This is a genomic window from Bacillus halotolerans (genome assembly GCF_001517105.1).
Classification (GTDB): domain Bacteria; phylum Bacillota; class Bacilli; order Bacillales; family Bacillaceae; genus Bacillus; species Bacillus halotolerans.
The window spans coordinates 287,599-344,393 of sequence record NZ_LPVF01000013.1 but is presented as its reverse complement, the minus strand read 5'-3'; the positions used below and the strand labels follow the sequence as shown (position 1 = coordinate 344,393).

66 protein-coding genes, 4 pseudogenes and 1 riboswitch (2 of these 71 only partly in view) are annotated in these 56,795 nt (G+C 44.5%); of the genes and pseudogenes, 54 read left to right on the top strand and 16 right to left on the bottom strand.

Annotated features, from left to right (window positions below; all coding sequences use genetic code 11):
- A protein-coding gene (locus AU387_RS19855; protein WP_059336675.1) for a membrane protein insertase YidC crosses the window boundary here: on the bottom strand, positions 1-336 show its beginning. 492 nt of this gene lie to the left of the window's left edge; only the first 336 of its 828 coding nucleotides appear in the window; the start codon lies at positions 334-336; its stop codon lies off the left edge, out of view.
- A gap of 29 nt (positions 337-365) precedes the next feature.
- Entirely contained in the window at positions 366-653 is a 288-nt protein-coding gene (gene mifM / locus AU387_RS19850) for a membrane protein insertion/folding monitor MifM (RefSeq protein WP_082687973.1), read from the bottom strand.
- Positions 654-725: 72 nt separating this feature from the next.
- On the opposite strand from mifM, the gene AU387_RS19845 reads away from it, so the two are divergent.
- The 3 genes from AU387_RS19845 (at position 726) to AU387_RS19835 (ending at position 4,222) form a co-directional block, all read left to right on the top strand.
- On the top strand, positions 726-1,970 hold the full coding sequence (locus AU387_RS19845) for a DNA polymerase IV (RefSeq protein WP_059336673.1): 1,245 nt from the start codon (positions 726-728) through the stop codon (positions 1,968-1,970).
- A gap of 109 nt (positions 1,971-2,079) precedes the next feature.
- A complete protein-coding gene (gene gndA / locus AU387_RS19840; protein WP_059336671.1) occupies positions 2,080-3,489 on the top strand; it encodes an NADP-dependent phosphogluconate dehydrogenase in 1,410 nt (469 codons plus the stop codon).
- Between the two features lie 73 nt (positions 3,490-3,562).
- Positions 3,563-4,222, top strand: coding sequence for a DUF3885 domain-containing protein (locus tag AU387_RS19835; RefSeq protein ID WP_059336669.1), 660 nt, complete (start codon positions 3,563-3,565; stop codon positions 4,220-4,222).
- A 42-nt stretch (positions 4,223-4,264) separates the two neighbouring features.
- Here AU387_RS19835 and zwf read toward each other — a convergent pair whose 3' ends face one another.
- Positions 4,265-5,734: a glucose-6-phosphate dehydrogenase gene (gene zwf, locus AU387_RS19830; protein WP_059293648.1), complete on the bottom strand. Its 1,470-nt coding sequence runs from the start codon at positions 5,732-5,734 to the stop codon at positions 4,265-4,267.
- A 223-nt stretch (positions 5,735-5,957) separates the two neighbouring features.
- Here zwf and rnz point away from each other — a divergent pair, with 223 nt between their 5' ends.
- Both rnz and rpmG read left to right on the top strand, forming a co-directional pair.
- Complete coding sequence (gene rnz, locus AU387_RS19825; RefSeq protein WP_059293649.1) at positions 5,958-6,881, top strand: ribonuclease Z; 924 nt, start codon at positions 5,958-5,960, stop codon at positions 6,879-6,881.
- A 79-nt stretch (positions 6,882-6,960) separates the two neighbouring features.
- Positions 6,961-7,110 (top strand): 50S ribosomal protein L33, encoded by a 150-nt coding sequence (rpmG, locus tag AU387_RS19820; RefSeq protein WP_003226511.1) that lies wholly within the window; start codon positions 6,961-6,963, stop codon positions 7,108-7,110.
- A gap of 31 nt (positions 7,111-7,141) precedes the next feature.
- Here rpmG and AU387_RS19815 read toward each other — a convergent pair whose 3' ends face one another.
- Positions 7,142-7,912 (bottom strand): alpha/beta fold hydrolase, encoded by a 771-nt coding sequence (locus tag AU387_RS19815; protein ID WP_059336667.1) that lies wholly within the window; start codon positions 7,910-7,912, stop codon positions 7,142-7,144.
- 117 nt (positions 7,913-8,029) lie between these two features.
- Positions 8,030-9,046 (bottom strand): NADPH dehydrogenase NamA, encoded by a 1,017-nt coding sequence (gene namA / locus AU387_RS19810; RefSeq protein ID WP_044154738.1) that lies wholly within the window; start codon positions 9,044-9,046, stop codon positions 8,030-8,032.
- A 170-nt stretch (positions 9,047-9,216) separates the two neighbouring features.
- Here namA and AU387_RS19805 point away from each other — a divergent pair, with 170 nt between their 5' ends.
- A complete protein-coding gene (locus AU387_RS19805; RefSeq protein ID WP_059336693.1) occupies positions 9,217-10,848 on the top strand; it encodes a M20/M25/M40 family metallo-hydrolase in 1,632 nt (543 codons plus the stop codon).
- A gap of 47 nt (positions 10,849-10,895) precedes the next feature.
- On the opposite strand, the gene proC is transcribed toward AU387_RS19805, so the two are convergent.
- Positions 10,896-11,732, bottom strand: coding sequence for a pyrroline-5-carboxylate reductase (gene proC, locus AU387_RS19800; protein WP_044154739.1), 837 nt, complete (start codon positions 11,730-11,732; stop codon positions 10,896-10,898).
- A 404-nt stretch (positions 11,733-12,136) separates the two neighbouring features.
- On the opposite strand from proC, the gene AU387_RS19795 reads away from it, so the two are divergent.
- The 5 genes and pseudogenes from AU387_RS19795 (at position 12,137) to AU387_RS19775 (ending at position 16,722) form a co-directional block, all read left to right on the top strand.
- Entirely contained in the window at positions 12,137-13,096 is a 960-nt protein-coding gene (locus tag AU387_RS19795; protein WP_059336665.1) for an MBL fold metallo-hydrolase, read from the top strand.
- A 5-nt stretch (positions 13,097-13,101) separates the two neighbouring features.
- Positions 13,102-13,881: an SDR family NAD(P)-dependent oxidoreductase gene (locus AU387_RS19790; RefSeq protein WP_059336663.1), complete on the top strand. Its 780-nt coding sequence runs from the start codon at positions 13,102-13,104 to the stop codon at positions 13,879-13,881.
- Between the two features lie 92 nt (positions 13,882-13,973).
- Complete coding sequence (gene dsdA, locus AU387_RS19785) at positions 13,974-15,320, top strand: D-serine ammonia-lyase (RefSeq protein ID WP_059336662.1); 1,347 nt, start codon at positions 13,974-13,976, stop codon at positions 15,318-15,320.
- An 88-nt stretch (positions 15,321-15,408) separates the two neighbouring features.
- Positions 15,409-16,368, top strand: coding sequence for a type I pantothenate kinase (coaA, locus tag AU387_RS19780; RefSeq protein WP_059336660.1), 960 nt, complete (start codon positions 15,409-15,411; stop codon positions 16,366-16,368).
- A gap of 5 nt (positions 16,369-16,373) precedes the next feature.
- Positions 16,374-16,722 (top strand): annotated as a pseudogene (locus tag AU387_RS19775) (VOC family protein).
- Here the strand turns inward: AU387_RS19775 and AU387_RS21815 are convergent.
- The 3 genes from AU387_RS21815 to AU387_RS19760 form a co-directional block, all read right to left on the bottom strand.
- Positions 16,719-16,880 (bottom strand): hypothetical protein, encoded by a 162-nt coding sequence (locus AU387_RS21815; protein ID WP_024121954.1) that lies wholly within the window; start codon positions 16,878-16,880, stop codon positions 16,719-16,721. The pseudogene AU387_RS19775 and the gene AU387_RS21815 overlap by 4 nt on opposite strands.
- A 53-nt stretch (positions 16,881-16,933) precedes the next feature.
- The gene (locus AU387_RS19770; RefSeq protein WP_059336659.1) at positions 16,934-18,163 is read right to left on the bottom strand and encodes an MDR family MFS transporter; all 1,230 of its coding nucleotides are present in this window, start codon (positions 18,161-18,163) and stop codon (positions 16,934-16,936) included.
- A gap of 527 nt (positions 18,164-18,690) precedes the next feature.
- A complete protein-coding gene (locus tag AU387_RS19760; protein WP_024121951.1) occupies positions 18,691-18,897 on the bottom strand; it encodes a YqzH family protein in 207 nt (68 codons plus the stop codon).
- Positions 18,898-19,064: 167 nt separating this feature from the next.
- Between AU387_RS19760 and AU387_RS19755 the strand changes: the two genes are divergently transcribed.
- The 7 genes and pseudogenes from AU387_RS19755 (at position 19,065) to AU387_RS19725 (ending at position 23,245) form a co-directional block, all read left to right on the top strand.
- Positions 19,065-20,303, top strand: coding sequence for a DNA polymerase IV (locus AU387_RS19755; RefSeq protein ID WP_082687967.1), 1,239 nt, complete (start codon positions 19,065-19,067; stop codon positions 20,301-20,303).
- Positions 20,300-20,638, top strand: coding sequence for a YolD-like family protein (locus tag AU387_RS19750; RefSeq protein ID WP_059336657.1), 339 nt, complete (start codon positions 20,300-20,302; stop codon positions 20,636-20,638). The genes AU387_RS19755 and AU387_RS19750 overlap by 4 nt, the downstream gene beginning before the upstream one ends.
- Positions 20,639-20,822: 184 nt before the next feature.
- On the top strand, positions 20,823-21,293 hold the full coding sequence (locus AU387_RS19745; RefSeq protein ID WP_044154753.1) for a GNAT family N-acetyltransferase: 471 nt from the start codon (positions 20,823-20,825) through the stop codon (positions 21,291-21,293).
- 12 nt (positions 21,294-21,305) lie between these two features.
- A pseudogene (locus tag AU387_RS19740) lies at positions 21,306-21,663 on the top strand (antibiotic biosynthesis monooxygenase family protein).
- Positions 21,641-22,672 carry a GNAT family N-acetyltransferase gene (locus tag AU387_RS19735; protein WP_044154755.1) on the top strand — a complete coding sequence of 344 codons (1,032 nt, stop codon included), beginning with the start codon at positions 21,641-21,643 and terminating at the stop codon, positions 22,670-22,672. The pseudogene AU387_RS19740 and the gene AU387_RS19735 overlap by 23 nt, the downstream one beginning before the upstream one ends.
- Positions 22,669-22,992, top strand: a complete 324-nt coding sequence (locus tag AU387_RS19730) for an iron-sulfur cluster biosynthesis family protein (RefSeq protein ID WP_024121945.1) — start codon at positions 22,669-22,671, stop codon at positions 22,990-22,992. Before AU387_RS19735 ends, AU387_RS19730 begins: the two co-directional genes overlap by 4 nt.
- 13 nt (positions 22,993-23,005) lie before the next feature.
- Positions 23,006-23,245 carry a DUF2552 family protein gene (locus AU387_RS19725; protein ID WP_044154756.1) on the top strand — a complete coding sequence of 80 codons (240 nt, stop codon included), beginning with the start codon at positions 23,006-23,008 and terminating at the stop codon, positions 23,243-23,245.
- Positions 23,246-23,281: 36 nt separating this feature from the next.
- Here the strand turns inward: AU387_RS19725 and AU387_RS19720 are convergent, their stop codons facing one another.
- Positions 23,282-24,187 (bottom strand): alpha/beta hydrolase, encoded by a 906-nt coding sequence (locus AU387_RS19720; RefSeq protein WP_059336655.1) that lies wholly within the window; start codon positions 24,185-24,187, stop codon positions 23,282-23,284.
- 171 nt (positions 24,188-24,358) lie between these two features.
- On the opposite strand from AU387_RS19720, the gene AU387_RS19715 reads away from it, so the two are divergent.
- Complete coding sequence (locus AU387_RS19715) at positions 24,359-24,583, top strand: YqkE family protein (RefSeq protein ID WP_044154759.1); 225 nt, start codon at positions 24,359-24,361, stop codon at positions 24,581-24,583.
- Positions 24,584-24,611: 28 nt separating this feature from the next.
- Here AU387_RS19715 and AU387_RS19710 read toward each other — a convergent pair whose 3' ends face one another.
- On the bottom strand, positions 24,612-25,532 hold the full coding sequence (locus AU387_RS19710; protein WP_059336654.1) for an aldo/keto reductase: 921 nt from the start codon (positions 25,530-25,532) through the stop codon (positions 24,612-24,614).
- 62 nt (positions 25,533-25,594) lie between these two features.
- Entirely contained in the window at positions 25,595-25,717 is a 123-nt protein-coding gene (gene mciZ, locus AU387_RS19705; RefSeq protein ID WP_024121940.1) for a Z-ring formation inhibitor MciZ, read from the bottom strand.
- 73 nt (positions 25,718-25,790) lie between these two features.
- Between mciZ and nudF the strand changes: the two genes are divergently transcribed.
- Positions 25,791-26,342, top strand: coding sequence for an ADP-ribose pyrophosphatase (gene nudF / locus AU387_RS19700; protein WP_044154761.1), 552 nt, complete (start codon positions 25,791-25,793; stop codon positions 26,340-26,342).
- A gap of 2 nt (positions 26,343-26,344) precedes the next feature.
- Positions 26,345-27,507 (top strand): annotated as a pseudogene (locus AU387_RS19695) (TIGR00375 family protein).
- A gap of 7 nt (positions 27,508-27,514) precedes the next feature.
- Here the strand turns inward: AU387_RS19695 and AU387_RS19690 are convergent.
- On the bottom strand, positions 27,515-27,865 hold the full coding sequence (locus AU387_RS19690; protein ID WP_024121939.1) for a helix-turn-helix domain-containing protein: 351 nt from the start codon (positions 27,863-27,865) through the stop codon (positions 27,515-27,517).
- A gap of 182 nt (positions 27,866-28,047) precedes the next feature.
- Here AU387_RS19690 and ansA point away from each other — a divergent pair.
- The 23 genes and pseudogenes from ansA to lysA all read left to right on the top strand — a co-directional run bounded on the left by ansA (position 28,048) and on the right by lysA (position 47,939).
- A pseudogene (gene ansA, locus AU387_RS19685) lies at positions 28,048-29,036 on the top strand (asparaginase).
- A gap of 45 nt (positions 29,037-29,081) precedes the next feature.
- On the top strand, positions 29,082-30,509 hold the full coding sequence (aspA, locus tag AU387_RS19680) for an aspartate ammonia-lyase (protein WP_059336653.1): 1,428 nt from the start codon (positions 29,082-29,084) through the stop codon (positions 30,507-30,509).
- A 140-nt stretch (positions 30,510-30,649) separates the two neighbouring features.
- Positions 30,650-32,056, top strand: a complete 1,407-nt coding sequence (mleN, locus tag AU387_RS19675) for a malate-H+/Na+-lactate antiporter MleN (protein ID WP_059293660.1) — start codon at positions 30,650-30,652, stop codon at positions 32,054-32,056.
- A 15-nt stretch (positions 32,057-32,071) separates the two neighbouring features.
- Positions 32,072-33,394: an NAD-dependent malic enzyme gene (locus AU387_RS19670; protein WP_059336652.1), complete on the top strand. Its 1,323-nt coding sequence runs from the start codon at positions 32,072-32,074 to the stop codon at positions 33,392-33,394.
- A 114-nt stretch (positions 33,395-33,508) separates the two neighbouring features.
- On the top strand, positions 33,509-33,730 hold the full coding sequence (locus AU387_RS19665; RefSeq protein ID WP_059336651.1) for a hypothetical protein: 222 nt from the start codon (positions 33,509-33,511) through the stop codon (positions 33,728-33,730).
- A gap of 97 nt (positions 33,731-33,827) precedes the next feature.
- Positions 33,828-34,472: a stage II sporulation protein M gene (spoIIM, locus tag AU387_RS19660; RefSeq protein ID WP_059336650.1), complete on the top strand. Its 645-nt coding sequence runs from the start codon at positions 33,828-33,830 to the stop codon at positions 34,470-34,472.
- 112 nt (positions 34,473-34,584) lie between these two features.
- On the top strand, positions 34,585-35,034 hold the full coding sequence (fur, locus tag AU387_RS19655) for a ferric iron uptake transcriptional regulator (RefSeq protein ID WP_024121932.1): 450 nt from the start codon (positions 34,585-34,587) through the stop codon (positions 35,032-35,034).
- 124 nt (positions 35,035-35,158) lie between these two features.
- Entirely contained in the window at positions 35,159-35,386 is a 228-nt protein-coding gene (locus tag AU387_RS19650) for a YqzK family protein (protein WP_010334808.1), read from the top strand.
- A gap of 7 nt (positions 35,387-35,393) precedes the next feature.
- A complete protein-coding gene (xerD, locus tag AU387_RS19645) occupies positions 35,394-36,284 on the top strand; it encodes a site-specific tyrosine recombinase XerD (protein ID WP_059293663.1) in 891 nt (296 codons plus the stop codon).
- 161 nt (positions 36,285-36,445) lie between these two features.
- Complete coding sequence (gene deoB, locus AU387_RS19640) at positions 36,446-37,630, top strand: phosphopentomutase (RefSeq protein WP_024121929.1); 1,185 nt, start codon at positions 36,446-36,448, stop codon at positions 37,628-37,630.
- 12 nt (positions 37,631-37,642) lie between these two features.
- The gene (locus AU387_RS19635; protein WP_059336649.1) at positions 37,643-38,458 is read left to right on the top strand and encodes a purine nucleoside phosphorylase I, inosine and guanosine-specific; all 816 of its coding nucleotides are present in this window, start codon (positions 37,643-37,645) and stop codon (positions 38,456-38,458) included.
- A 156-nt stretch (positions 38,459-38,614) separates the two neighbouring features.
- Positions 38,615-39,784, top strand: coding sequence for a D-alanyl-D-alanine carboxypeptidase family protein (locus tag AU387_RS19630; RefSeq protein ID WP_059336648.1), 1,170 nt, complete (start codon positions 38,615-38,617; stop codon positions 39,782-39,784).
- 95 nt (positions 39,785-39,879) lie between these two features.
- On the top strand, positions 39,880-40,233 hold the full coding sequence (gene spoIIAA, locus AU387_RS19625; RefSeq protein ID WP_010334804.1) for an anti-sigma F factor antagonist: 354 nt from the start codon (positions 39,880-39,882) through the stop codon (positions 40,231-40,233).
- Positions 40,230-40,670: an anti-sigma F factor gene (gene spoIIAB / locus AU387_RS19620; protein WP_010334803.1), complete on the top strand. Its 441-nt coding sequence runs from the start codon at positions 40,230-40,232 to the stop codon at positions 40,668-40,670. The genes spoIIAA and spoIIAB overlap by 4 nt, the downstream gene beginning before the upstream one ends.
- Positions 40,671-40,681: 11 nt before the next feature.
- Positions 40,682-41,449, top strand: coding sequence for an RNA polymerase sporulation sigma factor SigF (sigF, locus tag AU387_RS19615; RefSeq protein ID WP_024121925.1), 768 nt, complete (start codon positions 40,682-40,684; stop codon positions 41,447-41,449).
- A 126-nt stretch (positions 41,450-41,575) separates the two neighbouring features.
- Positions 41,576-42,196, top strand: coding sequence for a stage V sporulation protein AA (locus AU387_RS19610; RefSeq protein ID WP_059336691.1), 621 nt, complete (start codon positions 41,576-41,578; stop codon positions 42,194-42,196).
- On the top strand, positions 42,186-42,611 hold the full coding sequence (gene spoVAB / locus AU387_RS19605) for a stage V sporulation protein SpoVAB (RefSeq protein ID WP_024121923.1): 426 nt from the start codon (positions 42,186-42,188) through the stop codon (positions 42,609-42,611). Before AU387_RS19610 ends, spoVAB begins: the two co-directional genes overlap by 11 nt.
- Positions 42,612-42,623: 12 nt before the next feature.
- Positions 42,624-43,076, top strand: coding sequence for a stage V sporulation protein AC (gene spoVAC, locus AU387_RS19600; RefSeq protein ID WP_024121922.1), 453 nt, complete (start codon positions 42,624-42,626; stop codon positions 43,074-43,076).
- A 12-nt stretch (positions 43,077-43,088) separates the two neighbouring features.
- Complete coding sequence (gene spoVAD / locus AU387_RS19595; RefSeq protein ID WP_024121921.1) at positions 43,089-44,105, top strand: stage V sporulation protein AD; 1,017 nt, start codon at positions 43,089-43,091, stop codon at positions 44,103-44,105.
- Positions 44,106-44,456, top strand: a complete 351-nt coding sequence (gene spoVAE, locus AU387_RS19590) for a stage V sporulation protein AE (RefSeq protein ID WP_003230467.1) — start codon at positions 44,106-44,108, stop codon at positions 44,454-44,456.
- Positions 44,457-44,463: 7 nt separating this feature from the next.
- Positions 44,464-45,081, top strand: a complete 618-nt coding sequence (spoVAEA, locus tag AU387_RS19585; RefSeq protein ID WP_059293665.1) for a stage V sporulation protein SpoVABEA — start codon at positions 44,464-44,466, stop codon at positions 45,079-45,081.
- Positions 45,026-46,513 carry a spore germination protein SpoVAF gene (gene spoVAF / locus AU387_RS19580; RefSeq protein ID WP_059293666.1) on the top strand — a complete coding sequence of 496 codons (1,488 nt, stop codon included), beginning with the start codon at positions 45,026-45,028 and terminating at the stop codon, positions 46,511-46,513. Before spoVAEA ends, spoVAF begins: the two co-directional genes overlap by 56 nt.
- A 106-nt stretch (positions 46,514-46,619) precedes the next feature.
- On the top strand, positions 46,620-47,939 hold the full coding sequence (gene lysA / locus AU387_RS19575) for a diaminopimelate decarboxylase (RefSeq protein ID WP_059336689.1): 1,320 nt from the start codon (positions 46,620-46,622) through the stop codon (positions 47,937-47,939).
- A 28-nt stretch (positions 47,940-47,967) separates the two neighbouring features.
- On the opposite strand, the gene AU387_RS19570 is transcribed toward lysA, so the two are convergent.
- Positions 47,968-48,840 (bottom strand): DUF1002 domain-containing protein, encoded by an 873-nt coding sequence (locus AU387_RS19570; protein ID WP_059336647.1) that lies wholly within the window; start codon positions 48,838-48,840, stop codon positions 47,968-47,970.
- 257 nt (positions 48,841-49,097) lie between these two features.
- On the opposite strand from AU387_RS19570, the gene AU387_RS19565 reads away from it, so the two are divergent.
- The 9 genes from AU387_RS19565 (at position 49,098) to ribT (ending at position 55,728) form a co-directional block, all read left to right on the top strand.
- The gene (locus tag AU387_RS19565) at positions 49,098-49,529 is read left to right on the top strand and encodes a peptidylprolyl isomerase (protein WP_044156728.1); all 432 of its coding nucleotides are present in this window, start codon (positions 49,098-49,100) and stop codon (positions 49,527-49,529) included.
- Between the two features lie 370 nt (positions 49,530-49,899).
- A complete protein-coding gene (locus AU387_RS19560; RefSeq protein WP_010334793.1) occupies positions 49,900-50,106 on the top strand; it encodes a zinc ribbon domain-containing protein in 207 nt (68 codons plus the stop codon).
- 155 nt (positions 50,107-50,261) lie between these two features.
- A complete protein-coding gene (sipS, locus tag AU387_RS19555) occupies positions 50,262-50,816 on the top strand; it encodes a signal peptidase I sipS (RefSeq protein ID WP_059336646.1) in 555 nt (184 codons plus the stop codon).
- 235 nt (positions 50,817-51,051) lie between these two features.
- Entirely contained in the window at positions 51,052-51,396 is a 345-nt protein-coding gene (locus AU387_RS19550; protein WP_059336645.1) for a hypothetical protein, read from the top strand.
- 118 nt (positions 51,397-51,514) lie between these two features.
- Positions 51,515-51,660: riboswitch (FMN riboswitch) on the top strand.
- Positions 51,661-51,791: 131 nt separating this feature from the next.
- Positions 51,792-52,877 carry a bifunctional diaminohydroxyphosphoribosylaminopyrimidine deaminase/5-amino-6-(5-phosphoribosylamino)uracil reductase RibD gene (ribD, locus tag AU387_RS19545; RefSeq protein WP_059336644.1) on the top strand — a complete coding sequence of 362 codons (1,086 nt, stop codon included), beginning with the start codon at positions 51,792-51,794 and terminating at the stop codon, positions 52,875-52,877.
- 10 nt (positions 52,878-52,887) lie between these two features.
- Entirely contained in the window at positions 52,888-53,535 is a 648-nt protein-coding gene (ribE, locus tag AU387_RS19540; protein WP_044154843.1) for a riboflavin synthase subunit alpha, read from the top strand.
- Positions 53,536-53,549: 14 nt separating this feature from the next.
- On the top strand, positions 53,550-54,746 hold the full coding sequence (locus tag AU387_RS19535) for a bifunctional 3,4-dihydroxy-2-butanone-4-phosphate synthase/GTP cyclohydrolase II (protein ID WP_059336643.1): 1,197 nt from the start codon (positions 53,550-53,552) through the stop codon (positions 54,744-54,746).
- 32 nt (positions 54,747-54,778) lie between these two features.
- Positions 54,779-55,243, top strand: coding sequence for a 6,7-dimethyl-8-ribityllumazine synthase (gene ribH, locus AU387_RS19530; RefSeq protein WP_024121911.1), 465 nt, complete (start codon positions 54,779-54,781; stop codon positions 55,241-55,243).
- Positions 55,244-55,353: 110 nt separating this feature from the next.
- Entirely contained in the window at positions 55,354-55,728 is a 375-nt protein-coding gene (gene ribT / locus AU387_RS19525; RefSeq protein ID WP_003223910.1) for a GNAT family N-acetyltransferase RibT, read from the top strand.
- Between the two features lie 13 nt (positions 55,729-55,741).
- Here the strand turns inward: ribT and AU387_RS19520 are convergent, their stop codons facing one another.
- Complete coding sequence (locus AU387_RS19520; protein ID WP_059293672.1) at positions 55,742-56,266, bottom strand: DUF309 domain-containing protein; 525 nt, start codon at positions 56,264-56,266, stop codon at positions 55,742-55,744.
- Positions 56,267-56,353: 87 nt separating this feature from the next.
- Positions 56,354-56,443, bottom strand: a complete 90-nt coding sequence (locus tag AU387_RS19515) for a YjcZ family sporulation protein (protein WP_024121909.1) — start codon at positions 56,441-56,443, stop codon at positions 56,354-56,356.
- A gap of 214 nt (positions 56,444-56,657) precedes the next feature.
- Here AU387_RS19515 and AU387_RS19510 point away from each other — a divergent pair, with 214 nt between their 5' ends.
- A protein-coding gene (locus tag AU387_RS19510; RefSeq protein WP_024121908.1) for a segregation/condensation protein A crosses the window boundary here: on the top strand, positions 56,658-56,795 show its 5' portion. It continues 618 nt past the right edge of the window; 138 of the gene's 756 nt are visible here — the first part of the coding sequence; its start codon is at positions 56,658-56,660; its stop codon lies off the right edge, out of view.

The following is a 56,795-nucleotide window of genomic DNA, read 5'->3' as shown; positions in this document are numbered from 1 at the left end:
CTTTTTCAACTTAGCCTGAATACTGTCAACCTGAGGTTTAATAACGGCCATTTTCTCTTGGAACATGCGCTGTTTTTTGAACTGATTGACAAACAAAGGCAGTACAACCACACGCACAATAATCGTAACGAGAATAATAGAGAGTCCGTATTCTCCATAAAAGAACCCGGCAACACCCTTAAGCAGAGCAGAAAACGGTTCGATTAAATAGTCGTGGAAAAAACCGACGTTGCTGAGGCCTCCCACCTGATTCGTCGCCGCAAACGCAGCATTACCCGAGCATAATACGATGAAAAAGATACCCATAGCCAAAAGTTTTTGATAAGTTTTTAACAATTTGTTCTCCTCCTTTTTATAAATGCGGTTTATAAAAGAAGGGAACTGACGTCTTCATCATCATTTACAGGTGAATTCATGCGGAAGACTTTACGTATCCAAGTTATAATGCGATGATATATAATAATAAGAAAGTCTGTTCGGTTTATTCGAAAGACCGTCTGATGTTCATCTGTTCGTTTTGATTTCCACTGCTCGCCGGCACGGCACTCTCGCAAGAGAAAAGCAATCCCGATGGCGGTCAGAGCCGGAAGAATAATTGTGAAAAAATCGACTAAGAATAAAACGTCATTTATCGATTCCACAAACATTGTAATCACATCCATTCAATACCTTCATTTTACTATATGTACAAGCCGTTGTCTAATGAACGGAAAGGAGATATGTTTATGCCGGGGAAGGGCCGAATTATTTTCCATATTGATATGAACAGTTTCTATGCATCGGTGGAAATGGCATATGACCCGGCTCTCCGAGGAAAGCCGGTTGCAGTTGCCGGAAACGTCAAAGAACGCAAAGGCATCGTCGTCACATGCAGCTACGAAGCAAGGGCGCACGGCGTGAAAACAACCATGCCGGTTTGGGAAGCAAAGCGCAACTGTCCTGAGCTCATCGTCCTTCCGCCGAACTTTGACCGGTACCGAAGCTCTTCAAGAGCGATGTTTAGCATCCTTCGTGAATATACAGATCTGGTGGAGCCTGTATCCATCGACGAAGGCTATATGGATATGACGGATACACCATACAGCCGCAATGCCTATGAGACGGCAAAAGAAATACAAAGCAGACTGCAGAAAGAGCTGCTGCTTCCGTCAAGCATCGGAATCGCCCCGAATAAATTTCTCGCCAAAATGGCATCCGATATGAAAAAGCCGCTTGGGATCACCATCCTGAGAAAAAGAGGAGTGCCTGATATCCTTTGGCCTCTCCCCGTTGGAGAAATGCATGGCGTAGGCAAAAAGACGGCGGAAAAACTGAACGGGCTCAGTATTGATACGATTGGAGATTTAGCGGCCGCTGACGAACACGCGCTGAAACGGCTGCTTGGCATCAACGGGCCCCGTCTAAAAAATAAAGCGAACGGCATTCACCATGCCCCTGTTGATCCGGAGCGCATTTATGAATTTAAAAGCGTAGGCAATTCATCCACACTTTCTCATGATTCTGCCGATGAGGATGAGCTGTTAGCTGTTTTTCGCAAACTGTCCGCATCAGTTAGCGGCCGTTTGCAGCGTAAGGAAGTAATGGCTTCAAAGCTGTTTATTATGATCAGATATGCGGACTGGAAAACGATTACGAGAAGCATCACACTGAAGAATCCGATAGATCAAAAAAACGAGATATATAATGAAGCAGAACATCTCTTCTTTAAGCATTGGAACAAAAACCCCATCAGGCTGCTCGGCATTACCGGAACGGATTTGGTGGAAAAAGAGCAGGCCTATAAGCAGCTCGATTTGTTCAGCTATACAGAGGATGCGAAGGATGAACCGATTCAGCAGATGATGGAAAAACTGAATGAAAAGTACGGTTCCAAGCTGATCAGAAAAGGTGCAAAGGTTAAAAAAGACGAGAGCAAAACAAGCGGAACAAGCTTTAATAAAGATTTTTTTCAAGATGAAAAGAAAAGCTGAATGTCTTGAAATAAGGGGGTGAAGTATGGTAATTTCAATAGTATAAATATCATTTTATTTTAATGTAAATTTTAAAATGGTTAAACGTTTGCAGAAGGGACGTTAGAATATGTCAAAACAACAAATCGGAGTTATCGGACTTGCGGTAATGGGTAAAAATCTGGCTTTAAATATTGAAAGCCGAGGATTTTCTGTTTCTGTTTACAACAGATCAAGCAGCAAAACCGAGGAATTTTTGCAGGAGGCTAAAGGCAAAAACGTTGTTGGCACCTACAGCATTGAAGAATTTGTTCAATCCTTGGAAACACCGCGCAAAATTTTGTTAATGGTTAAAGCGGGAACTGCTACAGATGCGACAATTCAATCTCTTCTTCCTCACTTAGAGAAGGACGATATTTTAATTGACGGCGGAAATACATATTATAAAGATACACAGCGCCGAAACAAAGAGCTTGCTGAAAGCGGCATTCATTTTATCGGCACAGGCGTTTCAGGCGGAGAAGAAGGAGCGCTTAAAGGGCCTTCTATCATGCCTGGCGGACAAAAAGAAGCTCATGAACTTGTGAAGCCAATTCTTGAAGCAATTTCTGCAAAAGTTGACGGTGAAGCGTGTACGACATATATCGGTCCGGACGGTGCCGGCCATTATGTAAAAATGGTGCACAACGGTATTGAATACGGGGATATGCAGCTGATCTCTGAATCTTATTTCATCCTGAAGCAGGTACTCGGCCTTTCAGCTGATGAGCTTCATGAAGTATTTGCTGAATGGAATAAAGGCGAGCTTGACAGCTATCTGATCGAGATTACTGCTGATATCTTCACGAAAAAAGATGATGAAACAGGCAAACCGCTTGTTGATGTGATTCTTGATAAAGCGGGTCAAAAAGGAACAGGAAAATGGACAAGCCAAAGTGCACTTGACTTAGGTGTTCCGCTTCCGATTATCACTGAATCTGTATTCGCACGTTTTATTTCAGCGATGAAGGATGAGCGTGTGAAAGCAAGCGGCCTTCTTTCAGGGCCTGAAGTGAAGCCTGTTACAGAAAATAAAGAAGAGCTGATCGAAGCAGTCAGAAAAGCGCTGTTCATGAGCAAAATCTGTTCTTACGCCCAAGGTTTTGCCCAAATGAAAGCAGCTTCTGAAGAATACAACTGGGATCTCAATTACGGTGAAATCGCTATGATCTTCCGCGGCGGCTGCATCATCCGTGCGGCATTCCTGCAGAAAATCAAAGAAGCTTACGACCGCGATCCTGAGCTTGATAACCTGCTGCTTGACAGCCACTTCAAGAATATTGCAGAAAGCTACCAAGGAGCGCTTCGCCAAGTGATTTCACTTGCAGTTGCCCAAGGCGTGCCGGTACCTTCATTCTCAAGCGCACTAGCTTATTATGACAGCTATCGCACAGCCGTGCTGCCTGCAAACTTAATCCAAGCGCAGCGTGACTACTTCGGCGCCCATACTTATGAGCGCACAGACAAAAACGGTGTCTTCCATACTGAATGGATGAAATAATGATGTGGAAATCCCGCAGCCTGACAGCTGCGGGATTTTTTTGAAATAGAGTGCCGACGAAAGGATGTATGTTTTGCCTGTAAATGAGTATTTACTTGAAAATTTTCCTGGTTTACGACTTACACCTCCTTTGTTTTATAACGGGCCGATCGGAATCCGGTTTGAAATAGGTGTAGGGTATAATGTGAACGATGCCTATCTGCACAGCCCTTATTTAGATAACGCATATAAGAGAGCTGTCACTTTATTTAAATCTCTACATGCCGAAGATGATGATATATTTGTTGTAGCTGATGCTGTTGGTTTTGAAGGGAGAAGGGGATATAAGAGCAAATTGCATATTTTCTCACGGTACATTCGAGAAAAAGCTGTGTTGAAAAAACTGCAGCACATTGCTGTTCCTTATACTTGTTCTGATGATTATGATGATAAAACGCATAGATTTTTTCTTAGATGCAAAGCTGGTGATATAAGATATATCCCAATGCTGAGAGCAATATGTAATCAAGATATGGGGATAAAACCAAGCATTTCTCGAAAAATTTACTTTATCAATATAAAGAAGAGAACCATTTTTTATCTTTATGATGATCGAGGCTGCGATATTTTAGCTGCTGCAGCTGAAACAATACGGGATATGTATGAAACATATAACAGTTGGATATTAGATTACGACAGAGAGAGAATCAATCGACTTTTTGAGCCGCTTAGAGGCAGAAAGCTTGATACATAAATAAAAGGCTGAAAATGCTTTACAAGCACTCAGCCTTTTTCTTTATATATTCCACCAATGCAAGCCGTCTTTCGCCAAAAGATCATCTGATTCTTTTGGACCCATAGAACCTGATTCGTAGTTTGGCGATAGTGTTTTGTTGGCTGCCCATGTTTCAGAAATGGAATCGACAAAGCTCCAAGAAAGGGCAACTTCATCCCAGTGTGCGAAGTTCGTCGCATCGCCGAGAAGACAGTCGTGAATCAATTTTTCATATGCTTCAGGAGTGTTCAGCTCGTCATTGCAATTGCTGCAGTAATCCAGTTTGATTGGCTGCGCGTGTGCTGCTCCTCCGAGTTTTTTAGCGTTTAAGTAAAGTGTAATGCCTTCGTCAGGCTGAATATGAATGACGAGTAAGTTCGGATTCATGTTGTTTTCATTGCCGTAGTAAAGGTTCATCGGAATGTCCTTAAATTGAACGACAATTTTTGTAGACTTTTCTTTCATTCGTTTTCCGGTACGGATGTAGAATGGAACACCAGCCCATCTGAAGTTGTCGATCAGAAGCTTTCCAGAAACAAAGGTTTCTGTATTTGAGTCAGGAGCGACATTATCTTCATCTGTATAAGCAGGAACTGGCAGACCGTCAATTTCACCGGCTTGATATTGTCCGCGCACAAAATACTCATCCACTTCGTCTTTTGCAATAGGACGGAGGGCTCTCAGCACCTTCACTTTTTCGCTGCGGATTTCTTCTGTGTTCAGTTTAATCGGCGGCTCCATTGCGAGAAGCGCAACCATTTGCATAATATGGTTTTGGACCATGTCGCGAAGGGCGCCCGATTTTTCGTAATATCTAGCACGGTCTTCAACACCAAGTGATTCGCTTGATGTGATTTGGATATTTGAGATGTAGCGGTTTGTCCATAGCGGTTCGAAAATCGCATTGGCAAATCGAATGACCTCAATATTCTGTACCATTTGTTTTCCTAAATAGTGATCAATTCTGTAAATTTGATCTTCTGTAAATGCTTCGCGAATTTCTTGATTTAATGCTTGCGCGCTTGGCAAGTCATGGCCGAACGGCTTTTCAATCACAAGGCGGGACCAGCCTGTAGTTGCTGTAACACCTTCTGATTTTAATGTCTTTGCAATTGTCCCAAAGAATTCCGGGGCCATTGCCAAGTAGAACATTCTGTTGTTCGGGATTTGATATGTATCTTCCAGCTGGTTGAGCAGCACGTTAAGCTCTTGATAAGAACCAGGGTTTGTCACGTCAAACGGGTGGTAATAGAAGTGAGACGTGAAATCATCTATATGTTTATCAGCAGCTGAGGAAATAGATGTTTTGACGGTTTGGCGAAGATCCTCATTGGACCAAGGTCTTCTTCCGACTCCTACAACTGCAAACTCTTCGCCGATTTGTCCGTTTTTATATAAACGGTGAATGGACGGATAGAGTTTTCGTTTTGCTAAATCTCCCGTTGCACCGAATATGACAATTACTGCTTTTGGTTGTTGGTTTGTTTTCACTAAAAGTACCTCACTTTATTCGAAGCTTTATTTTAGTACCCCGCATATTTCCTTCATTTTAAATCTAAAATTCAACGAAAGCAAACATTTAAGACCTTTTTTTGCAGAATGGCGCAAAAATATTTCTAGAACGAAAGGATTGCCCGAATCAGAGGCAAGATTCACATTTTACGCATGATCCTGTATTCTTGTAGGTAACTAGTTCTAGTAGGAGGAAGGAAATGTGGAATTACTTTTTTTAGGGACGGGAGCCGGAATTCCCGCTAAGTCGAGAAACGTGACGTCGATCGCATTAAAACTGCTTGAAGAAAGGCGATCTGTATGGCTGTTTGACTGCGGGGAAGCCACACAGCATCAAATTTTACATACATCGATTAAACCTCGAAAAATAGAAAAAATCTTCATTACTCACATGCACGGCGATCATGTATACGGTCTTCCAGGGCTTCTTGGCAGCCGTTCTTTTCAGGGCGGTGAGGACGAGCTGACGGTTTACGGACCGAAAGGCATCAAGGCGTTTATTGAAACAAGTCTTGCCGTCACGAAAACTCACCTAACATATCCGCTTGTGATACAAGAGATTGAAGAGGGAGCCGTATTTGAGGACGATCAGTTTATCGTCACAGCTGTATCCGCGATTCATGGTGTAGAGGCCTTCGGGTACCGCGTACAGGAAAAAGATGTGCCTGGTTCTTTAAAGGCGGCGTTATTAAAGGAAATGAATATTCCGCCGGGACCTGTATATTCGAAAATGAAAAAAGGTGAAACTGTGACACTTGAAGACGGACGCATCATAAACGGGAAGGATTTTCTGGAGCCTCCTAAAAAGGGGAGAGCTGTCGTGTTTTCCGGGGATACGAGAGTGAGCGATAAGATAAAAGAGCTTGCGCGGGACTGTGATGTGCTTGTGCATGAAGCCACCTTTGCTAAGGATGATATGAAGCTTGCTTTTGATTATTTTCACAGCACAACAGAACAAGCAGCTCTAACTGCCAAAGAAGCTGGGGCGAAGCAGCTCATTTTAACTCATATCAGCGCGAGATATCAGGGAGAGGCTTCTTTAGAGCTCCAAAAAGAAGCGGCAGCCGTTTTTCCGAACAGCATCACGGCGTATGATTTCTTAGAGGTGCAAGTTCCGAGAGGCTGAGAAAGAGATGGTGTTTGACAATCTGTTGTTAAGCTGTATAATAAAACGTAATCATTACGCTTTATAAGGAGATGTTAACATGAGAGTAAATGTTACTTTGGCTTGCACTGAAACAGGGGACAGAAACTACATCACAACCAAAAATAAACGCACAAATCCTGATCGTTTAGAGCTGAAAAAATATTCACCGCGTTTAAAGAAATATACCCTTCATCGCGAAACAAAATAGTAAAAACCCCGGCTGCTTCCGGGGTTTTTGTTTAATTGACTGCCTGGTATATCGGGGCGGCCTGCTGGCAGGCCGCACACCAAACATCATAAATCGCCAGATGGACGATATGAGGTTCATCATGATGAATGTTATGTGAGCTGTTTTTAGCTTGTATCCAGCCGCTTTGATCGGATAGAGACAAAATGCTGCTATGCAGGTTTCTCCAGTCCTCTTCAGCGGAGGCGAATTTCTCAGTGCGTTCACCTGATGACAGGACAATAAGCGGCATGTTCCCTAAATGGACTTGCTGCTGTTTGAACTGCCGCAGACTTTTCGAAAAGTCTGCATGTGTCTCCTCGAGCATCATCTGCTTTCTGTATGCTGTATGCATTTCTTCAGGAATAAATGTAAAGCCGCCTGTGCCGTAATCTCCTAAAGCGGGATCAAGGAGCACCATGCCGATAATATCCTGTCGGTTTTTACAGGCCCATAAACTGCTGATAACCGATCCGTATGAATGTGAAACAGCCAGATAAGGGGGGCTTATACCTGCTGCCTTAAGCAAGCTTTCTAATTCTCTCACCTTTTGGTCGGCTGTTCGTTCTGCCTTGCTTTGTCCGCTTTTCCCAATGCCCGCTCTATCATATGTGAATATGCCAAATTCGTCATCAATGTCCGCTGTTAGTGGTTTCCATGTCTCTGAAGAAGTGCCGTAGCCGGCTTCAAAGACAATGGTTACACCGCTAAATCCTTTTCGGTGTTTTGTATGAAATTCACAACCGTCAACCGTATAGGTCCTTTCGATCCATGCTGCATTCATTGGAGTCATCTCCTCTAATTGGTTCTACTAGGGAGACGGAGAACGTCAGCTGATCGTTTCTCCAAAAATAAAAAAAGAGATATCCGGCGGCGGAGCCGCGGATATCTCGGATCAAGATTACCAGCCTCTTTCGTATTGAACAGGGGCTTGAATGTCTGTATTCAGCTGTTTTGCGGCAGTTCTTGCAAAGTAAGGGTCGCGTAATAGCTCTCTGCCGATAAAGATGAGGTCTGCACGGTTATTTTGAAGAATTTCTTCAGCCATTGAACCATTTGTAATCATTCCGACAGCTCCAGTCGCCATGTCAGCCTGTTCGCGGATTTTCTCGGCGAAGCTGACCTGATAGCCAGGGAATACGTTAATGTCTGCCTGAACAAGGGCACCTGAGCTGCAGTCAATTAAGTCAACGCCCTGCTCCTTCATCCATTTTGCAAAACCGATATGATCAGCGATGTCTAAGCCTTTGTCTGTATAGTCAGAAGCCGATACACGGACAAATAAAGGACCGTCCCACACTTGTTTAACTTCATCAATGATCTCTCTTAAGAAACGGTAGCGGTTTTCTGGTGAGCCGCCGTATTCATCTGTGCGATGGTTAGAAAGCGGAGATAAAAATTCATGAATTAAGTAACCGTGTGCTGCATGAATCTCAATCACATCAAAACCTGCTTCTTTTGCACGGGCAGCCGCTTGTTTGAACTCCTGCACGGTCTCTTTCACTTTTTCAGTTGTCATTTCAACCGGCGTGCTCGATTGCTCGTCAAACGCAATCGCAGACGGAGCGAAAATATCTCCTTCAAGCTCTGCTTTACGTCCTGCGTGGGCAAGCTGAATTCCGATTTTTGAGCCTTGCGCTTTTACCTGCTCAGTCAGCTTTGCGAAACCTTCGATATGCTCGTCGCCCCATATCCCTAAATCTTGGTCTGTGATTCGTCCTTGAGGATTAACCGCTGATGCTTCCACAATAATCAATCCGACCTGGCCGACTGCGCGCGTTATGTAGTGAGCCATGTGGAACGGCTGTAATTTTCCGTCCTTTTCGTGAGAAGAGTACATGCACATTGGTGACATCACAATGCGGTTTTTTAACGTTACATCTTTAATCGTAATAGGTGTGAATAATTTTCTGGCCATTTCTTTCGCCTCCCGTAAGGTTTTTAGAGATTGATTATAACAAGTCATTTCTTTCACGTCATATAAACTGCTCAAACGATCCGAATTTGTCAAATATTTCTGTATAATAGACAGGGAATCATTTTATTTTTTAGGATCGAAGCGTTTTTATACATAGGAGGGCGGAAATGATGAATTGGCAGACTAAGGATGATTTGCTTACCCTTTTAACTTCTCTTGTCCAGTATGAAAGTATCACCGGTTCGAAAGGGGAGGCCGCACTTGCAGAATATCTTTATTATCTTTTAAAGGACAAGCCTTATTTTCAAAATAACCCTGATCATGTAACACTCCATCCGATGGAAGACGGCAGAACGTTTTTGACAGCGCTTGTCAAAAAGAAAGATGTCAAACAGACGGTGCTCTTGCTGAGCCATTTTGACGTCGTGGACATAGAGGACTACGGAGAATTCAAACATATGGCTTGTAAGCCGGCTGAGCTTTTGAACTCCTTTTTAGAGAAAAAAGAGTTGCTTCCTGAACATGTGAGAACAGACGCGGAAAGCGGCGACTGGCTGTTCGGGAGAGGCACGATGGATATGAAAGCGGGGCTGGCTGTTCAGCTGTCGATGCTTGAGCGGGCAATGAATGGTCATTTTGATGGGAATGTGCTTTTGATTTCGGTTCCTGACGAGGAAGTGAATTCAAGGGGAATGATCGAAGCCGTTCCTGCGTTGAAAGAAATGGAGAAAAAATATCATCTTACATACACTGCTTGTTTGAATAGCGAACCGATGTTTGAAAAGTTTCCGGGCGACCAGCAGCAATATGTGTATTCAGGAAGCATCGGCAAGGTTCTCGCAGGGTTTTTCTGCAAAGGGATAGAGACGCATGTCGGAGAGCCGTTTTCCGGTTTAAATGCAAATTTAATGGTTTCTGAGATCAACCGTCTGCTGGAACTGAACGTGAATTACTGCGAAATGGCTGACGGGGAAGTCACCCCGCCGCCGGTAAACTTAATGCAAAAGGACTTGAAGGAGGCATATTCCGTCCAAACACCGCATACGGCCGTTACGTTATTTAATGTACTGACAATGAAGCGCTCCGCGAGTGAGCTGCATGACATGCTGCGGAAAACCGCAGAGCAGGCGGCAGAGAAGATTTCAAACCATATTCAGCAGAAAACACGTGATTTCCAGAAGTTTGAGCCATTTCATCCAATTGAACGAACTGTCTCTGTTTTTACATTTGATGAGCTGCTTGCACGTGCGAAACGGCGTGTCGGAAGCTCGGAAACAGAACGGGTGCTGAATTTCACTTATGCAAACAGGGGAGATCTTGGAGACAGGGATTTTTCGACTAGAATTGTATCTGAGCTCGCAGCGCTGTGTAAGGAAGATGCGCCGCTCATCGTTCTCTTTTACAGCCCTCCATTTTACCCGGCAGTGTCATCAAAGAACGATCAGATAATCAAGAATACTGCTGGCAAGCTCATTCAATATGCAGCTGACAGGTACGGCATTGCTTTACGGGAGGTGCAGTATTTCCCAGGACTCTCGGATTTGAGCTATCTTCAGCTGGAAAAACAGGAGGTTGGTGCATACACAAGCAATATGCCGCTCTTTAACAGAGGATATTCACTTCCCAGCAGTAAAGACAAGGCGCTGTATGTCCCGGTATTAAATGTCGGCCCGGCTGGAAAAGACCCGCACAAATGGACAGAAAGACTGTATGTGCCTTATTCCTTTGAGGTGCTTCCCGACTTGCTTTCCTTTACAATCTCTGCATTATTAAAACAATCAGAAGCTGCCAGCCAGCCTTAAGATAAAAGAAGACAGAAAGCGCTTTGCCTTCTGTCTTGTGTTTTTTTCTATAAATGCTTCTCTAAGGCGGCTCCGGCAAATTGCTCTTTGATTTCAGCGCTGCGTTTGGCTGTTTCTTCAATACAATGAATGATCGCTTCTTCAAAGCTGGCTTCCGTTAAAGCGCGAAGGCCTGCCTCTGTTGTTCCCCCTGGGCTCGTAATCTCCCTGCGCAGCTGTGCGGGCTGTTTTCCGCTTTGACGAAGCATGTCTGTAGCGCCTGCCATTGTCTGCAGGATCAGTTTTTTAGCCGTTTCCTCATCTAAACCGACCTTTTGCGCCGCTTTTTCCATCGCTTCGATATAGCGATACACGTAAGCGGGACCGCTGCCTGCTATCGCGGTAACGGCATCAAGGTGCTGCTCCTCAACCAATGTGGCGTCTCCGATTGTTTCTAGCAATGCTGTAGCCGCCGTGATATCGTCTTGGCTTGCTTCAGCGCTTACGGAAAATCCGGTTGCTGATTTTCTGATGGCAGCTGAAGTATTCGGCATCACCCGTATGACAGCAAGCTTTCTGCCGAAATAATGCTGAATGGTTTCGATGGTAAGGCCTGCAAGCACAGAAATGACAAGCTGATCCTTCATGTAAGAACGAATGCTGTCAATGCTCTCTGCCGCATCCTTAGGCTTAAAAGCGAGAACGACGATATCAGTTTGTGTGAAAAACTCGCTCTTATCCCTGCATGGACGCACGCCGTACATTTCCTTTAATTCATTCAGTCTCTCTTCGTTTGACCTGTTTGTGATATAAATATTTTCAGGTTTTGTAATGCCGCTTTGCAAAAAGCCGTTGATCATTGCTTCAGCCATGGACCCGGCGCCGACAAATCCTATCTTTTTCATGGATATCCTCCTTCTATCAGAACAACAAAAAACCTTTTCATCACATAAAGGACGAAAAGGTTCGCGGTACCACCCTCATTAGCACAACTTGTGCTCAGCTCAAATCCCGTAACGCGGGAAACGTTTAGGTTTTCCTAACCGCGACTTGAGGGCAGGTTCTACAAACAAGCGGGCCGCGATACCTTTCAGCCTGGGGATATCGCTCTCTCTGGCCATTGCCTGTATACTATTCCTCGTCATAGCGTTCCAATGGTTCTCATTTTAGTTGTTGTTCATTATGCAATGGGGGACAAGCTAATGTCAATATCTTTTTCAAAAAGGGACATTCTCATACGGCACAATAATGACACAAGACCGAGAAAAAGCTAAAATATGAGTAATGAATGAAGACAAGGAGCAAAAGAATGACAACTGCAGATATCATTCCGATTCGCGTCCCGACACCGTTTGCCGTCGGTGATGTCATCGTTTACTTAGTGAAAGGTGACGCGCTGACACTGATCGATGCCGGACCGAACACTAAAGAAGCAGCTGAAGTCCTAAAAGAGCAGCTTGCTAGTATACATATAGAAATGTCAGATATTGAGCAGATCGTGCTGACTCACCATCACGCGGATCATGCGGGGTTGCTTGATGTTTTTTCTGATGATATTAAAGTGCTTGGACATCCGTTTAACGAACCATATATCAGCAGAGACAAGGCATTTATGGAGTGGCAAAAACATTTTTTTCAAAAGCTGCTGCCTGAGTTAGGCGTTCCATTTGATGATGTGAAAGCAGAAAGGCTCATCCGGTCGGCGTACGCATTTTCCTGTACAAGATCCTTGACCCAAACGGTTACGGAAGGGATGAAAATTGACGGGATGGGTGACTGGACTGTTCTGGAAATGCCCGGACATGCAGAGTCGCATATTGTTCTCTTTCATGAAAAGACCGGAAGAATGCTTGGCGGTGATTTGCTGCTGGCGAACAGCTCGTCTAACCCGATTCTTGAAGCGCCAAAAACGGGAGAAAAAAGATCGGAGCCTTTACTGGATTATCAGCGGTCGTTGCGGAGGCTGTCTGAACTTGCCCCGAACACAGTGTTTCCCGGTCATGGCGAGATGATTGGCAATGTACGAGCACTGATCAAGAAGCGGTTTGACAAGCAGAGCAGCCGAACCGAGGATGTGCGTCAAATGCTGTCGGAAAAACCGCTTACCGCTTTTCAGGTCTGTCAGCAGCTCTTTCCCGCCGTTTATGAAAAAGAGTTGTTTTTAACGATGTCAGAAACGGTTGGGCATCTTGATATATTGGCAGCCGAAGCAGGCATCACGTCATATTGGGATGGAAAAACCGCATACTTTAGAGCAATAGAGAGGTGAACAGGGTGAAAAATATAGCTGGCAAGCGTATTTGGATTACAGGTGCTTCCGGAGGGCTTGGTGAAAGAATCGCTTATTTATGTGCGGCTGAAGGAGCCCATGTTTTGCTGTCGGCAAGACGTGAGGATCGTTTGAAGGAAATCAAAAGAAAAATGACCGAGGAATGGAGCGGACAATGTGATATTTTCCCTCTGGATGTCTCCCGTCTTGAAGATATCACCCTCGTCCGTGATCAGATCGGTCCGGTTGATGTGCTGATCAATAATGCAGGCTTCGGTATTTTTGAAACGGTTTTAGACTCTACACTTGATGAGATGAAATCAATGTTTGATGTCAATGTTTTCGGTCTGATCGCCTGTACAAAAGCTGTTCTTCCGCATATGCTTGAGCAAAAAAGCGGCCATATCATCAATATTGCCTCTCAAGCAGGGAAAATTGCCACGCCGAAATCCAGCCTTTATTCAGCGACAAAACATGCTGTGCTCGGCTATTCAAACGCTTTGCGTATGGAGCTGGCGGGCACGGGCGTCTATGTGACGACAGTCAATCCAGGGCCGATTCAGACTGACTTTTTTTCTATTGCTGACAAAGGCGGAGACTATGCCAAAAATGTCGAACGCTGGATGCTTGACCCAGATGATGTGGCAGCACAAATCGCGTCTGCCATTATGACGAACAAACGTGAAATCAACCTTCCTCGTTTGATGAATGCCGGCACAAAGCTATATCAGCTGTTTCCAGCCCTTGTGGAAAAGCTGGCTGGACGGGTGTTCATGAAAAAATAAGCATGGAACTGCCTGTGTGAGGCGCCTTTTGGTGTGTTTGCAGGCAGTTTTTTATAAAGATATACATTTGTTACAGGAAGGAGAAATGGCTGATGTCGATAAATCAAGAAACTTTGCTTAATCTGATAAAAGATCCATTTATTCAGAAATTGATTGATGCACGACCGGTATTCTGGGCTAATCCCGGCAAGAAAGAGGGGATGGTATTACAAGCGGCTGAGTGGGAAAGCGAGATAGCCGAGGCGGACAAAAGACTTCGGCGGTTTGCTCCTTATATTGCCGAGGCGTTTCCGGAAACAAAAGCTGCCGAAGGGATGATTGAATCGCCGCTTTTTGAAATACGCCATATGAAAAAGAAGATGGAGGAAGTGTATGGCGAAACGTTTCCGGGGAGATGGCTTTTAAAGTGCGATCATGAGCTTCCGATTTCGGGATCGATTAAAGCACGCGGCGGTATTTATGAAGTGCTGAAACATGCGGAGGATCTTGCGCTTCAAGAAGGAATGCTTAAGGAAACAGATGATTACCGCATCTTGCACGAAGAGCGGTTCACTTCATTTTTCTCACGCTATTCCATTGCTGTCGGCTCAACAGGCAATCTTGGTTTAAGCATCGGCATCATTGGCGCCAAACTAGGTTTTCGAGTGACGGTGCATATGTCCTCCGACGCTAAGCAGTGGAAGAAGGATTTACTTCGCAAAAAGGGCGTCACCGTAATCGAGTACGAATCAGATTACAGTGAAGCGGTTAAAGAAGGACGGCGGCAGGCGGAACAAGATCCATTCTGTTATTTTATTGATGATGAACATTCCCGCCAGCTGTTCCTAGGATATGCGGTAGCGGCCAGTCGTTTAAAAACACAGCTCAGCTTAATGGATATCGAGCCTGGTCCTGAAACACCGCTGTTTGTGTATTTGCCTTGCGGAGTCGGCGGAGGGCCGGGCGGTGTGGCATTTGGACTGAAGCTATTGTACGGAAACCATGTCCATGTATTTTTCGGGGAGCCTACCCATTCACCGTCTATGCTCTTAGGTCTATATTCCGGCTTGCATGACCAGATCTCTGTGCAGGATATCGGCTTGGATAATGTAACGGCTGCTGACGGGCTTGCCGTAGGGCGTCCATCAGGATTTGTCGGCAATCTGATAGAACCTTTGCTGAGCGGCTGTTATACAATTGAAGACGAAACGCTGTATACTTTGCTTCATTTGCTGGCTTTATCTGAAAATAAGCATTTAGAGCCGTCTGCGCTTGCCGGTATGTTCGGGCCTGTTCAGCTGTTTTTATCGGAAACCGGGAAACACGACATGTTTGAAAATGATCTGCGTCACAGCATGAAAAATGCCGTACATGTTGTCTGGGGAACGGGAGGCAGTATGGTTCCGAAAGAAGAAATGGCTGCATATAACCGAATCGGTGCTGACTTGTTAAAAAGGTAAATTGAAAAAATAAGCAGACAGTAGGAATGTTTTCCGTTACAATCTTTGTAAGCGTTTGTTTAAAGCTACAGAGAGTCAGGTGTAAACAGTGAAAAATAAAGAGCTTAATTTACATACTTTATATACACAGCACAGCCGGCAGTCTTGGTCAGGATTTGGGGGCCATTTGTCGATTGCTGTTTCTGAAGAAGAGGCAAAAGCTGTTGAAGGGCTGAATGATCATCTATCCGTAGAGGAAGTGGAGACGATCTATATTCCGCTTGTTCGCCTGCTTCATTTGCATGTCAAGTCCGCTGCCGAACGAAATAAGCATGTCAATGTTTTTTTGAAGCACCCTCATTCAGCCAAAATTCCGTTTATCATCGGCATTGCCGGCAGTGTCGCAGTCGGGAAAAGCACGACAGCGCGGATTTTGCAGAAGCTGCTTTCGCGTTTGCCGGATCGCCCCAAGGTCAGCCTGATCACGACAGACGGCTTTTTATTTCCTACAGCTGACCTGAAGAAGAAAAACTTGCTGTCAAGAAAAGGATTTCCTGAAAGTTATGATGTGAAAGCGCTCCTCGAATTTTTGAATGACGTAAAGTCAGGAAAAGAAAGAGTAAAGGCCCTGGTATATTCTCATTTAACCTATGACCGCGAGGAAGGTGTGTTCGAGGTTGTAGAACAGGCTGATATCGTGATCATCGAAGGGATTAATGTTCTTCAATCGCCGACCTTGGAGGATGACCGGGAAAATCCACGCATCTTTGTTTCCGATTTCTTTGATTTTTCAATTTACGTAGATGCGGACGAAAGCCGGATTCTTACCTGGTATTTAGAGCGTTTCCGCCTTCTTCGGGAAACAGCCTTTCAAAATCCGGACTCGTATTTTCATAAATTTAAAGACCTGTCTGACCAGGAGGCTGACGAGATGGCAACCTCGATTTGGGAGAGTGTCAACCGCCCTAATTTATATGAAAATATTTTGCCGACTAAATTCAGGTCAGATTTAATATTGCGAAAGGGAGACCGGCATAAGGTAGAAGAAGTGTTAGTGAGAAGGGTGTGATCATTATGCACCATATTGAACTGTATGTCTCCGATTTGGAAGCGGCTATAAAGAGTTTCAAAATGGAGTTCCGGCATCAGCTGGAAGAAAGATCACTTTTACCTTGTGATTGTTCAGGCAAAAGAAGAATGTCTAGAGCCGAAATATCACAGGTGCCGTGTCGGCCTGAACCATCTCGCGTTTCATGCTGAAATCAAGCTTCAAGTCGACCTGATGACTGAAAAATTGATGGCGAAAGGCTATCGTGTGCTGTACCGAGACTGGCATCCTTTTGCCGGAGGAGACGGGCATTATGCAGTCTATTGCGAGGACCCTGACCGGATCAAGGTAGAGCTCGTTGCCCCAAGCGGTTAATCGTTTTGGTCTTCGGACATGCTGTTAAGCTTTTTTTCGATTCGGTCCAGCTGTGCTTTACGGTTTTTCGCATATGTAGAGCCGATCACAGCCGCCGAGATAACAGCGGCAAACATGAAAAATACGATCAGCTGAAACATGATATCACCTATATTCATATTTCATCACCTCGTTTTTGCGGGAGAGAGCGATTCTCTCCCGTCTTCTTGTGTTAAAGCGGCTTCCCCAGTCCGGGTTGCTGCTCAGTGATTCCCGCTTTCATCCTCCGATAGGCAAACACTAAAAACGGCAGGCCAAGCAGGGTGATGCCGCTAAGGACAGAAAAAATGGAACTTGGATGCCCGGCACCAAATGCATCTATACATAAGCCGCCGGCCCAAGGGCCAATCACATTCCCAAACTGCGAAAAGCCGATCGCTCCGAAATACGTTCCTTTTAATCCGGGTTTTGCAATCTGGTCTACAAACAAATCCATCATACAGAATAAGAGCACTTCTCCAATTGTAAATGCAATCACAATGATAACAAGTGAAGAAACCCCGTGTGACATGGTAAGGATCATCATGCTGGCGCTGATCATGATATTGCCGAGCATCAGGGAGCAAAGCGGCGAAAACCGTTTACCAAGGTGGACGATGGGAAACTGTGTTGCCAAAACAACAATTGCGTTTAATGTCAGCATCAAGCCGTACAATTTTGTCCCATTTTCGATAAAAGGATTTTGCGCCATATATTGCGGGAATGTAGAGCTGAACTGCGAATAGCCGAAGCTGCATAGTGTAATGCCGATAAGAGCAACTGTAAAAAGACGGTCCTTTTGCGTTACCATAAACGCTTCCCGAACGTTCAGATTTCTGGATTGTTCTAATGTCGCGGGTGGATGCTTTTTAAATTGGATGGCAAGGATGACACCGTACATCCCATAAATCACCGCGGGCACCAAAAAAGGAGCGGTAGATTGTGATGAACCAAAGTACAGACCGAGCACAGGGCCGAAGACAACGCCGATATTAATGGCTGCATACCGTAAATTAAAAACCAGCAATCTTGTTTTTTCTTCTGTCATATCTGACAGCAAAGCTTTTGAAGCAGGTTCAAACAGTGATTTACAAAGTCCGTTTAACGCATTTACCACAAAAAATACCCAGAGGTGAGAAGCGGCCGCAAACCCTGCAAACACCAGCATCCAGCCGAAAATGGATACAAGCATCATGTTCTTTCTGCCGAATTTGTCCGAGATATATCCGCCATAAAAGCTTGCAATGATACCGACTGATGAGCTCGCCGCAATGACAAGCCCCGCGTAGGACGCTGATGCGCCTTGGACAGATGTTAAATAAATCGCTAAAAACGGAATGCTCATCGATGTTGCCATCCTGCCAAAAATGGTTCCGATAATAATTGTCCAGCTGATTGGGTGGATATCTTTCCATGTCTTCATGTCTATTGTTCTCTCCTGTTAGTAAGATCTTTTTCTATCATACATGAAAAAATTTCCTTATCCAACGGAGGATTAAATATTTTTACTTACCGGTTTATAAGGGATTGTATTACACTATGGGTGCGCAGGATGACCTTTGTTTTTGAATGGTTCATGTTTCACGGTTGACGATGGCGTTTACGCCGTTGAAGCAGAGGTTGAAGTACTCGGATTTTTTGTCCGGCGCTTATAACTCACCATGAAAGTGCAATTCTCATTCAGCAGAAATGCCCGGGCAGTTTAAAGACATCAGGAATGCGGGAGAATCAAACGGATTTCCGTTTAAAGACGTTGACCTATCAGGCTGTAGCTCATATCGGCGGGGTTCCTGAAATGCTGAGTGAGACGGGGCATCAGGCTAAAGTTTATGCTGATGGGCTTGAGCGCCCCTATATGAGAAGGGGCGCTTCCCGTCGATATCAGCGGCGTCCCTTCTGGCCATACGCAAACAGATATACGAAATTTCTCAACAATGAAGGTGCATGACACTAAGAAAACAGCCCTTGGTTTGTGACGTAGTCATAAATGATATCCTCTATATGCGCATGCAGGTCCTCATCTGGATCTTCATTTTGTCTTTCCTCTAAAGCAGCTTTCAGGCTTTGTTTTTCATACGGGCTTAACGGATCAACGGCAACATTTCGGCCGTATTGGCGCAATGCCTGTCCCAGCATTTTTTCAACAAATTTCTCCATTTTGACTCTCCTATCTTTATGGTTCGCTTTCATTCTACTAAATGTTTTCCTTCTCTCAAACCCTTGCATCATATTTTCTGTCAGACAAGAATCATTTACCAGTATAAATCGAACATATTTTCGCATATAATAGTGAAAGCGAACATAAGTTCTTTTTAGAGGTGTGTATGATGAAAGAAAAAGTGATTTTTCTCGTTGACATGCAATCGTTTTATGCATCTGTAGAGAAAGCGGAAAATCCACATTTGAAAAATCAGCCGGTGATTGTTTCGGGTGATCCGGAAAGGCGGGGCGGAGTTGTATTGGCTGCATGCCCGCTGGCGAAACAAAAAGGGGTAGCCAATGCCTCACGCCTGTGGGAAGCGCAGGAAAAGTGCCCTGAAGCTGTTGTGCTCCGGCCTCGTATGCAGCGGTATATTGATGTATCGCTGCAAATCACCGCCATTTTAGAGGAATATACAGATCTCGTGGAGCCCTATTCCATTGATGAGCAGTTCATGGATATCACAGGCAGCCAGAAGCTGTTTGGGGCGCCCGAGGAAATTGCTAAAAGCATTCAGGACAGAATCATGCGGGAGGTCGGCATTTATGCCCGGGTCGGAATCGGCCCTAATAAAGCGCTTGCCAAAATCGCGTGTGACAATTTTGCCAAAAAGAATAAGAACGGTATTTTCACGTTAACGAAAGAAAATATGAAAACCGAGATGTGGCCGCTTCCGGTGGGGAGTATGTTTGGCGTCGGGAGCCGGATGAAACATCATTTGAATCGAATGGGCATCAGCACGATCGGCGGGCTTGCGGTTTTTCCGCTCGAGCTTTTAAAAAAGAAATGGGGCATTAACGGACACGTGCTGTGGATGACGGCGAACGGAATCGACTATTCTCCTGTGTCAACGGCATCGCTGGACGGACAAAAAGCGATTGGCCACGGAATGACACTCCCGAAAGACTATGAACACTTTGACAAAGAAATAAAGGTCGTTCTGCTGGAGCTGAGTGAAGAGGTATGCAGGCGAAGCCGAAACGCCGGGATGATGGGGCAGACGGTTTCGGTGAGCTGCAGGGGGGCTGACTTTGATTTGCCGACCGGCTTCAACCGGCAAGTGAAGCTGGCGGAACCGACCAATTCTACGCAGGATGTGTACCAGGCTGTATGCAGACTGTTTCTCAAGTTTTGGGACGGGAAGCCTGTCCGCCGCCTCGGGGTCAATCTCTCTCAGCTCTCATCTGATGAAGTATGGCAGCTTAATTTATTTCAGGATTATGCAAAGAAGATGAGCCTCGGCTATGTGATGGACGGGATTAAAAACCGGTTCGGCGACACGGCGATCATCAGGGCGGCCTCACTGACAGCGGCAGGCCAGGCGTTTGAACGAGCGGCTAAAATAGGAGGGCATTATAAATGAATGAGCATTTAAAAAGAGGCAATCTGCTGTGGGAAGGAAGCCGAATGTTTCTGCCTGAACATAAACAAAGCCTGCTTGAGAGAAAACACCATAAACAGAAGCTGCAAAGGCCAATCCTTGATTCGGATAAGCTGGAGGAGATGAACCAAACGCTTTGCATGGCAATGGAATTTGCTCAGGATATTACTGTCAGCTGCTTTCAGGATGGCGAAATTGTCACCTGCAACGGGAAAATCTGCCGCTATGAGGAATTTGAAAAAACAGTGTGGATAAAAGGAGACGCCGGCAAGCTCTGTAAGCTGAGACTTGATCAGGTGCTTGATATTTTTCTGTAAATGTTCCCCCTCCTGGAGGGGGAGAACTAGATGTGAAAATAGCAAACATTGTTCCGTCAGCAGTCTGGAAACGTATGATACAGAAAAGAAGGCATTTACAATTCCAGTCAGGCAAAATATAATTTTTATATTGTGAGAAAAAAAGAGACATTCGTTTTGCCAGACGGAGGGAGATCAAATCGTAATGGATATTCGAACAATCACGTCTTCAGATTATGAAATGGTAACGTCTGTAATGAATGAATGGTGGGGCGGCAGGCAGCTGAAAGAAAAGCTCCCGCGATTATTTTTTGAACATTTTCAGGACACCAGCTTTATCACACATGAACATAACAGCATGACTGGATTTTTAATCGGATTTCAATCGCAATCAGATCCTGTAACGGCATACATCCATTTTTCCGGTGTGCATCCGGATTTCAGAAAAATGCAAATTGGAAAACAATTATACGATGTGTTTATTGAAGCAGTTAAGAAGAGGGGATGCACCCGGGTAAAGTGCGTGACGTCCCCGGTAAATAAGGTGTCAATCGCGTATCATACAAGACTGGGATTTGAAATTGAAAAAGGCAGCAAAACAGTGAATGGCATCTCAGTATTTGCAAATTACGATGGACCGGGCCAGGACAGGGTTCTTTTTGTGAAGTACATATGAGGAGGAACCGCTATGGATTTTTTATCAAAAACACCTGAGCCCCCTTATTATGCTGTTATCTTTTCTTCTGTCAAAAGTGAAAATGACGAAGCGTATGGAGAAACAGCAGAGCGGATGGTTTCGCTTGCGGCGAGCCAGCCCGGATTTTTAGGTGTGGAAAGCGTTCGCGGAGCGGATGGAACCGGCATCACAGTTTCCTATTGGGAGAGTATGGACGCAATCAATCATTGGAAGCATCACACCGAACACCAGGCAGCGAAAGAGAAAGGAAAAAGCGTATGGTATGAATCGTATGCGATCCGCGTCACCAAAGTCGAGAAGCAGCGGCTGTTTTCAGGAGAAAACAAATGATTGCATTTCTTCAGCATAAGGAAGAGGCTGTATCGCGTGAGATTATTGACGTTCAAAAGCCAGCTTATGTAAAAGAAGCGGAGCTTATCGGTTTTGACGGAATCCCTGCTTTACACGAAAAAGCTGAGGATATCAGAGCCTCTCAGGAGCAATTTGCGGGATACCGGGAAGACGGGAAACTGCTCGGTGTCATTTCATACGAGAAGTTTATGCATGAGCTGACAATTTGCAGGCTTGTTGTGCATCCCGACGGTTTCAGAAAAGGCATCGGACGAGCACTCGTGCAATTTGTTATTGATCAGAACGAAGACGCTGAGAAAATCGAGGTCGTAACAGCCGAGAAAAACAGCCCGGCCGTGTCGCTGTATACGCAGGCAGGGTTTGTAAAGACGAAAACCGTCAAAGCGTCAGAGGGGCTTTTTCTGTCAGTCTTTCATCTCTATCCGAAAAGAAAGGTTGAAGTCGTTCACTACAATGAAGAATGGGCAAGGCTGTTCAGAGAGGAAAAAGATCGTCTGAAGCTTGTGCTCGGCCCGGAGATCATTGACGTGCATCATGTCGGAAGCACATCGATACCAAATATGGCGGCAAAGCCGGTCATTGATATCCTGATTGCAGTAAAGGATATCGCGGCCGTGAACCAATATGATTCGAAAATGGCGGAGCTCGGCTATATGCCGAAAGGAGAAAACGGCATGATTGGCAGACGCTATTTTCAAAAGGGCGGAAATAAGCGTACCCATCATGTCCATATTTATGAAGGAGGGCATCCTGCTATTGAACGGCATTTGGTGTTCAGAGATTATCTCACAGCTCATCCGGAAATAGCGAATGAATACGCCTCGCTCAAAAAACAGCTGGCGGCCCAGTATCCGGACAATATCAAGCCGTACATACAGGGAAAAAACGATTGGATCAAGGCTGCAGAAGAAAAAGCGAAGCGGTGGAAAAAAGGCAGAAACAATGCGAACGGACGCGTGGTGTGCTACAATAGCGAAAATGAAAAAAACGGGGGTTTCACCTTATGAACATTCATGTGACAGATGCAGCAAAACAGGCACTGCAGCAGGCGCTTGACGCCAACCCGGGAAAAAAGGCACAGCTCCGTTATGACGCTGAAGGATGCGGCTGCGCAGTAAGCGGTGTACCGACCATCTGGGTGACAGAGGAATTAGCGGGACAGTGTGAGCAGCTGGAAACGAACGGCATTCCGCTATATATCCAGTCGTCGCAAAAAGTGTTTTTTGACGATCAAATGACAATCGATTACAATGAAAAAGCCAAAACGCTGGCGCTGAAAAGTCCGGCTCAAATGCTCAGTCCAAGAATGAGCATATTAGTAAAGTAGGGAGACACGAAACGTGGAACAAAAGCTGAAGTCAATTAAGAATACAGCACAGAATAAAACGTGGGTATCCTTTCTGAACAAAAACCATCCCTACACCCTGCTGCATTGGTCAATCGGAGGAGCGCAATCCGTCGAGAAGGATGTTTGGCTTTTGCAGGATGAAATGACATTTGAAGCGCAGGAGTTTACTACGATAGACCTTGCGATTGAATGGATCAGTGAACATATGGATGGCATCACCGACGTTTTATGATGGAAAAGCGAAAGGCCGATAGGGGCCTTTCGCTTTTTACGTTATTTTGTCTAAAAAGGCTTGCACGGTTTTTCGATACGTGTCCCGGTTTTTTGTATACGACATGGCGTGTTCTCCAGCTTCAGCAATATAGAGTTCCTTTGGACCGGGCTTTTTTTTATAAAGCCGCTCGGTTGCAGTAACAGGAATATAATCATCGTGCCTGCTGTGAATAAAGAGGACCGGCTTTTCGATCGTTTCGATGACGGCAAGAGGAGATACATCGCGTGCGCGGTAGCCGTCCCTGAACCGCAAAAAGGAGTCGGCAATGGGAAGAATCGGCCAGGAAGGCAGCCGGTATTCCGCTTTCAGGCGATACGCAAGCTGTTCCTCAAAGCTTGCAAACGGGCAATCGGCAATATAAAAATCAGCGCCATCGTCAGGATGTGCCCCTGCATACAGCAGAGCAGTCACTGCTCCCATTGATTCACCATGAATTCCGACCAATCCGCGGTTACCGGTTTTTTCTTTCACCCATTTGACGACCTCGTGTAAATCATCCTTTTCATAAAAACCATAGCTTGTAGTCTTTCCGCCGCTTTGTCCATGCCGGCGATGATCGTAAATCAGCACATTCCAGCCGAGATCAAGAAATAAATCCATATATTTGAGAGAATTTAATACATTCACGGTCACACCGTGGCAGATGATCATTGTATTTGATGTATCGTGCGGTGTAGCATAGTAGCCTTTTATATCATATCCGTAAGCCGATGGAATCACAAAAGCCGTTTTCTCCATGCGTTCAAACCATTCAAATACATCATGCCCGTCATCTGTTTCTCTTTTCATAATCTCTTCGTCGGTTTTTTTCTTTATAAACATAATGATATTTGTGAAGCAAATACCGATAGCAGCTAATGCTGCCAAGACAGCGCCGACGGCTAAAAGGAATCTTTTCAAAAGACACAGCACCTTTCAACTCTATTATGGATAATCTTCTAAAACCATTATACCTAAACGCTGCTGAGCCGGCAGAAAAATATGACAGCGTTTTTCAGAAGAGAGTCTGCTTGTTCAGCCTGAATCTCCATGATAAACTGGCTTCAAAACAAAAACACGGGGGAAGCGAGCATGAAAAAACAAAAATCTGCTGACAAACACCAATTAAAAGACGACCTTCAATCCGATATAAAAGAAAAGCTGATGCAGATGAAAAGCCAATTGAAGGAAGAGGATGAGAAGAAACAGGAAAGAAAGAAAGCGGAACAGATCAGAAAGAAAAAGGAGATCGAAAAAAACAAAAGCTTTGAACAGCTCCTCAATGAAAGCCAGCTCGATTGGCATCAATACAAATAAACCAGCACCCGGTCAGGTGCTGGTTTTCTTATGAACGGTGCGCTTCGTAAACGTCTTGTTCCGTATGAGATTGGAGCGCTTTGATTTCCTCTTCACTTAAACGCCGTGCGTTTGCAGCATGAACGTTTTCCCGTAACTGCTCAATCTTACTGGCGCCTGTAATCACTGAGGCGACAGCCGGCTGTGCTAACAGATACTGCAGTGACTTTTCTGTCATGGACAGATCAGGCGCGACATTCTCCATCGCTTTGCGGGCATTTGTCAGTTTCTCGAACGAATAGGATAAGTATCCGTTTTGTTTGATACTGTCAGCCGTTTGTTCAAGCGGTTTCTCAGTCAGCAGCCCTTTAGCGACCGGGCCCCTGGCAACGACACTGATCTGATGTTCCTCTAAAAGCGGGAGCCATTCCTCCGGCCGTCTGTCAAACAGGCTGAATTGCATCATAATGCTGACGATGTTTGACTTTTTCACATATTCTTTAATGACGTTCGGGCGAATAGAAGAAATCCCATAATAACGAATGACGCCTTCTTGTTTTAATTCTTCAAATGCTTCAATCGTTTCGTCAATGTTGTCTTCTATTGTGCCGCCGTGAAGCTGATACAGATCGATATAATCCGTTTTCAACCGTGTCAAGCTCTTTTTCACAGCTTCTTTTATGTAAGCTTTTGAAGGGTCCCAATACCAGCCTTCACTTTCGTCACTCCAGCGGTTTCCCGCTTTCGTTGCCAAAATAATATCCTGGCGTCTGTTTTGAATCGCTTCGCCGACGATTTCTTCATTGCGGCCGCGGTCATACAAATCAGCTGTGTCGAGATAGTTGATGCCAAGCTCAATGGCTTCATCAAGGATCGACAGCGCTTTATTTTTTTCGGTTCCAAGGGACATACAGCCAAGTCCGACTTCGCTTATTTCTAAAGCAGATGAACCTAGTTTGCGCTTTCTCATGTGCACACTCCTTTTTTAGGCTTTGTAATGACCGTAATATAAAGGAGCAGAGTTTTCAACTTTTACGGCTCGGAAACCCAATCTTTCACATACCGGAATGTGCGCCCGTATTCCTTGAGCTTCGCCCGCACCTCCCACGCTTTCCCCACTAAAACGACGCCCTTTTGCATACGGTACACTTTCATAAAGAAGCCCCCTTTTCTCTAGTATGATAAAATGTATGGGGCATGATATAGAGACAGAACGGGAGATGAAGAAATGAAACACTTAGAAGAAAAAACAATTGCTAAAGAACAGATTTTTTCGGGTAAAGTTATTGATCTTTATGTAGAGGACGTCGAGCTCCCAAACGGAAAAACGAGTAAACGCGAAATTGTAAAACACCCGGGTGCGGTAGCGGTGCTGGCTGTCACAGACGAAGGGAAAATCATAATGGTGAAACAATTCCGGAAGCCGCTGGAGCGGACGATCGTTGAAATACCGGCCGGAAAGCTGGAAAAAGGAGAAGAGCCGGAGTATACGGCGCTTCGGGAGCTGGAAGAAGAAACAGGATACACAGCGAAAAAGCTGACGAAAATCACAGCATTCTATACATCGCCCGGTTTTGCCGATGAAATTGTTCACGTTTTTCTTGCGGAAGAGCTGTCTGTGCTTGAAGAAAAACGGGAGCTTGATGAGGACGAGTTTGTTGAAGTGATGGAGGTGACGCTTGAAGACGCACTGAAGCTGGTTGAGTCGCGTGAGGTATACGACGCAAAGACAGCCTATGCGATTCAATATCTTCAGCTGAAAGAAGCGCTGCAAGCATAAAAATGAAAAAGATTTACGCGGATTTACACATTCATATCGGCCGGACCTATACAGGTAGGGCTGTTAAAATAACAGGTGCAAAAACCCTGACGCTGGACCGGATTTTGGTTGAGGCCAGTGAATATAAAGGGATTGAACTTCTCGGGATTATTGACTGCCATTCCCCGGAAGTCATAATAGAGCTTGAGGAAGGCATTGCTTCAGGCAGGTATCACGAGCTTGAGGACGGCGGAATCCGTTATCGCAGCACAACTCTTTTATTGGGAAGCGAGCTGGAGATTTATGATGAAGCCTGCAGCGGGCCGATTCATGTGCTCGCTTTTATGCCGACACTCGCTGATATGAAACAATTTTCAGCCTGGCTTTCAGCGCGGATGAAAAATATTCACTTAAGCTCGCAGCGGATATACGAAACAGGCTTGAACCTTCAAAAAAAGTAAAGGAAATGGGCGGATTGTTTATCCCCGCCCATATTTTCACGCCCCACAAAAGCTTGTACGGAAAAGGGGTTAAGTCAAGCTTAACTGAGGTTTTTGAGCCTTCTATGATAGATGCGGTCGAGCTTGGTTTAAGCTGTGACACACCTATGGCTTCACGGGTATCCGAATTAAATGAATATTCATTTTTAACAAATTCTGATGCGCATTCCTTAGGGAAGATCGGCAGAGAATATAATGAACTATATGTGCAGTCAGCTGATTTTTCTGAATTTGCTCTTGCATTAAAGGGGCAGGACAACAGGAAAATTACTGCAAATTACGGATTAGATCCGCTGTTGGGGAAGTATTATCAAACGGCTTGTGACGTATGCGGGGAGCGTACAGTGAGCGGGGCAACGGCGTGCGCGGAATGCGGAAGTGCCAGATTGACAAAGGGTGTCAGCGAGAGATTGCGCGAACTGAGTGATCAGTCTGGAAAAGGCAAAACGCGTCCTAGATATGTCCATCAGATACCGCTGCAATTTGTTCCGGGTGTCGGACCGAAAACCCTGGACAAGCTGAAGACTGCCTTTGGCACAGAAATGGCTGTTCTCCATGAGACTTCAGAGGAGGATCTGGCGCGGGTTGTTCCGCCGAAAACCGCCGCTCTTATTGTGAAAGCGAGGTCAGGAAAGCTTGAACTGAAAGCCGGAGGAGGAGGAACCTACGGGAAAGTTAAGTCGTGAGTGAAAATTAACTCAATTCCTCCTGGACTTTTCTCTTTGTCCGGATAAAGGTGATCAGCTGTATAATTTCGTCTTCAGACAGTGGCTTGCCGTCAACAGCAATATCAATGTCAAGGCTGCTCCACGTGGTCAATTCAATGGTCTGAGGAGCAGTCTGTTTTTGCTTTGGGCGGCCTAAGAGGTCATCGCAGGTTGTGTCAAAAAGGTCTGCCAGCATTGCCAGCGCCTCAAGCGAAGGGCGGCGGTAGCCGGACTCGTATCCCGCGTACGTGCTTTTTGCGATGCCCAGGAGGTCAGCCGTATATTGAAGCGACCAATTTTTCTTTTTTCTCAATTCAGTTAAACGATCTAAATTCATGGACTTCCGCTCCTTTTTCAACTTGAGCTGATTATATCATATAGGTATTCGGAAGTGTACGCGAATTGAATAATAATGTCTTGCGTATTTTATTTTCCGTGTCTATAATTGCATTAAAAGTATGCGAAAAGCGAATGCCTTCTCGCAAACCCATCTTTAGATATAGTGAAGAGGTGTATGGTATGAAAAAATTATTGATGTTGACAACTGGGGGAACGATCGCTTCAGTTGAAGGGGAAAACGGGCTTGCCCCGGGGGTGAAGGCTGACGAGTTGTTAAGTTACGTATCAAAACTTGATAACGATTACACGATGGAAACCCAATCGCTTATGAATATAGACAGCACCAATATGCAGCCTGAATACTGGGTGGAGATAGCGGAAGCCGTTAAGGAAAATTATGATGCCTATGACGGGTTTGTTATTACCCATGGTACAGATACAATGGCCTATACATCTGCCGCATTATCTTATATGCTGCAGCATGCTAAAAAGCCGATTGTGATTACAGGCTCGCAAATTCCGATTACCTTTCAAAAGACAGACGCCAAAAAAATATTACAGATGCCATTCGCTTTGCCTGTGAAGGCGTAGGTGGGGTTTATGTTGTGTTTGACGGCAGAGTCATTCAAGGAACACGTGCGATCAAGTTAAGAACGAAAAGCTATGACGCGTTTGAAAGCATCAATTATCCATATATCGCTTTTATTACAGAAGACGGGATTGAATACAACAAACAAGTAACGGAACCTGAGAACGACTCCTTCACAGTTGACACGTCACTATGCACAGATGTTTGTCTGCTTAAGCTGCATCCGGGCTTAAAGCCGGAAATGCTGGACGCTCTGAAAAGCATGTACAAAGGAATTGTCATCGAAAGTTATGGCAGCGGAGGTGTTCCGTTTGAAGGCAGAGACATTTTGTCCAAGGTAAATGAGCTGATTGAAAACGGCATCGTTGTCGTCATTACGACTCAATGCTTGGAAGAAGGCGAAGATATGAGTATTTACGAAGTCGGCCGCAGAGTCAATCAGGACTTGATTATCCGCTCTAGAAACATGAACACTGAAGCAATCGTTCCTAAATTAATGTGGGCACTCGGCCAATCCTCAGATCTGCCGGTCGTAAAAAGAATTATGGAAACACCGATTGCCGATGACGTTGTCCTGTAAAAAAGCTAAAACTATAACCATTATAGAGAAAGTAGGTTAAAGATTATGTTAAACGGCCAGAAAGAATACCGCGTGGAAAAAGATTTCCTTGGAGAAAAACAAATTGAAGCAGATGTCTATTACGGCATCCAAACGCTGCGTGCTTCAGAAAACTTTCCGATTACGGGATATAAAATCCATGAAGAAATGATTAACGCGCTGGCGATTGTAAAAAAAGCTGCCGCTCTTGCAAACATGGATGTAAAACGGCTGTATGAAGGAATTGGCCAAGCTATCGTACAAGCCGCTGACGAGATTCTGGAAGGGAAGTGGCATGACCAGTTTATCGTCGATCCGATTCAAGGCGGCGCTGGTACATCCATGAACATGAATGCGAACGAGGTCATCGGAAACCGCGCGCTTGAAATCTTGGGTCATAAAAAGGGAGAATACATCCACTTAAGCCCTAACACACACGTTAATATGTCACAGTCAACAAACGATGTATTTCCGACAGCCATTCATATTTCCACACTGAATCTGCTGGAAAAACTGCTTAAGACGATGGAAGACATGCATGGTGTATTTAAACAAAAAGCGCAGGAATTTGATTCTGTCATTAAAATGGGACGGACTCACCTTCAAGACGCTGTTCCGATTCGTCTCGGCCAGGAATTTGATGCATACAGCCGTGTTCTTGAGCGTGATATTAAACGCATTAAACAATCCCGGCAGCATCTGTATGAAGTCAACATGGGCGCTACTGCAGTCGGCACTGGCCTGAACGCCGATCCGGAATATATCAAACAAGTCGTTAAACACCTTGCTGATATTAGCGGACTGCCTCTTGTCGGCGCTGACCATCTTGTTGATGCAACGCAAAATACAGACGCTTACACAGAAGTTTCTGCATCATTAAAAGTCTGCATGATGAACATGTCGAAGATCGCAAACGACCTTCGTTTAATGGCATCGGGACCGCGTGCCGGACTTGCGGAGATTTCTCTGCCTGCCCGCCAGCCGGGATCTTCCATCATGCCGGGTAAAGTCAATCCGGTTATGGCGGAGCTCATTAACCAAATTGCGTTCCAGGTGATTGGAAACGATAATACCATCTGCCTAGCTTCAGAAGCAGGTCAGCTTGAGTTAAACGTTATGGAGCCAGTGCTCGTCTTTAATCTGCTGCAATCAATCAGCATTATGAACAATGGTTTCCGTTCCTTCACTGACTATTGCTTAAAAGGCATCGAAGCTAATGAAAAACGCTTGAAACTATACGTAGAAAAAAGCGCTGGCGTTATTACCGCTGTGAATCCGCATCTTGGTTATGAAGCGGCTGCCCGAATCGCCAGGGAAGCGATTATGACAGGCCAGTCCGTCCGTGATCTTTGCCTTCAGCATGATGTGCTGACAGAAGAAGAATTGGATATCATTTTAAATCCATACGAGATGACAAAGCCAGGGATTGCTGGAAAAGAGCTATTAGAAAAATAAAATTTAAACAAAATGCAGCTTATTCACCTCTGAATAGCCGGTGAATAAGCTGTTTACAAGCATAGGGATGAGGAAGTATAGTATACGTGTTGCACTATTTATTGAAAGCGTTTTAGCTTTTTCATTAAGGGGGACTTCTTTTGAAGGATGTAAGATTGCCAACACTATTTGAAATTATTATCGTACTAGGAGCATTTTTAGCACTTGTTCTGTCGTTTACAGTCTTTTTAGACTTGCCAATACAGCTAGCGCTTTTTGTTTCTTGGTTTATTGCAATGATTCTCGGAATCAGACTGGGTTATTCATATAAAGATCTGCAAAACGCGATTGTTCATGGGATATCTAATGGTCTTGAAGCTGTTCTGATTCTCGTTTCAGTCGGAGCGCTCATTGGAACATGGATTGCCGGAGGCGTCGTGCCAACCTTGATTTATTATGGATTAGAATTTATTCATCCTAGTATCTTTTTACTCGCAACGTTAATTATTTGTTCTATTATGTCTGTGGCGACAGGAACATCATGGGGAACAGTAGGAACAGCCGGCATTGCCATGATCGCAATTGGTGAAGGCCTCGGAATCCCGCTTCCTCTTGTAGCTGGAGCCATTCTTTCCGGAGCTTACTTCGGGGACAAGCTGTCTCCTCTGTCTGACAGCACAGTCCTGGCATCTTCATTATCAAAAGTGGATGTATTGGCTCACGTCAGAGCGATGCTTTATTTATCAATACCAGCATATGTGATTACGGCTATTCTCTTTACAGCTGTTGGATTTATGTACGGCGGGAAAAATATTGATCTCGACAAAGTTGAATTTTTGAAATCTTCATTGCAGAATACATTTGACATTCATATTTGGATGCTGATTCCGGCTGTTGTCGTGATCGTCTTATTAGCGATGAAAAAGCCGTCTATGCCGGTTATCGTAATTGGTGCATTGCTTGGCGCTGTCTGGGCTGCTGTTTTCCAAGGCATGAATTTCGCCGATGCAATTGCAACTGCGTACAACGGCTTCTCTATTAAAACAGATGTTGAATTTTTAAACGGTCTCTTAAACCGCGGAGGCATCGTAGGCATGCTCGGTTCTCTCGTCGTGATTATCTTTGGTCTCGGTTTTGGCGGGTTGCTCGAGAAGCTAGGTGTGTTAAAAGTCATTGTTTCATTGTTTGAAAAGAAATTGACATCAGCGGGCAATGTGACATTATCTACGCTGATTGTAGCATTTTTGGCGAACATCTTCGGGTGTGCTATGTATGTATCTCTTATTTTGACACCGAAGATTATGGAAGACAGCTATGACCGTTTGCATCTGGACAGAAGAGTTCTCTCCCGTAATTCAGAGGTCGGGGGAACTTTGACTTCAGGTATGGTCCCTTGGTCTGATAACGGCATTTACATGGCCGGGATTTTAGGAGTTTCTACCTTCTCTTATCTGCCGTTTATGTGGCTCAGTTTTGTCGCAATAGGTCTTGCCATTATCTATGGTTATACAGGAAAATGTATATGGTATACGAAAAACGATACAGCTCAAGCTGAAAAACTAGGCTAAGGGGAGGATCACTGAATGATAGCGAAACACATGATTCGGACACTGATGATAGAAACGCCTTCGGTTCCCGGAAATCTCGGAAGAGTGGCTACAGCAATCGGCCTTCTGGGCGGAGACATTGGTGATGTGGAGACGGTAAAAGTCGGACCCAATTACACGATGCGCAATATTACTGTACAAGTGGAAAATGAAGAACAGCTTCAGGAAGTGATCATGGCTGTTCAGGCTCTTGGCGAAGGGATCAGGCTTCACACGGTATCTGATGAAGTCCTGTCTGCCCATGAAGGCGGAAAAATCCAAATGAAAAGCAAAATGCCAATCCGTTCACTGGCAGAGCTTGGGCGCGTCTATACCCCAGGTGTAGCAGACGTCTGCAGACTGATCGAGAAAGAACCTCAGAAGGCTGATATCTATACAACAATCAGCAACTCGGTCGCAATTGTAACTGATGGAACAGCCATTCTCGGCCTTGGTAACATTGGCTCTGTTGCGGGAATGCCTGTTATGGAAGGAAAGGCAGCGCTGTTTGATCAGCTGGCAGGGATCAGCGGTATCCCGATTTTGCTGGATACAAGTGATCCTGAAGAAATCATCAATACGGTAAAACATATTTCACCAGGATTTAACGGCATCCTGCTTGAGGATATCGGGTCACCGCATTGCTTCGAAATTGAAGATCGCCTAAAAGAGGAGCTCAATATCCCTGTCATGCACGATGATCAGCATGGGACAGCTGTCGTCACGCTGGCAGCTGCCATTTCGGCATGTAAAAGCGCGGGCGTTGACTTGAAAGAAGCAAAAGTGGGGCAGATCGGCCTCGGCGCAGCGGGCGTAGCCATCTGCCGGATGTTTATGGCTTACGGCGTCAAAGCTGTATGCGGTACAGACAAATCAGAGACGGCGATGAGTCGTCTTGAGCAATACGGCGGACAGACAGCCGCCAGCATCGAAGAATTAATGGAAACATGTGACATTGTCATTGCCACAACAGGAGTTCCTGGTTTAATTAAACCTGAATTCGTACGATCTGGTCAGGTCATATTGGCATTATCCAATCCGAAGCCGGAAATTGAGCCTGAGGATGCTTTGCAGGCCGGCGCAGCGTATGCGGCTGACGGGCGGTCTGTGAATAATGTGCTTGGCTTCCCGGGTATATTCAGAGGAGCACTGAATGCCAAAAGCAAGGAGATCAATCACGATATGCTTGTGGCGGCAGCAGAGGCCATAGCAGCCTGCACAAAGCCAGGCGATGTGGTTCCGCAGCCGCTGGATTCAAAGGTCCATCACGAAGTGACAGCCGCCGTTGAACGTGCAGCTCTTACAGCGGTCAAACATTAAAATGAAACCAGCACCTGGCACGACAGGTGCTGTTTTTTTCTGACAGATTCAAAACATTTTAATAACATGTTCCATTTGCTATCATGAACCAAAATGAAACAGGGAGTGATCAGCATGGCAAAAAGCCGAGCGAAAAGAAAACGGGAGCATCTGCTTAGAAACAGCGGACGGGACGCCTTATTATCAAGAGGCAGTTCTCCATCCTTCAGCACCCATGAAAGAATGACAAAAAGCAAAAAAGACATATTGAATAAAAGAAAGCATAAACACAAAAATCCTTATGATCATAATGCCTTTGATGATAGGGATTTTTTTATGCCCGAAACCGCCGCCTAGCAATCTCTATCGTTTCTTTTTGAAAAAGAGCATGTTTTTTCGTTTCTTTCATACAATCTATTAAATCAAATCAATAGAGCGGGCGGGAGGAAACGATATGCGGAAAATTTCTTATAAGGACATGTTTCTCGGGCATGTAAAGGATCATCTCTCTCTTTATATATTTGTGTCTGTCCTGTTTTTCATGGGTGTGATTTTTGGCGCTATTATTGTCAACAGCATGACGATCAGCCAGAAAGAAGATTTATATTATTATTTAAGCCAATTTTTCGGACAGCTATCAGACGGAAAGCAGGCCAGCTCATCTGATATGTTTTGGCAAAGCATTTTTCATAATATAAAGTATTTAGGGCTGATGTGGATTTTAGGCATTTCTGTGATTGGTATGCCGATCATTTTTATTATGATTTTTCTAAAAGGAATTGTCGTCGGATTTACTGTGGGATTTCTCGTCAACCAGATGGGAATCAGCGGTTTTTTCTTATCCTTTGTCTCGGTTTTGCCGCAAAATGTGCTGCTTATTCCGGCTTATCTCATTATGGGCACGTGTGCGATTGCATTTTCTTTAAAGCTGATCAGGCAGCTGTTCGTTAAACGAAGTCTGCATGATGCGCCGATCCAGTGGTTCGGGCGGTATGCTGTTGTTTTCCTGATCATTTTATTTTTAGCGCTGATCTCGTCTCTCTTTGAAGCATACATGTCGCCTGTTTTGATGGAAAAGCTGACATCGCGACTTTTTTAAAAACATTATTAAAAGAAAATCATTTTATTTATCAGTTTATAATAATTATAGTTGGAACTCCGCGCTTATTTTGTTATAATGAGTCATGGAATGCGGCGTAGGAGGGAAAGACATGGAAAACCGTATTGATCGAATTAAGAAACAGCTGCACTCGTCCAGCTACAAACTTACGCCTCAGCGTGAAGCGACAGTAAGAGTGCTGCTTGAAAACGAAGAAGACCATTTAAGCGCAGAAGATGTATACCTCCTCGTAAAAGAGAAATCTCCTGAGATCGGTCTCGCAACAGTATACCGTACGCTTGAATTACTAACTGAATTAAAAGTCGTTGATAAAATTAACTTTGGAGACGGCGTGTCCCGTTACGATCTTCGTAAGGAGGGGGCAGCTCACTTTCATCACCACTTGGTGTGCATGGAGTGCGGAGCCGTTGATGAAATTGAAGAAGATTTGCTTGAAGACGTAGAAGAAGTCATTGAACGTGATTGGAAATTTAAGATCAAAGATCATAGATTGACGTTTCACGGCATTTGCCACCGCTGTAACGGAAAAGAAACTGAATAGACGATGCCGGGCTCGAACCTTTTCTCTTGGGGAAAGGGTTTTTTGCTGTTTCGACGTATAAATCCTTTCTGATTTGGCATATGGTTTAAATAACTGGAACCATAGAGAAAGGATCGATTGGGACATGGGAAGATTCCTGAAAACGGCTGTTGATACATTGAAGGTTTTTATTCTGTTCACAGGTTTTACCGCTCTCTTCTATTATGCTATGATATGGGTAAATCAAGAGTATGAAAACTATCATCGGTACGATAAACCTGAAGGCTCCGCCGTAAAAGTTGTTGAAATGGATGCGGAAGAAAAAGGCGGATGGTTTGACCGGTTAATCTTTTTTTACCAAAATGGGGAGTAGATCTAGAGTGAAAGATCAAATAAAGGATTTCATCCACTACGTCATGGTAGAGAGAGGGCTTTCTCAAAATACGGTGGTCTCCTATGAGCGTGACTTGAAAAGCTATTCTCTTTATTTAACAGAAACCCTTCATATCAACAATTGGAACGATGTGACCCGTATACAAATTATCCAATATTTGAAGCACTTGAAGGACTCGGGGAAATCCGGAAAGACATCAGCGCGGCATTTGGCATCGATTCGCTCTTTTCATCAATTTCTGCTTAGGGAAAAGGTGACGGACAAAGACCCTTCCGTACATATCGAAACACAAAAAACAGAACGGACGCTTCCGAAGGTGCTGGCGCTGAACGAGGTTGAGCGGCTGTTGGACACGCCTAAGCTTACGAGTCCTTTTGGCTATCGGGATAAAGCGATGCTGGAGCTGCTCTATGCCACAGGTATCCGAGTCAGTGAAATGATTGAATTGAAAACGACAGATGTCCATTTGTCAATGGGGTTTGTGCGCTGTTTCGGAAAAGGGAGGAAAGAGCGGATTGTGCCGATCGGTGAAACCGCTGCTTCTGCTATTGAAGAATATATGATGAAAGCCAGGGGGAAACTGCTGAAGAACAAAGTGTCTGACGCACTCTTTTTAAATCATCACGGCAAGCAGATCTCCCGCCAGGGGTTTTGGAAAAATCTGAAGAAAATTGCGCTCGAAGCCGGAATCAAAAAAGAGCTTACCCCGCATACACTCAGGCATTCCTTTGCAACGCATCTGCTTGAAAACGGGGCTGATTTAAGAGCTGTGCAGGAAATGCTCGGCCATGCGGATATATCTACGACGCAAATCTATACGCATGTGACGAAAACAAGGCTGAAGGATGTGTACAAGCAGTACCATCCGCGTGCCTAGCCGCAGCAGGCTGCGGCTTTTTTCTTTAGGCCAGACAGAAAATAATGAAGTTTCTCATTATTTTCAAATGCATTGTCAACGGGAATGAAAACGGTTTATACTTGAGTTGTCAGACCTCTAGGCGATACAATAGACGTATAGAAAAAAAGGAGGCTTTTATGATGCCTGCATACAAATATAATCGCGTGTTTTTAATCGTAATGGATTCAGTCGGAATTGGCGAAGCGCCTGATGCCGCCGACTTTAATGACGTAGGCGCCAATACGCTCGGGCATATTGCCGAGCACATGAACGGATTACATATGCCGAATATGGCAAAACTCGGCCTTGGCCTTATTGGTGATATCAAGGGCGTTGAAAAAACAGAACAGCCGCTCGCGTACTTTGGAAAAATGCAAGAAGCGTCAAACGGCAAAGATACAATGACAGGTCATTGGGAGATTATGGGCTTATACATTGATAAACCGTTTAAAGTGTTCCCTGAAGGCTTTCCTGATGAACTGCTTCAGGAGCTTGAGAAAAGATCGGGCCGCAAAATTATCGGAAACAAGCCGGCTTCTGGCACAGCTATTTTGGATGAACTCGGCAAAGAGCATATGGAGACAGGTGCTTTAATTGTGTACACTTCAGCTGACTCTGTTCTGCAAATTGCCGCTCACGAAGAAGTTGTTCCGCTTGAAGAACTGTACCGCATTTGTGAAACGGCGAGAGAGCTGACGCTTGATCCGAAATATATGGTAGGCCGTATTATCGCACGGCCGTTCGTCGGCGAGCCGGGACATTTCAAACGGACGCCAAACCGCCACGACTATGCGCTTAAGCCGTTTGACCGCACTGTGATGAATGAATTGAAAGACAGCGGCTTAGATGTCATTTCAATCGGAAAAATTTCTGATATTTATGATGGAGAAGGAATTACGTCTTCCCGCAGAACGGTATCCAATATGGACGGAATGGACAAGGTGGTTGACACGCTCGGAGAAGACTTTACGGGTCTGAGCTTTGCAAACCTTGTTGATTTTGACGCCTTATACGGCCATCGCCGTGATCCGGAAGGTTACGGACGCGCGCTTGAAGAATTTGATGCTCGTCTTCCGGAAGTATTCGAACAAATGAAAGAAGATGATCTGTTAATCATTACAGCCGATCACGGCAATGATCCGATTCATCACGGAACAGACCATACACGTGAGTATGTGCCGATTCTTGCATACAGCAAAAAACATGAGAAAGCGCAAATGCTGCCGCTCGCAGATACATTTGCCGATATCGGCGCAACCATCGCGGATAATTTCCAAACAAAAAAACCGAAATACGGTAAAAGCTTTTTATCTTTATTACAATAGGGGGACTGTTTCTTGAAAGACAGAATCGAACGCGCAGCCGCTTTTATTCAACAAAACTTGCCTGAATCACCAAAGATCGGCCTTATTTTAGGCTCAGGTCTTGGTATTTTGGCTGATGAAATCGAAAATCCTGTTAAGCTGAAATATGAGGATATCCCGGAATTCCCAGTATCAACGGTTGAGGGACACGCCGGACAGCTTGTGCTTGGCACACTTGAGGGAGTTACCGTCATCGCCATGCAGGGCCGCTTTCATTTCTATGAAGGCTATTCAATGGAAAACGTCACTTTTCCTGTTCGCGTCATGAAAGCGCTCGGAGTCGAGGCTTTGATCGTGACAAATGCGGCAGGGGGCGTAAACACTGAATTCCGTGCGGGAGACTTAATGATCATTACAGATCACATTAACTTTATGGGGACAAACCCATTAATCGGGCCAAACGAAGCAGATTTCGGCGCCAGATTTCCTGATATGTCTTCAGCCTATGATAAAGATCTTTCCAGCCTGGCTGAAAAAATGGCGAAAGACCTTAACATTCCAATTCAAAAAGGTGTGTATACCGCTGTGACAGGTCCTTCCTATGAAACACCGGCGGAAGTGCGCTTTTTAAGAACAATGGGTTCTGATGCAGTCGGCATGTCTACCGTACCGGAAGTGATTGTGGCAAACCATGCGGGCCTCCGCGTACTCGGCATTTCCTGCATTTCGAACGCAGCAGCCGGAATTTTGGATCAGCCTTTATCTCACGATGAGGTCATGGAAGTGACAGAAAAGGTGAAAGCCGGATTCTTGCAGCTTGTGAAAGCGGTAGTTGCTAAGTACGAATAAATATGGAATTCAGAAAAAATAAGAAGACAGCTGTTTCTAATCGAAACAGCTGTCTTTTTTATGTCGAAAAAGTCCCGAAACATTTTCCAACAGTGGTGTATAAAACCATTCAGCTTGGAAAAAATAAAAAGGATTATGAAATGGAGGGCTTTTGAGATGAAACGTCTTTTATCCACTTTGTTGATTGGTATGATGCTGCTTACATTTGCACCGTCCGCATTTGCAAAACAAGACGGAAAACATACATCGGAGCTTGCTCATGAGGCCAAGTCTGCGGTGCTGATTGAACGTGATACTGGAAAAGTGCTTTACAACAAGAACAGCCGTGAGAGACTGGCGCCTGCAAGCATGACAAAAATCATGACGATGCTTTTAATCATGGAAGCCTTAGATGAAGGAAAAATCAAGATGAGTGATAAGGTCCGTACGAGCGAACATGCTGCTTCAATGGGCGGATCACAGATTTTCCTTGAGCCCGGGGAGGAAATGACAGTTACAGAAATGCTGAAGGGCATTGCGATTGCATCAGGAAATGACGCGTCCGTAGCGATGGCTGAATTTATTTCTGGCTCCGAGGATGAATTTGTGAAAAAAATGAACAAAAAAGCGAAAGAGCTGGGATTAAAAGATACATCCTTTAAAAACCCGACCGGCTTGACTGAGGAAGGGCATTACAGCTCGGCTTATGACATGGCAATTATGGCTAAGGAATTATTGAAATATGAATCAATCACCAAGTTTACAGGTACGTATGAGGATTATTTACGTGAAAACACAGATAAAAAGTTTTGGTTAGTGAATACAAATAGGCTTATCAAATTTTATCCCGGTGTAGACGGCGTCAAAACAGGCTATACAGGAGAAGCGAAATACTGCCTGACCGCTTCGGCTAAAAAAGGGAACATGCGGGCGATTGCTGTTGTGTTCGGGGCAAGCACACCTAAGGAAAGAAATGCGCAAGTCACAAAGATGCTTGATTATGCTTTCAGCCAATATGAGACACATCCTTTGTACAAACGAAATGAAACGGTAGCAAAAGCAAAGGTCAAAAAAGGCAAACAAAAAGTGATAGAACTCACCACTTCTGAGCCGATTTCTGTATTGACGAAAAAAGGCGAGGATATGAAACATGTGAAAAAAGAAATTAAAATGAACAACAATGTAAGCGCTCCGGTTCAAAAGGGCCAAGAGCTTGGCACGCTGGTGTTGAAAAAGGACGGAAAAGTGCTTGCTGAAAGTCCTGTCGTCGCTAAAGAAGATATGGAAAAAGCCGGATATTTAACGTTTTTAAAGAGGGCAATGGGAGATTGGACAAAATTTAAGTAATTATGCCGAATGATCACTAGTTTTGTCACGGTGAAGGAATTCATTCCTGCGAAATCGAAACACTCATTATCCGATCATATCAAGGAGGAATGAGCATGAGCCTTGGAATTGACATGCATGTCAAAGAATCAGTGCTTTGTATTCGATTAACAGGCGAACTCGATCACCATACGGCTGAAACGCTGAAACAAAAAGTAACGGAATCATTGGAAAAGGATGATATTCGTCATATCGTGCTGAATCTGGAGGACCTTTCCTTTATGGACAGCTCGGGTCTTGGCGTTATTTTAGGCAGATACAAACAAATTAAGCAAATTGGCGGGGAAATGGTCGTTTGCGCCATCTCTCCGGCAGTGAAACGGCTGTTTGATATGTCTGGCCTGTTTAAAATTATTCGTTTTGAACAATCTGAGCAGCAGGCACTGCTCACGCTGGGGGTGGCATCATGAAAAATGAAATGCACCTTGAATTTTCCGCTCTCAGCCAAAATGAATCGTTTGCGCGTGTGACAGTTGCTTCATTTATTGCACAGCTTGACCCGACCATGGATGAACTCACCGAGATCAAAACCGTGGTGTCAGAAGCGGTGACGAATGCCATCATCCATGGGTACGAAGAAAATGGCGACGGAAAAGTATATATTTCGGTGACGCTGGAAGATCATGTCGTATATATGACCATCCGTGATGAAGGGCTCGGCATTACAGACCTGGAAGAAGCCCGGCAGCCTTTATTCACAACAAAGCCTGAGCTGGAGCGTTCTGGAATGGGCTTTACCATTATGGAAAATTTCATGGATGATGTCAGTATCGATTCATCACCCGAAATGGGGACGACGATTCGCTTAACAAAGCACTTATCAAAAAGCAAAGCGCTTTGTAATTAAGGAGATTTGTTATGGATGTGGAGGTTAAGAAAAACGGTAAGAACGCTCAGCTGAAGGACCATGAAGTAAAAGAATTAATCAAACAGAGCCAAGATGGCGACCAGCAGGCAAGAGACCTCCTCATAGAAAAAAACATGCGTCTTGTTTGGTCTGTCGTACAGCGGTTTTTAAACAGAGGATATGAGCCTGATGACCTCTTTCAGATTGGCTGCATCGGGCTGTTAAAATCTGTTGATAAATTTGATTTAACCTATGATGTGCGCTTCTCGACATATGCAGTGCCGATGATTATCGGCGAAATCCAGCGTTTTATCCGTGATGACGGAACTGTCAAGGTGTCAAGATCATTAAAAGAGCTTGGCAACAAAATCCGCCGAGCGAAAGATGAACTTTCAAAAACATTGGGCAGGGTGCCGACCGTACAGGAAATCGCCGAACATTTGGAGATTGAAGCTGAAGATGTCGTGCTAGCCCAAGAGGCAGTAAGAGCTCCGTCTTCGATTCATGAGACAGTTTATGAAAATGACGGAGATCCGATTACCCTGCTTGACCAAATCGCCGATAACTCAGAAGAGAAATGGTTTGATAAAATTGCGCTGAAAGAAGCCATAAGCGATTTAGAAGAAAGGGAAAAATTAATCGTCTATCTTCGGTATTATAAAGATCAGACGCAGTCAGAAGTTGCTGAGCGGCTGGGGATATCTCAGGTGCAGGTATCCAGGCTTGAAAAGAAAATATTAAAACAGATCAAGGTTCAAATGGATCATACGGAAAGCTAGTCTGTCACTGCAGGCTGGCTTTTTTTTTGCAAAAGCGTGGTAATTTATGGTCTTTTCAAGCGGATGAATGAGAACAAAATCGAACCACATACTACATATATAACCACCGAAAGATGGTGATCAATGATGGAACGACGACTATTTATCAGGCTTCGCCACCGCGTTTTGGCACATCCGGGGGATATCATAACGGTCGGGGATGCCGCGCAAATAGAAGGGCAGCATCAGCTGAAAAAGAAACTGTCGGCTATGCCGCTGTATCAGGTGAGCGAAAAAGATAAAAATATCGTAATTCTGGATATCATAAAAGTGCTCAAAGCCATTTATCAGCAGGATCCCACACTTGATGTTCAAACTGTGGGCGGAGCTGAAACCATTGTTGAAATTCAGTATCAGAAACGGCACATATCAACCGTTCTTTTTGTTGGTGTCTGGCTGCTGCTGTTTATCGGATCGTGCCTCGCCATCATGAATTTCCATGAGGATGTCAGCATGGGAGATGTTCATATTGCGCTATATGAAATCATAACCGGAGAGCGGAATGACTATCCATATTTACTTCAAATCCCTTACAGCATCGGTTTGGGACTGGGGATGATCGTGTTTTTTAACCACATTTTTAAAAAGCGCCTTAATGAAGAGCCCAGCCCGCTGGAGGTTGAAATGTTTAACTATCAGCTTGATCTCGATCAATATGTGGCCATGCATGAAAATGAAGAAACAATAAAGGACCTGCATGATCGTTAGTGTATTGTTCATCATTTTTGTCGGGCTCGGCGGAGGCATCACAGTCGGGGCAGGTTTCGTGGCTTTTTTAACCGTGATGGGAATCATTCCGCGTCTGATGCAGCTCACCAAAACGATGAGATTTGTTCAAGCTTATGAAGCGGCTGTTATTCTCGGTGCGGTTTGCGGGGGCTGGGAAACACTGCATATGCACCATCTCTTTTTATCAAAGTGGATTGCCGTGCCGGTCGGGCTGTTGGCCGGAGTATTTGTCGGGATGCTTGCAGCCGCGCTGACAGAAGTGTTAAATGTCCTGCCGATCTTGGCTAAACGAATCGGCCTCAGAAGTAAAATCATTATTCTATTAATGGCCATTGTCATTGGAAAAATCGCGGGGTCTTTATTTCATTGGCTGTATTTTATTCATCATTCATAAGGAGGTTTTAATATGACAAACATAAAAGAAAACTACAAATCAAAAGTAAAAACATATCAGCCAAAGCCGCCTTACGTATGGAACTGTGTAAAAGCCTTTCTTGTAGGCGGTTTGATCTGCATGATTGGGCAAGGTCTGCAGAATTTTTATATCCATTTTTTTGATTTTAACGAAAAAACAGCAGGAAACCCTACGGCGGCAACGCTGATCCTATTGTCAGCGTTGCTCACCGGATTCGGCATTTACGACAGAATCGGTCAGTTTGCAGGCGCAGGATCAGCTGTACCTGTCACCGGCTTTGCCAACAGTATGGCAAGCGCGGCTCTTGAGTATAAAAGCGAAGGTTTAGTATTGGGAGTAGCGACAAACATGTTTAAACTGGCGGGAAACGTCATCGTATTCGGTGTTGTGGCTGCTTACATCGTCGGAATGATTCGGTTTGCTTTTGAGAAACTGATGTCATAGGAGGAGAAAGAAATGAAATTAACAGGAAAGCAAACCTGGGTGTTTGAGCATCCCTTATTTGTCAATGCAGCGGGAACAGCAGTAGGGCCTAAGGAAAAAGACGGTCCGCTCGGGTCTTTATATGATAAAACCTATGACGACATGCACTGTAATCAAAAAAGCTGGGAAATGGCTGAAAGGCAGCTAATGGAGGATGCCATCAATACCGTGCTGCAAAAAAACAATTTGAAAAAAGATGATATTGATCTTTTGCTTGCAGGCGATTTATTGAATCAAAATGTCACAGCCAACTATGTGGCAAGGCATCTGAAAATCCCGTTTCTTTGCATGTTTGGCGCATGCTCAACATCAATGGAAACAGTTGCTGTTGCATCTGCCCTAGTCGACGGCGGATTTGCAAATCGGGCGATTGCTGCTACAAGCAGTCACAATGCCACAGCCGAAAGACAGTTCCGCTATCCGACGGAATACGGCGGGCAAAAACCGGATACTGCGACATCTACTGTAACTGGGAGCGGTGCGGTTGTTATCAGTCAGACACCGAGTGATATTCAAATTACAAGTGCAACTATAGGGAAGGTGGCTGACTTAGGAATTACCGACCCGTTTGATATGGGCTCAGCCATGGCTCCTGCTGCTGCTGATACCATTAAACAGCACTTTCAAGACATGAACCGCACAGCGGACGACTACGATCTGATCCTGACGGGAGACCTTTCCGGCGTCGGATCTCCTATTGTCAAAGATATCTTGAAAGAAGAGGGATATCCGGTCGGCACAAAACATGATGATTGCGGGCTTCTGATTTACACTCCGGATCAGCAGGTGTTTGCCGGAGGAAGCGGCTGCGCTTGTTCCGCGGTTGTAACCTACTCACATATTTTTAAGCAGCTGAAAGAAGGAAAATTAAACCGTGTTTTCGTAGTAGCAACCGGGGCGCTGTTAAGCCCGACCATGATCCAGCAAAAACAAACCATTCCGACCATCGCACACGGGGTTGTATTTGAACGTGCAGGAGGTGCATCTTAAGTGGACTATCTTTTGGCTTTTGTTTGCGGAGGCGCCATTTGTATTGTCGGGCAGCTGCTGCTGGACATATTTAAATTGACGCCTGCCCACGTCATGACATCCTTTGTCGTCATCGGGGCGATTTTAGACGGTTTTGGCATTTACGATAAATTTATTGAGTTTGCTGGAGGAGGCGCCACGGTTCCGATTGTCAGCTTTGGCCACAGCCTTCTGCACGGTGCCATGCATCAGGCGCATATACACGGATTTATCGGAATCGGTATGGGGATATTCGAGCTGACATCTGCCGGTATCTCAGCCGCCATTCTATTCGCCTTTATCGTCGCTGTTATTTTTAAACCGAAAGGATAATGCCGAGATGACGACAAAACGCAAGGTCATACTGGTAACAGACGGAGATGTGTATGCTGCTAAAACAATTGAATACGCCGCAAGAAGAGTTGGAGGGAGATGTATTTCTCAATCAAAAGGCAATCCCTCCACCCGCAGCGGCGCCGAGCTTGTCAGGCTGATTACATCAGCACCATATGACCCTGTATTTGTCATGTTTGACGACTCCGGCCTTCAAGGAGAGGGACCGGGAGAAACCGCTCTGACCCATGTGGCCACTCATCCGGCAATTGAAGTGCTCGGTGTGATTGCGGTAGCGTCGAAAACCCATCAGGCTGAATGGACCAGGGTTGACGTAAGCATTGACCGCAATGGAGAGATAACAGAGTACGGCGTGGATAAAATCGGAGAGAGGGAATTCGATGAACACAGAATGAACGGGGATACGGTCTATTGCCTTGATAAACTTGATCTGCCGCTTATCGTTGGTATCGGGGATATCGGCAAAATGGGCAGGAAAGACGATATATCGAAAGGGTCGCCAATCACCATGAAAGCGGTCGAGTTTATTTTAGAAAGGAGCGGGTATCATGCCGGACAAACAGGAAGAGAAAATCCGGGTTTATCGGAATCCAGACAAAAATGAAGCTTATTTTAAAAATCGCGTCGGAATGGGAATCAGCTATGATGTAGGAGTTCGCAAGCTTACCATTTTAGACAGAGAAGTTCAGCTGTACTATTTGAATGGATTATGTGACACTGCCTTTATCATTCACTTAATGAGAGAGCTAGTTGCCATTAACAACCGGACAGGAAAAGAGGATCCTGAAGAGCTGGTCGATATCGTTGAAAACAGGCTGCTGAACGCCCAGGTCGAAAAAGTAAAAACGCTGGATGAAACCACCGACCAGGTGCTGTCCGGGTTAGTCGCAGTTATTGTCGAAGGTGCAGGATTTGCTTTTATCATTGATGTCAGAAGCTATCCGGGAAGAAATCCGGAAGAACCGGATACGGAAAAGGTGGTCAGAGGCGCCAGAGACGGATTTGTTGAAAATATCGTCGTCAATACCGCACTTCTCAGAAGACGGATTAGGGACGAACGCCTTCGCGTCAAGATGACAAAGGTCGGCGAGCGTTCAAAAACGGATCTGAGCATTTGTTATATCGAAGACATTGCAGATCCGGATCTGGTTGACATCGTGGAAAAAGAAATTGCTGCCATTGATGTCGACGGTTTAACAATGGCAGACAAAACAGTCGAAGAGTTTATTATCAAACAAAGCTACAACCCGTTTCCGCTCGTCCGTTATACAGAAAGGCCCGATGTGGCGGCCAATCACGTACTTGAAGGCCATGTCGTGATTATGGTTGATACATCGCCAAGTGTGATCATCACGCCGACAACCTTATTCCATCATGTTCAGCATGCTGAAGAATACAGACAGGCTCCTTCTGTGGGAACCTTTTTAAGATGGGTACGATTTTTCGGCATTCTTGCTTCTACTTTATTTCTCCCCATCTGGTTTCTCTTTGTTCTTCAACCGGAACTGCTGCCAGAGAATCTAAAATTTATCGGGTTGAATAAAGATATGCACATCCCGATCATTCTGCAGATTTTCTTAGCTGATTTAGGAATTGAGTTTCTCAGAATGGCGGCTATTCACACACCGACCGCTTTATCTACCGCAATGGGATTAATTGCCGCGGTTCTAATCGGGCAAATTGCCATTGATGTGGGGCTGTTCTCTCCTGAGGTCATACTGTATGTCTCGCTTGCCGCTATTGGAACCTTTACGACGCCAAGCTATGAATTAAGCCTGGCAAATAAAATGGCCCGTCTTACACTTATGATATTAGTAGCGCTGTTTCATGTAAAAGGGCTCGTTATAGGATTTACGGTGCTTATTATTGCCATGGCCAGCATAAAATCCCTTCAAACCCCATACTTATGGCCGCTCATTCCGTTTAACGGAAAGGCGCTATGGCAGGTGTTGATTCGCACGGCGAAACCTGGTGCGAAAGTAAGACCAAGCATTGTTCACCCAAGAAATCGCTTAAGACAGCCTACCAATTCATAATCGCATTGAAACTGACTGAAGAGTATGATAATGTATGTCTTAATTATGAAAGGACAGTCCATAAATCTGTCCTTTTCACCCATAAGCGGAGAAAGAGGGAATGACATTGTTCTTACACGGCACTAGCAGACAAAATCAACATGGGCATTTGGAAATCGGAGGTGTGGACGCTCTTTGTTTAGCTGAAACATACGGCACGCCTCTTTACGTATATGATGTGGCTTTAATACGTGAGCGTGCTAAAAGCTTTAAGCAGGCATTTATAACTGCAGAGCTGACAGCGCAGGTCGCGTATGCGAGCAAGGCATTCTCTTCTGTTGCGATGATTCAGCTTGCCGAGGAAGAAGGGCTTTCCTTAGATGTCGTGTCTGGAGGAGAACTTTACACAGCTGTTGCAGCAGGATTTCCAGCGGAGCGCATTCACTTCCATGGAAATAACAAAAGCAGGGAAGAGCTGCGGATGGCGCTTGAACACCGTATCGGCTGCATTGTGGTTGATAATTTCTATGAAATCTCGATTCTTGAAGACCTGTGTAAAGAAACTGGGCACTCAATTGATGTTCTCCTGCGGATTACCCCCGGAGTAGAGGCGCATACACATGACTACATTACAACGGGACAGGAAGATTCAAAGTTTGGTTTTGACCTTCATAACGGACAAACTGAACAGGCGATTGAACAGGTTTTACAATCAGAACACATTCAGCTGCTGGGTGTTCATTGCCATATCGGTTCGCAAATTTTTGATACAGCCGGTTTCGTGCTAGCGGCAGAAAAAATCTTCAAAAAGCTTGACGAATGGAGAGAAGCTTACTCATTTGTTTCAAAGGTGCTGAACCTTGGAGGCGGTTTTGGCATTCGTTATACGGAAGAAGATGAACCGCTTCATGCCACTGAATATGTAGAAAAAATTATCGAAGCTGTAAAAACAAATGCAGCCCGCTATGGATTTGACATACCGGAAATTTGGATCGAACCGGGCCGCTCGCTTGTAGGAGACGCAGGCACAACACTTTATACAGTCGGCTCTCAAAAAGAAGTGCCGGGTGTCCGGCAGTATGTAGCTGTTGACGGAGGAATGAACGACAATATCCGTCCGGCTCTCTATCAGGCAAAATATGAAGCTGTTACAGCTAACCGTATCGGTGAAGTGCACGATAAAACGGTATCGATTGCCGGCAAGTGCTGTGAAAGCGGAGATATGCTCATTTGGGATATTGACCTGCCGGAAGTAAAAGAAGGAGATCTGCTTGCTGTTTTCTGTACAGGCGCTTATGGCTACAGCATGGCCAATAATTATAATAGAATTCCAAGACCTGCCGTTGTATTTGTAGAAAACGGAGAGGCTCATTTAGTCGTAAAAAGAGAAACGTACGAGGATATTGTAAAACTGGATCTGCCATTTAAAACGAGTGTGAAGCAATGAAAAAAGCGCCGGGAATTCGGCGCTTTTTTTATTTGAATATAGAAACAATCGCGTTCCAGATGGAAACGAAGAAATCAATGACTTTCTGGATAAAGTTCTTGCCTTCATCTGAGTCTAAAAATTTACTAATCTTATCTTTCGCTTTATCAAGCTGGTCACCGACCTGTCCCCAGTCGATATCAACATTTTTCATCTTATTGAACAAGGATACAAGCTGATCCTTTTGGCTGTCTGTCAGTGTGACGTTTAAATCGGAAGCCGCATCATCCACTTTTTTCTCAATATCGGCTTTATTGTCAGGCACACCGTTTTTAGCAAACTCTTCTTTTATTTTTGCAATCAGCGCAGCCGCATTTTCGTCACCGATTTTGTCACCAAGCTCTGAGGTCGTCACAAGCTCTTGGTTGGCGACTTGTTTAACGTCTTCAGAAATCGCTTCGTCAGAAGAAACTTCATATGCTTTAATCAATCCTGTCAAAGCCGCAGTACCGGACACTTCAAACGGAGCGGTGACATAAACCTTCGCGTCTTTAACGCCGGCTGTCATCAAGGCATTGAGGTACATTTCATCCGTAATGCCGCTGATATTATGTGTCTCAACATTTAATCCGGAGCCTTTTTTGGCAATGGTAATAGACGATGATGAAATCGCTCTTGAGCCAATTTGCGCGCTTGGTATATATTTTCCTAAATATTCGTGCTCTTCCTTATTGGTAACGGTCACGGTTGTGGCATTATCAGGGACATTCATTTCATCAAGCACTTTTTGCTTATCTGATTCTGACAAATTTGCACCAAGTGTCACGATGACATCTCCGACTGCGGCATCCGCGAGACTGACTTTCGGAATCGTCAGCAGCAAAACGGCCGCTGCCAGCATTCCAATCCATATTTTTTTCAAAGCAGTTGACCTCCTTCATTTCACAAGCAGCAGTTAAAGCTGCTTTGCAAGGACCTGAATCATGATGAAAAATACAGTTCCGATAGGTTAGACGGAGATAGAGAGGTTCAGGTTTCATTTTTATTTTGGAGAAAAGCCGGGAGAGTCGTTTTCCCCAAAAAGGTGTGGTATAATAGCCGCGACAAGGAGAGACAAGCCATAATGATGATACATAAATTTCTCCTTTGAAAATTAAAATAAAGAAAGTGGGCATACAATTGAAAACAGGTTACTTTTTATTAGAAGACGGCAACAAAATTGAATTTGAACTTTATCCGGAAGCAGCACCGGGTACAGTTGCAAACTTTGAAAAGCTTGCAAACGAAGGATTTTACGACGGACTTACATTCCACCGAGTCATTCCAGGCTTCGTCAGCCAAGGCGGATGCCCCCACGGTACTGGCACAGGCGGTCCAGGATACACAATCAAATGTGAAACAGAAGGAAACCCGCACACACATGAAGCAGGCGCACTCTCTATGGCACACGCAGGAAAAGATACTGGCGGCAGCCAATTTTTCATCGTCCATGAGCCGCAGCCTCATTTAAACGGTGTTCACACTGTATTCGGCAAAGTAACAAGCGGCTTAGAATTGGCGAAAAACATGTCTAACGGTGATGTGATGAAAGAAGTTCGCGTAGAAGGCTAATAGGCAGGCAGAAAGCTCCCCGATATGAGGGAGCTTTTTCTTTTCGCTCACAGCCTGATCTGGCTGTGGAAGTTAACAACAGACGTTTTCAAGGTAGAACGAGGAGGCATAGAGAGATTTGGTATGAATCCTATAGTCCTCTTTATACATATTAGAGACCGTATGAAATAGCTTAAACGAACCAGTAAAAAAACAAAATGAGGTTGTAAAGCTAGCCCGCGTTTGTATGGGTGGAACATTCCTTACAGTCAGATACACTCATCAGGGAAAAATTAAACAAATTTTAAAGTTGACATGTTTCATCCCAAACGGCATTTGTAGTAAAATGAAATCATATCAATGTCATTTTTTTGAAAAGGGGCTGCGTTTGATGAACAACAAGGGCTGTATAAAATGCGGAAGCACTGAAGCTGGCCAAAAAGAAATTGCCACAACCGGAACCGGATTGTCAAAGTTGTTTGATGTGCAGCATAACCGTTTTCTCGTCGTCTACTGTAAGAAATGCGGATATTCGGAGTTTTATAATAAAGAAACTTCAACTGCCGGCAATATACTGGATTTGTTCTTTGGAGGCTGATTGATTCTTCTCCCGATTTCATTAGGAAATGGGAACAAATTGATTCTGGCAGAAGAATAAATAGATGTGAAAATTCGCTTCAATGGTCCTAATGGGATTTCTTATCGATTCGTGATAACATAAATTGAAGACCGTTGTTTATTGGAGGAACTCAGTTGAAATCGGAAACCGTTTCTAAGAAAAAATCAATATTTGAATGGGCCAAAGCGATTATTATCGCAGTTGTTCTGGCATTACTCATCCGCAATTTTATTTTTGCGCCGTATGTCGTTGACGGTGAGTCCATGGAGCCTACCCTTCTTGATCATGAAAGGGTATTTGTCAATATGACAGTTAAGTACATAGGCGAGTTTAAGAGAGGGGATATCATCGTGCTAAACGGGGATGATGTCCACTATGTCAAGCGGCTGATCGGTTTGCCCGGAGACACAGTCGAAATGAAAAACGACCAGCTTTATATCAATGGAAAAAAAGTGGCTGAGCCTTATTTGAAGGCAAATAAAAAGCAAGCAAAAGAAGATGGATATGACCATCTAACTGATGATTTCGGCCCGATCAAAGTGCCTGATAACAAATATTTTGTTATGGGTGATAACCGCCGAAACTCAATGGACAGCCGAAACGGGCTTGGACTCTTTACGAAAAAACAAATTGCGGGTACGTCAAAGTTTGTTTTCTTCCCATTTAACGACATTCGTAAAACCAACTAAGTATAAGCAGTTTCCTGAAAAGGAGCTGCTTTTTTATTCTTTTTCTCATGCATCCCCTAAAACCAGAACATAAATTCGTATATCTATAGAAAAGAAATTTTGCAGAAATGCGAAACATATTCCCGTTATGCATCGTTATATTAATAATTTACGAGAATTTGCGGTTTTTTATTCATGAAAAAAAGGAATAACTCATATGAATGAATAGATTCATATTGGCTGGAGGTTTTTTTAAATGGGAAGAATAAAAACCAAGATTACCATTCTGTTAGTGCTACTGGTTTTGCTTGCAGGGGGGTATATGTACATAAATGATGTTGAACTGAAAGACGTTCCGACAGCGATTGGACAAACCTTGTCCTCCGAAGAAGAAGAGTATACAATCGAGGAATATCAAGTGACAGAAATTGACGGCACAGAATATCATGGAGAAGCAGAAAACGGCACGAAGATCATCTTCAACGGAAAAAAATTAAATCAAGATTTGTCTGATATAAAAGAAGGCGATAAGATCAAGGCGTACTTCAGCAAATCAAAGCGGATCGACGGTTTAATCAAGGTTGCAAAAGTAAATGATTAACTAAAAAACACCTTTCGGAACGATGGGTGTTTTTTGATTTCTCAAATTGTAAGTTTATTTCATTGCGTACTTAAGAAAGGATCGCTATAATAGCCATTAAGGACAAATGAATAAAGATTGTATCCTTCGGGGCAGGGTGGAAATCCCGACCGGCGGTAGTAAAGCGATATGCGCTTTAGAGCCCGTGACCCGTGTGCATATGTACGCGGTGGATTCAGTTTAAGCTGAAGCCGACAGTGAAAGTCTGGATGGGAGAAGGATGAAGAACCGCTATGCAAAATGTATCAACATGCATAGTGTTATTTCCTATTGCGTAAAATACCTAAAGCCCCGAATTTTTCTTAAATTCGGGGCTTTTTTGACGGTAAATGAATAAAGAAGGGAGGGGAAAACAGATGGAAGAGTATTATATGAAACTGGCGTTGGATCTTGCGAAGCAGGGTGAAGGACAGACCGAATCGAATCCGCTCGTAGGCGCTGTTGTGGTGAAGGACGGACAGATTGTCGGGATGGGCGCCCATTTAAAATACGGTGAAGCTCACGCGGAAGTCCATGCTATTCATATGGCAGGCGCACATGCGAAAGGCGCTGATATTTATGTCACCCTTGAACCATGCAGCCATTACGGAAAAACACCGCCTTGTGCCGAACTGATTATCAAGTCCGGGATAAAGAGAGTATTTGTCGCAATGAGAGATCCTAACCCGCTTGTGGCCGGACGGGGAATCAGCATGATAGAAGAAGCCGGCATCGAAGTAAAGGAAGGCATTCTGGCAGATCAGGCGGAACAGCTGAATGAAAAATTTCTGCATTTCATGAGGACAGGCCTCCCTTACGTCACAATAAAAGCTGCCGCAAGCCTAGACGGAAAAACAGCGACCAGTACAGGTGACAGCAAATGGATCACATCAGAAGCTGCAAGACAGGATGCTCAGCAATACAGGAAATCACATCAAAGCATTTTGGTCGGAGCAGGCACTGTGAAAGCTGACAATCCAAGCTTAACCTGCAGGCTGCCGAATGTGTCAAAACAGCCGGTCAGAGTGATACTTGATACCGAACTTTCGATTCCCGATGACGCGAATGTGATTTGCGATCAGGCAGCGCCGACTTGGATTTTCACAACAACACGTGCTGATGAGGAAAAGAAAAAACGGTTTTCCGCTTTTGGCGTGAAAATATTTACTCTGGAAACAGATCGTATACCAATTTCTGATGTACTGAAAATCCTTGCGGAAGAAGGCATTATGTCGGTGTATGTGGAAGGCGGATCAGCTGTTCACGGAAGCTTCGTCAAAGCAGGCTGTTTTCAAGAGATCATCTACTATTTTGCCCCTAAATTAATCGGAGGAACGCTTGCTCCCAGCTTAATCTCCGGTGAAGGTTTTCAATCAATGAAAGATGTCCCCTTATTACAATTCACAGATATAACCCAAATTGGCCGTGATATCAGACTGACGGCAAAACCGAAAAACGAGTAGGATGGTGACCATGTTTACAGGAATTATAGAAGAAACAGGCACAATCGAATCCATGAAAAAAGCAGGCCCCTCTATGGCCTTAACAATTAAATGCTCAAAAATATTAGAGGATGTTCATTTGGGCGACAGCATTGCAGTGAATGGCATTTGTCTGACTGTTACTGATTTCACGAAAAGTCACTTTACAGTTGATGTCATGCCTGAAACAGTCAAAGCAACGTCGCTGAACGATTTATCAAAAGGCAGCAAAGTGAACCTGGAAAGAGCCATGGCGGCAAACGGGCGTTTTGGAGGCCATTTCGTTTCAGGCCATGTCGACGGAACCGCAGAAATCACGCGTATTGAAGAAAAAAGCAACGCAGTTTACTATGATTTGAAAATGGATTCGTCATTAACAAAAACGTTGGTTTTAAAGGGATCTATTACCGTGGACGGCGTGAGTTTAACCATCTTCGGGCTGACAGATGATACCGTGACGATTTCTTTAATCCCTCACACCATCAGCGAAACGATTTTTTCAGAAAAAACAATCGGCTCTAAAGTGAATATCGAATGCGATATGATCGGAAAATATATGTATCGATTTTTGCATAAAGCCAATGAAAATAAGAACCAACACACCATAACAAAAGCCTTCTTAAGCGAAAACGGCTTTTAGAGAGGAAGATTTGCATGTTTCATCCGATAGAAGAGGCATTAGACGCTTTAAAAAAAGGCGAAGTCATCATTGTTGTGGATGATGAAGACAGAGAAAACGAAGGAGACTTTGTGGCTCTTGCGGAGCATACGACTCCTGAAGTGATTAACTTTATGGCGACGCACGGAAGAGGGCTGATTTGCACGCCTCTCAGTGAGGAAATCGCTGACAGGCTCGATCTTCATCCTATGGTTGAGCACAATACAGATTCCCACCACACTGCTTTTACAGTAAGCATTGACCACCGTAAGACAAAAACGGGAATCAGCGCACAGGAAAGATCATTTACTGTCAAAGCTTTGCTGGACAGCGATTCAGTGCCGGCAGATTTTCAGCGTCCAGGGCACATTTTTCCGCTGATTGCGAAAAAGGGAGGTGTCCTGAAAAGAGCGGGCCATACAGAAGCGGCAGTTGATCTCGCTGAAGCCTGCGGTTCTCAGGGAGCCGGCGTCATTTGTGAAATTATGAATGAAGACGGAACGATGGCAAGGGTACCGGAGCTCATTGAAATTGCGAAAAAGCATCAATTAAAACTGATCACCATTAAGGATTTAATTGAGTACCGCTACAACTTGACAACACTTGTAGAGCGGGAAGTCGATATTACCTTGCCTACTGATTTTGGCACATTTAAGGTGTACGGATACACAAATGAGATCGATGGAAAAGAGCATGTCGCATTTGTGATGGGAGATGTGCCGTTTAATGAAGAACCAGTATTGGTTCGGGTTCATTCAGAGTGTCTCACAGGTGATGTGTTTGGGTCTCATCGCTGTGACTGCGGACCGCAGCTTCACGCCGCGCTGGCGCAAATTGCCGCAGAAGGCCGGGGAGTGCTTTTGTATCTCCGCCAAGAAGGCCGGGGCATCGGTCTGATCAATAAGTTAAAAGCTTATAAGCTTCAGGAACAAGGCTATGACACCGTAGAAGCCAACGAGGAGCTGGGATTCTTGCCTGATCTTCGCAACTATGGCATCGGTGCGCAAATGTTACGCGACCTCGGTGTGCGGAATATGAAGCTTTTGACGAATAATCCGCGCAAAATCGCCGGTCTTGAGGGCTATGGTCTCAGCATTACAGAAAGAGTGCCGCTTCAAATGGAGGCCAAAGAGCACAACAAAAAATATTTGCAAACAAAGATGAACAAACTAGGTCATTTACTTCATTTCTAATCACAAAAATCACAAAAAAGGATGGGAATCATATGAATATCATACAAGGAAATTTAGTTGGTACAGGTCTTAAAATCGGAATCGTAGTAGGAAGATTTAATGATTTTATTACAAGCAAGCTGCTGAGCGGGGCAGAAGATGCTTTGCTCAGACACGGTGTGGATACAAACGATATTGATGTGGCTTGGGTTCCGGGCGCATTTGAAATTCCTTTCGCTGCTAAAAAAATGGCGGAAACAAAAAAATATGACGCCGTTATTACACTCGGCACTGTCATCAGAGGCGCGACGACTCATTACGATTACGTCTGCAACGAAGCTGCAAAAGGCATCGCGCAAGCAGCGAACACAACAGGCGTACCTGTGATCTTTGGAATTGTCACTACGGAAAACATTGAGCAGGCCATTGAACGGGCTGGAACAAAAGCAGGCAATAAGGGCGTAGATTGTGCTGTTTCTGCCATAGAAATGGCAAATTTAAACCGTTCATTTGAATAATTTGCTGAAAACAGTTTAAAAATATGGCGAAAATGATATAATGTGAGAAAACGGATCACCTATACTTATCCGTTTGATAGAACTGGACATTAGGATATAGAGGGGTTTTTATGTTAATTCGTTATAAAAAATCGTTTGAAAAGATTGCGATGGGACTTCTTTCATTTATGCCAAATGAAAAAGATCTTAAGCAGCTTCAGCAGACAATTAAGGACTACGAAACGGATACAGACCGCCAGCTCTTTCTTTGGAAAGAGGACGAGGATATCGTCGGAGCAATCGGAGTTGAAAAAAAGGATTCCGAGGTTGAAATCCGGCATATCAGTGTGAATCCTTCTCATCGCCATCAAGGAATCGGAAAACAGATGATGGATGCTTTAAAGCATTTATTCAAAACGCAGGTACTGGTTCCGAATGAATTAACGCAGAGCTTTTTCGAACGCTGTCAAGGTCAGCAGGATCAAGACATTTCATACAATAATTAAGCAGAGGCTGTTATCAGCCTCTGCTTTTTTTTCTTCGTTCAATTTCTTTCTCGCGTTCGCGGATGACATCAGTCCGATCCCGCAAACGATGTTTATGAATTAGAAATCTATCAGTGAGTGTGCTGGGCTGTCCCCACGTGTAAGCTTTTCGTTTGCATTCAATGCGGCATGCTTCCTTCAGCCTCTCATCTTTCATTGGCAGCATGATGCTTTTATAGGAAGATCCCAGTTCAATTTGTTCGTAAACCGACTGCATAAGCTCCAGTAAACGGGTATGATCAAGCCCCAAATCTTCCACCGCTTGTTTTTCCGCTTGAAGAATCCGTATGCTGTTTGCCAGCAATCTTTTGGCCCCGGCTGTATTCTGTCTTCTGTGATGGTACAAAGCAACAGCAAGCTGGATAAAGCCGACCCAAAGTATTTTTCGTTTGCTCGGAGGATCTTCCTTCCAATATTCTTCTAGTATTTCATGGCATTCAAAATAATCCCGTGTTGCGTGAAATTCAACGAGATAATCGATATAAGCTTTCGGGTACAAGATGCTTCCTCCTTTTAATCCGCCTTTAGTGTAACACAGGACAGATAAAAGGAAAAAACAGCGCATTGGATTCGCTCTTTTTTAGTTCTAGCAAATCCAAGCGGCACCTACGATAATCAGCAGAATAAACAAAACAACAATTAAAGCGAAACCGCCGCTGAAGCACTTTTCTCCCATGAACATTCAGCCTCCTTTGTTGTGGTCTACGCGAGCATCCTATGTACACCTGCCCTTTTTTGTGTAGGCGGATATCTTGTTATTTGAATATTCAGCACTAATCTCTCGAAATGCAGGAAATGAAATAGTATTGGACGAGAGCTTTTTGGTGGCTTATACTAAAGGGTAGCCAGTTTATCCGGCAATGAGAGTGATACTTGAAAATGGTGAGATGATGGAAGAATATCAAGTGAAAATTGATACGTTTGAAGGCCCATTGGACCTGCTGCTTCATTTAATCAATCGTCTTGAAATTGACATATATGATATACCTGTGGCGAAGATTACTGAACAATATTTATTATATGTACAT

Coding starts and splice junctions, on each gene's coding strand:
- spoVAB (WP_024121923.1), top strand. CDS start 42,186: ATGATCGTTAGTGTATTGTTCATCATTTTTGTCGGGCTCGGCGGAGGC.
- sigF (WP_024121925.1), top strand. CDS start 40,682: ATGGATGTGGAGGTTAAGAAAAACGGTAAGAACGCTCAGCTGAAGGAC.
- AU387_RS19845 (WP_059336673.1), top strand. CDS start 726: ATGCCGGGGAAGGGCCGAATTATTTTCCATATTGATATGAACAGTTTC.
- fur (WP_024121932.1), top strand. CDS start 34,585: ATGGAAAACCGTATTGATCGAATTAAGAAACAGCTGCACTCGTCCAGC.
- aspA (WP_059336653.1), top strand. CDS start 29,082: ATGTTAAACGGCCAGAAAGAATACCGCGTGGAAAAAGATTTCCTTGGA.
- dsdA (WP_059336662.1), top strand. CDS start 13,974: ATGTCGATAAATCAAGAAACTTTGCTTAATCTGATAAAAGATCCATTT.
- AU387_RS19650 (WP_010334808.1), top strand. CDS start 35,159: ATGGGAAGATTCCTGAAAACGGCTGTTGATACATTGAAGGTTTTTATT.
- AU387_RS19815 (WP_059336667.1), bottom strand. CDS start 7,912: ATGAATGCAGCATGGATCGAAAGGACCTATACGGTTGACGGTTGTGAA.
- ribD (WP_059336644.1), top strand. CDS start 51,792: ATGGAAGAGTATTATATGAAACTGGCGTTGGATCTTGCGAAGCAGGGT.
- nudF (WP_044154761.1), top strand. CDS start 25,791: ATGAAACACTTAGAAGAAAAAACAATTGCTAAAGAACAGATTTTTTCG.
- AU387_RS19735 (WP_044154755.1), top strand. CDS start 21,641: ATGATTGCATTTCTTCAGCATAAGGAAGAGGCTGTATCGCGTGAGATT.
- AU387_RS19760 (WP_024121951.1), bottom strand. CDS start 18,897: ATGGAGAAATTTGTTGAAAAAATGCTGGGACAGGCATTGCGCCAATAC.
- AU387_RS21815 (WP_024121954.1), bottom strand. CDS start 16,880: ATGAATATAGGTGATATCATGTTTCAGCTGATCGTATTTTTCATGTTT.
- AU387_RS19550 (WP_059336645.1), top strand. CDS start 51,052: ATGGGAAGAATAAAAACCAAGATTACCATTCTGTTAGTGCTACTGGTT.
- AU387_RS19710 (WP_059336654.1), bottom strand. CDS start 25,532: ATGAGAAAGCGCAAACTAGGTTCATCTGCTTTAGAAATAAGCGAAGTC.
- ribE (WP_044154843.1), top strand. CDS start 52,888: ATGTTTACAGGAATTATAGAAGAAACAGGCACAATCGAATCCATGAAA.
- AU387_RS19730 (WP_024121945.1), top strand. CDS start 22,669: ATGAACATTCATGTGACAGATGCAGCAAAACAGGCACTGCAGCAGGCG.
- spoIIAB (WP_010334803.1), top strand. CDS start 40,230: ATGAAAAATGAAATGCACCTTGAATTTTCCGCTCTCAGCCAAAATGAA.
- AU387_RS19560 (WP_010334793.1), top strand. CDS start 49,900: ATGAACAACAAGGGCTGTATAAAATGCGGAAGCACTGAAGCTGGCCAA.
- AU387_RS19715 (WP_044154759.1), top strand. CDS start 24,359: ATGAAAAAACAAAAATCTGCTGACAAACACCAATTAAAAGACGACCTT.
- gndA (WP_059336671.1), top strand. CDS start 2,080: ATGTCAAAACAACAAATCGGAGTTATCGGACTTGCGGTAATGGGTAAA.
- proC (WP_044154739.1), bottom strand. CDS start 11,732: ATGAAAAAGATAGGATTTGTCGGCGCCGGGTCCATGGCTGAAGCAATG.
- spoVAD (WP_024121921.1), top strand. CDS start 43,089: ATGAAATTAACAGGAAAGCAAACCTGGGTGTTTGAGCATCCCTTATTT.
- spoVAF (WP_059293666.1), top strand. CDS start 45,026: ATGCCGGACAAACAGGAAGAGAAAATCCGGGTTTATCGGAATCCAGAC.
- AU387_RS19770 (WP_059336659.1), bottom strand. CDS start 18,163: ATGAAGACATGGAAAGATATCCACCCAATCAGCTGGACAATTATTATC.
- AU387_RS19535 (WP_059336643.1), top strand. CDS start 53,550: ATGTTTCATCCGATAGAAGAGGCATTAGACGCTTTAAAAAAAGGCGAA.
- AU387_RS19690 (WP_024121939.1), bottom strand. CDS start 27,865: ATGAATTTAGATCGTTTAACTGAATTGAGAAAAAAGAAAAATTGGTCG.
- ribH (WP_024121911.1), top strand. CDS start 54,779: ATGAATATCATACAAGGAAATTTAGTTGGTACAGGTCTTAAAATCGGA.
- deoB (WP_024121929.1), top strand. CDS start 36,446: ATGCCTGCATACAAATATAATCGCGTGTTTTTAATCGTAATGGATTCA.
- spoIIAA (WP_010334804.1), top strand. CDS start 39,880: ATGAGCCTTGGAATTGACATGCATGTCAAAGAATCAGTGCTTTGTATT.
- spoVAC (WP_024121922.1), top strand. CDS start 42,624: ATGACAAACATAAAAGAAAACTACAAATCAAAAGTAAAAACATATCAG.
- AU387_RS19670 (WP_059336652.1), top strand. CDS start 32,072: ATGATAGCGAAACACATGATTCGGACACTGATGATAGAAACGCCTTCG.
- mciZ (WP_024121940.1), bottom strand. CDS start 25,717: ATGAAAGTGTACCGTATGCAAAAGGGCGTCGTTTTAGTGGGGAAAGCG.
- spoIIM (WP_059336650.1), top strand. CDS start 33,828: ATGCGGAAAATTTCTTATAAGGACATGTTTCTCGGGCATGTAAAGGAT.
- AU387_RS19745 (WP_044154753.1), top strand. CDS start 20,823: ATGGATATTCGAACAATCACGTCTTCAGATTATGAAATGGTAACGTCT.
- AU387_RS19630 (WP_059336648.1), top strand. CDS start 38,615: ATGAAACGTCTTTTATCCACTTTGTTGATTGGTATGATGCTGCTTACA.
- AU387_RS19805 (WP_059336693.1), top strand. CDS start 9,217: ATGAATTGGCAGACTAAGGATGATTTGCTTACCCTTTTAACTTCTCTT.
- AU387_RS19750 (WP_059336657.1), top strand. CDS start 20,300: ATGAATGAGCATTTAAAAAGAGGCAATCTGCTGTGGGAAGGAAGCCGA.
- rpmG (WP_003226511.1), top strand. CDS start 6,961: ATGAGAGTAAATGTTACTTTGGCTTGCACTGAAACAGGGGACAGAAAC.
- AU387_RS19515 (WP_024121909.1), bottom strand. CDS start 56,443: ATGGGAGAAAAGTGCTTCAGCGGCGGTTTCGCTTTAATTGTTGTTTTG.
- AU387_RS19665 (WP_059336651.1), top strand. CDS start 33,509: ATGGCAAAAAGCCGAGCGAAAAGAAAACGGGAGCATCTGCTTAGAAAC.
- spoVAEA (WP_059293665.1), top strand. CDS start 44,464: ATGACGACAAAACGCAAGGTCATACTGGTAACAGACGGAGATGTGTAT.
- AU387_RS19755 (WP_082687967.1), top strand. CDS start 19,065: ATGATGAAAGAAAAAGTGATTTTTCTCGTTGACATGCAATCGTTTTAT.
- AU387_RS19795 (WP_059336665.1), top strand. CDS start 12,137: ATGACAACTGCAGATATCATTCCGATTCGCGTCCCGACACCGTTTGCC.
- ribT (WP_003223910.1), top strand. CDS start 55,354: ATGTTAATTCGTTATAAAAAATCGTTTGAAAAGATTGCGATGGGACTT.
- AU387_RS19610 (WP_059336691.1), top strand. CDS start 41,576: ATGGAACGACGACTATTTATCAGGCTTCGCCACCGCGTTTTGGCACAT.
- namA (WP_044154738.1), bottom strand. CDS start 9,046: ATGGCCAGAAAATTATTCACACCTATTACGATTAAAGATGTAACGTTA.